This window comes from Flavobacterium sp. 120 (assembly GCF_003633605.1).
Classification (GTDB): Bacteria; Bacteroidota; Bacteroidia; order Flavobacteriales; family Flavobacteriaceae; genus Flavobacterium; species Flavobacterium algoritolerans.
Genome location: NZ_RBKZ01000001.1, coordinates 1,441,791 through 1,499,461 on the forward strand (window position 1 = coordinate 1,441,791; position 57,671 = coordinate 1,499,461).

The 57,671-nt window shown below is 34.7% G+C and carries 47 protein-coding genes, 1 tRNA gene and 1 other RNA gene (2 of these 49 cut by a window edge); 23 read left to right on the forward strand and 26 right to left on the reverse strand.

The genetic code is table 11. From position 1 onward, the window contains the following. On the reverse strand, nt 1-10,784 hold the 5' portion of the coding sequence (locus tag C8C87_RS06175; RefSeq protein WP_147402357.1) for an MBG domain-containing protein. The gene continues 4,810 nt to the left of window position 1, outside the view; 10,784 of the gene's 15,594 nt are visible here — the first part of the coding sequence; it begins with the start codon at nt 10,782-10,784; its stop codon lies off the left edge, out of view. A gap of 783 nt (nt 10,785-11,567) precedes the next feature. On the opposite strand from C8C87_RS06175, the gene C8C87_RS06185 reads away from it, so the two are divergent. The 4 genes from C8C87_RS06185 to C8C87_RS06200 all read left to right on the forward strand — a co-directional run bounded on the left by C8C87_RS06185 (nt 11,568) and on the right by C8C87_RS06200 (nt 15,720). Next, nucleotides 11,568-12,053: a histidine phosphatase family protein gene (locus C8C87_RS06185; protein ID WP_099715624.1), complete on the forward strand. Its 486-nt coding sequence runs from the start codon at nt 11,568-11,570 to the stop codon at nt 12,051-12,053. Then, nucleotides 12,050-14,137, forward strand: a complete 2,088-nt coding sequence (ppk1, locus tag C8C87_RS06190; protein ID WP_121341983.1) for a polyphosphate kinase 1 — start codon at nt 12,050-12,052, stop codon at nt 14,135-14,137. The genes C8C87_RS06185 and ppk1 overlap by 4 nt, the downstream gene beginning before the upstream one ends. Nucleotides 14,138-14,238: 101 nt before the next feature. Continuing rightward, nucleotides 14,239-15,129, forward strand: a complete 891-nt coding sequence (locus tag C8C87_RS06195; protein WP_099715622.1) for a Ppx/GppA phosphatase family protein — start codon at nt 14,239-14,241, stop codon at nt 15,127-15,129. A 9-nt stretch (nt 15,130-15,138) separates the two neighbouring features. Beyond that, entirely contained in the window at nt 15,139-15,720 is a 582-nt protein-coding gene (locus tag C8C87_RS06200) for a TMEM175 family protein (RefSeq protein ID WP_121341984.1), read from the forward strand. A gap of 21 nt (nt 15,721-15,741) precedes the next feature. Here the strand turns inward: C8C87_RS06200 and C8C87_RS06205 are convergent, their stop codons facing one another. Further along, nucleotides 15,742-16,158 carry a DNA polymerase III subunit gamma/tau gene (locus C8C87_RS06205; RefSeq protein WP_233206906.1) on the reverse strand — a complete coding sequence of 139 codons (417 nt, stop codon included), beginning with the start codon at nt 16,156-16,158 and terminating at the stop codon, nt 15,742-15,744. A 7-nt stretch (nt 16,159-16,165) separates the two neighbouring features. Here C8C87_RS06205 and C8C87_RS15945 point away from each other — a divergent pair, with 7 nt between their 5' ends. Then, nucleotides 16,166-16,294, forward strand: a complete 129-nt coding sequence (locus C8C87_RS15945; RefSeq protein ID WP_255415456.1) for a hypothetical protein — start codon at nt 16,166-16,168, stop codon at nt 16,292-16,294. A 97-nt stretch (nt 16,295-16,391) separates the two neighbouring features. Here the strand turns inward: C8C87_RS15945 and dnaX are convergent, their stop codons facing one another. The 3 genes from dnaX to C8C87_RS06220 form a co-directional block, all read right to left on the reverse strand. Then, complete coding sequence (gene dnaX / locus C8C87_RS06210; RefSeq protein WP_121341985.1) at nt 16,392-17,477, reverse strand: DNA polymerase III subunit gamma/tau; 1,086 nt, start codon at nt 17,475-17,477, stop codon at nt 16,392-16,394. Between the two features lie 224 nt (nt 17,478-17,701). Further along, nucleotides 17,702-18,814, reverse strand: coding sequence for a class I SAM-dependent methyltransferase (locus C8C87_RS06215; protein ID WP_121341986.1), 1,113 nt, complete (start codon nt 18,812-18,814; stop codon nt 17,702-17,704). Between the two features lie 62 nt (nt 18,815-18,876). Continuing rightward, a complete protein-coding gene (locus C8C87_RS06220) occupies nt 18,877-19,185 on the reverse strand; it encodes a hypothetical protein (protein ID WP_099715618.1) in 309 nt (102 codons plus the stop codon). A gap of 121 nt (nt 19,186-19,306) precedes the next feature. Between C8C87_RS06220 and rnpB the strand changes: the two genes are divergently transcribed. From rnpB to C8C87_RS06235, 3 genes are all read left to right on the forward strand, one after another. Beyond that, nucleotides 19,307-19,624, forward strand: an RNA gene (gene rnpB, locus C8C87_RS06225) — RNase P RNA component class A. 126 nt (nt 19,625-19,750) lie between these two features. Then, nucleotides 19,751-20,680: a ketopantoate reductase family protein gene (locus C8C87_RS06230; RefSeq protein ID WP_121341987.1), complete on the forward strand. Its 930-nt coding sequence runs from the start codon at nt 19,751-19,753 to the stop codon at nt 20,678-20,680. A 95-nt stretch (nt 20,681-20,775) separates the two neighbouring features. After that, nucleotides 20,776-21,333, forward strand: coding sequence for a hypothetical protein (locus C8C87_RS06235; RefSeq protein WP_121341988.1), 558 nt, complete (start codon nt 20,776-20,778; stop codon nt 21,331-21,333). Nucleotides 21,334-21,409: 76 nt separating this feature from the next. On the opposite strand, the gene C8C87_RS06240 is transcribed toward C8C87_RS06235, so the two are convergent. Continuing rightward, on the reverse strand, nt 21,410-22,006 hold the full coding sequence (locus C8C87_RS06240; protein ID WP_121341989.1) for an RsmD family RNA methyltransferase: 597 nt from the start codon (nt 22,004-22,006) through the stop codon (nt 21,410-21,412). Next, complete coding sequence (locus tag C8C87_RS06245) at nt 22,003-22,809, reverse strand: DUF3822 family protein (protein ID WP_121341990.1); 807 nt, start codon at nt 22,807-22,809, stop codon at nt 22,003-22,005. Before C8C87_RS06245 ends, C8C87_RS06240 begins: the two co-directional genes overlap by 4 nt. A gap of 166 nt (nt 22,810-22,975) precedes the next feature. On the opposite strand from C8C87_RS06245, the gene C8C87_RS06250 reads away from it, so the two are divergent. The 5 genes from C8C87_RS06250 (at nt 22,976) to kdsB (ending at nt 27,640) form a co-directional block, all read left to right on the forward strand. Beyond that, nucleotides 22,976-24,397, forward strand: a complete 1,422-nt coding sequence (locus C8C87_RS06250) for an ATP-dependent RecD-like DNA helicase (RefSeq protein ID WP_121341991.1) — start codon at nt 22,976-22,978, stop codon at nt 24,395-24,397. Between the two features lie 102 nt (nt 24,398-24,499). After that, on the forward strand, nt 24,500-25,330 hold the full coding sequence (gene ygiD / locus C8C87_RS06255) for a 4,5-DOPA dioxygenase extradiol (RefSeq protein ID WP_121341992.1): 831 nt from the start codon (nt 24,500-24,502) through the stop codon (nt 25,328-25,330). A 71-nt stretch (nt 25,331-25,401) separates the two neighbouring features. After that, the gene (locus tag C8C87_RS06260) at nt 25,402-26,052 is read left to right on the forward strand and encodes a hypothetical protein (RefSeq protein WP_121341993.1); all 651 of its coding nucleotides are present in this window, start codon (nt 25,402-25,404) and stop codon (nt 26,050-26,052) included. A gap of 106 nt (nt 26,053-26,158) precedes the next feature. Further along, nucleotides 26,159-26,845, forward strand: a complete 687-nt coding sequence (locus C8C87_RS06265) for a GNAT family N-acetyltransferase (protein ID WP_121341994.1) — start codon at nt 26,159-26,161, stop codon at nt 26,843-26,845. Between the two features lie 66 nt (nt 26,846-26,911). Further along, the gene (gene kdsB, locus C8C87_RS06270) at nt 26,912-27,640 is read left to right on the forward strand and encodes a 3-deoxy-manno-octulosonate cytidylyltransferase (protein ID WP_121341995.1); all 729 of its coding nucleotides are present in this window, start codon (nt 26,912-26,914) and stop codon (nt 27,638-27,640) included. A gap of 13 nt (nt 27,641-27,653) precedes the next feature. Here the strand turns inward: kdsB and C8C87_RS06275 are convergent, their stop codons facing one another. After that, nucleotides 27,654-28,319: a spermidine synthase gene (locus C8C87_RS06275; RefSeq protein ID WP_121341996.1), complete on the reverse strand. Its 666-nt coding sequence runs from the start codon at nt 28,317-28,319 to the stop codon at nt 27,654-27,656. Between the two features lie 61 nt (nt 28,320-28,380). Here C8C87_RS06275 and C8C87_RS06280 point away from each other — a divergent pair, with 61 nt between their 5' ends. Then, the gene (locus C8C87_RS06280; protein WP_121341997.1) at nt 28,381-28,932 is read left to right on the forward strand and encodes a 1-acyl-sn-glycerol-3-phosphate acyltransferase; all 552 of its coding nucleotides are present in this window, start codon (nt 28,381-28,383) and stop codon (nt 28,930-28,932) included. A gap of 256 nt (nt 28,933-29,188) precedes the next feature. On the opposite strand, the gene C8C87_RS06285 is transcribed toward C8C87_RS06280, so the two are convergent. Beyond that, a complete protein-coding gene (locus C8C87_RS06285; protein WP_121341998.1) occupies nt 29,189-29,665 on the reverse strand; it encodes a helix-turn-helix transcriptional regulator in 477 nt (158 codons plus the stop codon). Between the two features lie 311 nt (nt 29,666-29,976). Between C8C87_RS06285 and C8C87_RS06290 the strand changes: the two genes are divergently transcribed. The 4 genes from C8C87_RS06290 to C8C87_RS06305 all read left to right on the forward strand — a co-directional run bounded on the left by C8C87_RS06290 (nt 29,977) and on the right by C8C87_RS06305 (nt 34,895). Beyond that, nucleotides 29,977-31,131 carry a M14 metallopeptidase family protein gene (locus C8C87_RS06290; protein WP_121341999.1) on the forward strand — a complete coding sequence of 385 codons (1,155 nt, stop codon included), beginning with the start codon at nt 29,977-29,979 and terminating at the stop codon, nt 31,129-31,131. Nucleotides 31,132-31,207: 76 nt separating this feature from the next. After that, nucleotides 31,208-31,687 (forward strand): Lrp/AsnC family transcriptional regulator, encoded by a 480-nt coding sequence (locus tag C8C87_RS06295; protein ID WP_072943262.1) that lies wholly within the window; start codon nt 31,208-31,210, stop codon nt 31,685-31,687. A gap of 96 nt (nt 31,688-31,783) precedes the next feature. Continuing rightward, the gene (locus tag C8C87_RS06300; RefSeq protein ID WP_121342000.1) at nt 31,784-34,369 is read left to right on the forward strand and encodes a phosphoenolpyruvate carboxylase; all 2,586 of its coding nucleotides are present in this window, start codon (nt 31,784-31,786) and stop codon (nt 34,367-34,369) included. Between the two features lie 10 nt (nt 34,370-34,379). Next, entirely contained in the window at nt 34,380-34,895 is a 516-nt protein-coding gene (locus C8C87_RS06305; protein ID WP_121343307.1) for a DinB family protein, read from the forward strand. A 1-nt stretch (nt 34,896) separates the two neighbouring features. Here C8C87_RS06305 and C8C87_RS06310 read toward each other — a convergent pair whose 3' ends face one another. The 6 genes from C8C87_RS06310 to aroB form a co-directional block, all read right to left on the reverse strand. After that, nucleotides 34,897-35,373, reverse strand: a complete 477-nt coding sequence (locus tag C8C87_RS06310) for a DNA-deoxyinosine glycosylase (protein ID WP_121342001.1) — start codon at nt 35,371-35,373, stop codon at nt 34,897-34,899. A gap of 10 nt (nt 35,374-35,383) precedes the next feature. Next, entirely contained in the window at nt 35,384-37,495 is a 2,112-nt protein-coding gene (gene recQ, locus C8C87_RS06315; RefSeq protein ID WP_121342002.1) for a DNA helicase RecQ, read from the reverse strand. Nucleotides 37,496-37,582: 87 nt separating this feature from the next. Then, nucleotides 37,583-37,990 (reverse strand): DNA primase, encoded by a 408-nt coding sequence (locus tag C8C87_RS06320; protein ID WP_121342003.1) that lies wholly within the window; start codon nt 37,988-37,990, stop codon nt 37,583-37,585. 9 nt (nt 37,991-37,999) lie between these two features. Further along, entirely contained in the window at nt 38,000-38,971 is a 972-nt protein-coding gene (locus C8C87_RS06325) for a deoxyhypusine synthase family protein (protein WP_099715600.1), read from the reverse strand. 93 nt (nt 38,972-39,064) lie between these two features. Then, complete coding sequence (locus C8C87_RS06330) at nt 39,065-40,468, reverse strand: arginine decarboxylase (RefSeq protein ID WP_099715599.1); 1,404 nt, start codon at nt 40,466-40,468, stop codon at nt 39,065-39,067. Nucleotides 40,469-40,754: 286 nt separating this feature from the next. Beyond that, the gene (gene aroB / locus C8C87_RS06340) at nt 40,755-41,822 is read right to left on the reverse strand and encodes a 3-dehydroquinate synthase (RefSeq protein ID WP_099715597.1); all 1,068 of its coding nucleotides are present in this window, start codon (nt 41,820-41,822) and stop codon (nt 40,755-40,757) included. A 92-nt stretch (nt 41,823-41,914) separates the two neighbouring features. On the opposite strand from aroB, the gene C8C87_RS06345 reads away from it, so the two are divergent. After that, entirely contained in the window at nt 41,915-43,084 is a 1,170-nt protein-coding gene (locus tag C8C87_RS06345; RefSeq protein ID WP_121342004.1) for a proline dehydrogenase family protein, read from the forward strand. A 105-nt stretch (nt 43,085-43,189) separates the two neighbouring features. Here C8C87_RS06345 and C8C87_RS06350 read toward each other — a convergent pair whose 3' ends face one another. After that, nucleotides 43,190-44,977 carry an ABC transporter ATP-binding protein gene (locus tag C8C87_RS06350; RefSeq protein ID WP_121342005.1) on the reverse strand — a complete coding sequence of 596 codons (1,788 nt, stop codon included), beginning with the start codon at nt 44,975-44,977 and terminating at the stop codon, nt 43,190-43,192. Nucleotides 44,978-45,188: 211 nt separating this feature from the next. On the opposite strand from C8C87_RS06350, the gene C8C87_RS06355 reads away from it, so the two are divergent. After that, nucleotides 45,189-45,263: transfer RNA gene (locus C8C87_RS06355), tRNA-Val, on the forward strand. Nucleotides 45,264-45,353: 90 nt separating this feature from the next. On the opposite strand, the gene C8C87_RS06360 is transcribed toward C8C87_RS06355, so the two are convergent. Beyond that, a complete protein-coding gene (locus C8C87_RS06360; RefSeq protein WP_199716371.1) occupies nt 45,354-46,811 on the reverse strand; it encodes an NAD(P)/FAD-dependent oxidoreductase in 1,458 nt (485 codons plus the stop codon). 386 nt (nt 46,812-47,197) lie between these two features. Between C8C87_RS06360 and C8C87_RS06365 the strand changes: the two genes are divergently transcribed. After that, nucleotides 47,198-47,635, forward strand: a complete 438-nt coding sequence (locus C8C87_RS06365) for a PepSY-like domain-containing protein (RefSeq protein ID WP_121343309.1) — start codon at nt 47,198-47,200, stop codon at nt 47,633-47,635. Between the two features lie 96 nt (nt 47,636-47,731). Here the strand turns inward: C8C87_RS06365 and C8C87_RS06370 are convergent, their stop codons facing one another. From C8C87_RS06370 to C8C87_RS06405, 8 genes are all read right to left on the reverse strand, one after another. Beyond that, the gene (locus tag C8C87_RS06370) at nt 47,732-48,022 is read right to left on the reverse strand and encodes a hypothetical protein (protein ID WP_121343310.1); all 291 of its coding nucleotides are present in this window, start codon (nt 48,020-48,022) and stop codon (nt 47,732-47,734) included. A gap of 244 nt (nt 48,023-48,266) precedes the next feature. Beyond that, nucleotides 48,267-49,199, reverse strand: coding sequence for a transglutaminase (locus C8C87_RS06375; RefSeq protein WP_099715573.1), 933 nt, complete (start codon nt 49,197-49,199; stop codon nt 48,267-48,269). 21 nt (nt 49,200-49,220) lie between these two features. Further along, nucleotides 49,221-50,072: a substrate-binding domain-containing protein gene (locus C8C87_RS06380; protein ID WP_121342006.1), complete on the reverse strand. Its 852-nt coding sequence runs from the start codon at nt 50,070-50,072 to the stop codon at nt 49,221-49,223. Then, nucleotides 50,072-50,599, reverse strand: coding sequence for a GNAT family N-acetyltransferase (locus C8C87_RS06385; RefSeq protein WP_121342007.1), 528 nt, complete (start codon nt 50,597-50,599; stop codon nt 50,072-50,074). Before C8C87_RS06385 ends, C8C87_RS06380 begins: the two co-directional genes overlap by 1 nt. Before the next feature lie 114 nt (nt 50,600-50,713). Next, nucleotides 50,714-51,838 carry an SDR family oxidoreductase gene (locus C8C87_RS06390; RefSeq protein ID WP_121342008.1) on the reverse strand — a complete coding sequence of 375 codons (1,125 nt, stop codon included), beginning with the start codon at nt 51,836-51,838 and terminating at the stop codon, nt 50,714-50,716. Nucleotides 51,839-51,932: 94 nt separating this feature from the next. Then, nucleotides 51,933-52,802, reverse strand: coding sequence for a nucleoside phosphorylase (locus tag C8C87_RS06395; protein ID WP_121342009.1), 870 nt, complete (start codon nt 52,800-52,802; stop codon nt 51,933-51,935). A gap of 72 nt (nt 52,803-52,874) precedes the next feature. Next, a complete protein-coding gene (locus C8C87_RS06400; RefSeq protein WP_121342010.1) occupies nt 52,875-53,204 on the reverse strand; it encodes a translation initiation factor in 330 nt (109 codons plus the stop codon). A gap of 147 nt (nt 53,205-53,351) precedes the next feature. Further along, nucleotides 53,352-54,302: an isopenicillin N synthase family oxygenase gene (locus tag C8C87_RS06405; RefSeq protein WP_091256673.1), complete on the reverse strand. Its 951-nt coding sequence runs from the start codon at nt 54,300-54,302 to the stop codon at nt 53,352-53,354. Nucleotides 54,303-54,474: 172 nt separating this feature from the next. Between C8C87_RS06405 and C8C87_RS06410 the strand changes: the two genes are divergently transcribed. Then, nucleotides 54,475-56,451 (forward strand): thiamine pyrophosphate-dependent enzyme, encoded by a 1,977-nt coding sequence (locus C8C87_RS06410; protein WP_121342011.1) that lies wholly within the window; start codon nt 54,475-54,477, stop codon nt 56,449-56,451. A gap of 214 nt (nt 56,452-56,665) precedes the next feature. Here C8C87_RS06410 and C8C87_RS06415 read toward each other — a convergent pair whose 3' ends face one another. Then, on the reverse strand, nt 56,666-57,559 hold the full coding sequence (locus tag C8C87_RS06415) for a LysR family transcriptional regulator (protein ID WP_121342012.1): 894 nt from the start codon (nt 57,557-57,559) through the stop codon (nt 56,666-56,668). Between the two features lie 97 nt (nt 57,560-57,656). Here C8C87_RS06415 and C8C87_RS06420 point away from each other — a divergent pair, with 97 nt between their 5' ends. Further along, nucleotides 57,657-57,671: the start of an NAD(P)H-dependent oxidoreductase gene (locus tag C8C87_RS06420; protein ID WP_121342013.1), read on the forward strand. 579 nt of this gene lie beyond the right edge of the window; the window shows 15 of its 594 coding nt (coding positions 1-15); it begins with the start codon at nt 57,657-57,659; its stop codon lies beyond the right edge, outside the window.

Sequence of the window (57,671 nt, forward strand, 5' to 3'; positions counted from 1 at the left end):
ACCGCAATCGGATAGTCCCCGACATTAGAAAACTGAGTCGCGGTAGTAGCTAAGGTATAGTTGATGGTATCTCCATTCACCGCACCACTAACAACAGCCGTAAGTGTAGGATTAAGGTCCCCGTATACTTTGGTTTGATCATCAGCCACCACAGTCACATTAAGGACTTTCGGAGTCACAGTCAAGGTAGCATCGGTAGCCACCACAGTATAGTTAGGATTGACACCCAAAGTCACCGCAATCGGATAGGCTCCCACATTAGAGAACTGAGTCGCGGTAGTAGCCAGGGTATAGTTGATGGTATCTCCATTCACCGCACCACTAACAACAGCCGTAAGTGTAGGATTAAGGTCTCCGTATACTTTGGTTTGATCATCGGCCACCACAGTCACATTAAGGACTTTCGGAGTCACAGTCAAGGTAGCATCGGTAGCCACCACAGTATAGTTAGGATTGACACCCAAAGTCACCGCAATCGGATAGGCTCCCACATTAGAGAACTGAGTCGCGGTAGTAGCCAGGGTATAGTTGATGGTATCTCCATTCACCGCACCACTAACAACAGCCGTAAGTGTAGGATTAAGGTCTCCGTATACTTTGGTTTGATCATCGGCCACCACAGTCACATTAAGGACTTTCGGGCTAACAGTCAAGGTAGCATCGGTAGCCACCACAGTATAGTTAGGATTGGCACCCAAAGTCACCGCAATCGGATAGGCTCCCACATTAGAAAACTGAGTTGCGGTAGTAGCTAAGGTATAGTTGATGGTATCTCCATTAACCGCACCACTAACAACAGCCGTAAGTGTAGGATTAAGGTCTCCGTATACTTTGGTTTGATCATCAGCCACCACAGTCACATTAAGGACTTTCGGAGTCACAGTCAAGGTCGCATCGGTAGCCACAACAGTATAGTTAGGATTGGCACCCAAAGTCACCGCAATCGGATAGGCTCCCACATTAGAAAACTGAGTTGCGGTAGTAGCCAGGGTATAGTTGATGGTATCTCCATTCACCGCACCACTAACAATAGCCGTAAGTGTAGGATTAGCGTCCCCGTATACTTTGGTTTGATCATCAGCCACCACAGTCACATTAAGGACTTTCGGGCTAACAGTCAAGGTCGCATCGGTAGCCACCACAGTATAGTTTGGATTGGCACCCAAAGTCACCGCAATCGGATAGTCCCCGACATTAGAAAACTGAGTCGCGGTAGTAGCCAGGGTATAGTTGATGGTATCTCCATTAACCGCACCACTAACAACAGCAGTAAGTGCAGGATTAGCGTCCCCGTATACTTTGGTTTGATCATCAGCCACCACAGTCACATTAAGGACTTTCGGAGTCACAGTCAAGGTAGCATCGGTAGCCACAACAGTATAGTTTGGATTGGCACCCAAAGTCACCGCAATCGGGTAGTCCCCGACATTAGAGAACTGAGTCGCGGTAGTAGCCAGGGTATAGTTGATGGTATCTCCATTAACCGCACCACTAACAATAGCCGTAAGTGTAGGATTAAGGTCTCCGTATACTTTGGTTTGATCATCAGCCACCACAGTCACATTAAGGACTTTCGGAGTCACAGTCAAGGTAGCATCGGTAGCCACCACAGTATAGTTTGGATTGGCACCCAAAGTCACCGCAATCGGATAGGCTCCCACATTAGAAAACTGAGTTGCGGTAGTAGCTAAGGTATAGTTGATGGTATCTCCATTCACCGCACCACTAACAATAGCCGTAAGTGCAGGATTAAGGTCTCCGTATACTTTCGTTTGATCATCAGCCACCACAGTCACATTAAGTACTTTCGGGCTAACAGTCAAGGTAGCATCGGTAGCCACCACAGTATAGTTTGGATTGGCACCCAAAGTCACCGCAATCGGGTAGTCCCCGACATTAGAAAACTGAGTTGCGGTAGTAGCCAGGGTATAGTTGATGGTATCTCCATTAACCGCACCGGTCACAACAGCAGTAAGTGCAGGATTAAGGTCTCCGTATACTTTAGTTTGATCATCAGCCACCACAGTCACATTAAGTACTTTCGGGCTAACAGTCAAGGTAGCATCGGTAGCCACCACAGTATAGTTTGGATTGGCACCCAAAGTCACCGCAATCGGATAGGCTCCGACATTAGAGAACTGAGTCGCGGTAGTAGCCAGGGTATAGTTGATGGTATCTCCATTAACGGCACCGGTCACAACAGCAGTAAGTGCAGGATTAAGGTCTCCGTATACTTTGGTTTGATCATCAGCCACCACAGTCACATTAAGGACTTTCGGAGTCACAGTCAAGGTAGCATCGGTAGCCACCACAGTATAGTTTGGATTGGCACCCAAAGTCACCGCAATCGGATAGGCTCCCACATTAGAAAACTGAGTTGCGGTAGTAGCCAGGGTATAGTTGATGGTATCTCCATTAACCGCACCGGTCACAACAGCAGTAAGTGCAGGATTAAGGTCTCCGTATACTTTAGTTTGATCATCAGCCACCACAGTCACATTAAGTACTTTCGGGCTAACAGTCAAGGTAGCATCGGTAGCCACCACAGTATAGTTTGGATTGGCACCCAAAGTCACCGCAATCGGATAGGCTCCGACATTAGAGAACTGAGTCGCGGTAGTAGCCAGGGTATAGTTGATGGTATCTCCATTAACGGCACCGGTCACAACAGCAGTAAGTGCAGGATTAAGGTCTCCGTATACTTTAGTTTGATCATCAGCCACCACAGTCACATTAAGTACTTTCGGGCTAACAGTCAAGGTAGCATCGGTAGCCACCACAGTATAGTTTGGATTGGCACCCAAAGTCACCGCAATCGGATAGGCTCCGACATTAGAGAACTGAGTCGCGGTAGTAGCCAGGGTATAGTTGATGGTATCTCCATTAACGGCACCGGTCACAACAGCAGTAAGTGCAGGATTAGCGTCTCCGTATACTTTGGTTTGATCATCAGCCACCACAGTCACATTAAGGACTTTCGGAGTCACAGTCAAGGTAGCATCGGTAGCCACCACAGTATAGTTAGGATTGGCACCCAAAGTCACCGCAATCGGATAGGCTCCCACATTAGAGAACTGAGTCGCGGTAGTAGCTAAGGTATAGTTGATGGTATCTCCATTCACCGCACCGGTCACTACAGCAGTAAGTACAGGATTAAGGTCTCCGTATACTTTGGTTTGATCATCGGCCACCACAGTCACATTAAGGACTTTCGGGCTAACAGTCAAGGTAGCATCGGTAGCCACCACAGTATAGTTAGGATTGGCACCCAAAGTCACCGCAATCGGATAGGCTCCCACATTAGAAAACTGAGTTGCGGTAGTAGCCAGGGTATAGTTGATGGTATCTCCATTAACCGCACCACTAACAATAGCCGTAAGTGTAGGATTAGCGTCCCCGTATACTTTGGTTTGATCATCAGCCACCACAGTCACATTAAGGACTTTCGGGCTAACAGTCAAGGTCGCATCGGTAGCCACCACAGTATAGTTTGGATTGGCACCCAAAGTCACCGCAATCGGATAGTCCCCGACATTAGAAAACTGAGTTGCGGTAGTAGCCAGGGTATAGTTGATGGTATCTCCATTCACCGCACCACTAACAACAGCCGTAAGTGTAGGATTAAGGTCTCCGTATACTTTGGTTTGATCATCGGCCACCACAGTCACATTAAGGACTTTCGGGCTAACAGTCAAGGTAGCATCGGTAGCCACCACAGTATAGTTTGGATTGGCACCCAAAGTCACCGCAATCGGATAGTCCCCGACATTAGAAAACTGAGTCGCGGTAGTAGCTAAGGTATAGTTGATGGTATCTCCATTCACCGCACCACTAACAACAGCCGTAAGTGTAGGATTAAGGTCCCCGTATACTTTGGTTTGATCATCAGCCACCACAGTCACATTAAGGACTTTCGGAGTCACAGTCAAGGTAGCATCGGTAGCCACCACAGTATAGTTAGGATTGACACCCAAAGTCACCGCAATCGGATAGGCTCCCACATTAGAGAACTGAGTCGCGGTAGTAGCCAGGGTATAGTTGATGGTATCTCCATTAACCGCACCACTAACAATAGCCGTAAGTGTAGGATTAAGGTCTCCGTATACTTTGGTTTGATCATCGGCCACCACAGTCACATTAAGGACTTTCGGGCTAACAGTCAAGGTAGCATCGGTAGCCACCACAGTATAGTTAGGATTGGCACCCAAAGTCACCGCAATCGGATAGGCTCCCACATTAGAAAACTGAGTTGCGGTAGTAGCTAAGGTATAGTTGATGGTATCTCCATTAACCGCACCACTAACAACAGCCGTAAGTGTAGGATTAAGGTCTCCGTATACTTTGGTTTGATCATCAGCCACCACAGTCACATTAAGGACTTTCGGAGTCACAGTCAAGGTCGCATCGGTAGCCACAACAGTATAGTTAGGATTGGCACCCAAAGTCACCGCAATCGGATAGGCTCCCACATTAGAAAACTGAGTTGCGGTAGTAGCCAGGGTATAGTTGATGGTATCTCCATTAACCGCACCACTAACAATAGCCGTAAGTGTAGGATTAGCGTCCCCGTATACTTTGGTTTGATCATCAGCCACCACAGTCACATTAAGGACTTTCGGGCTAACAGTCAAGGTCGCATCGGTAGCCACCACAGTATAGTTTGGATTGGCACCCAAAGTCACCGCAATCGGGTAGTCCCCGACATTAGAGAACTGAGTTGCGGTAGTAGCTAAGGTATAGTTGATGGTATCTCCATTAACCGCACCACTAACAATAGCCGTAAGTGTAGGATTAAGGTCCCCGTATACTTTGGTTTGATCATCAGCCACCACAGTCACATTAAGGACTTTCGGAGTCACAGTCAAGGTCGCATCGGTAGCCACAACAGTATAGTTAGGATTGGCACCCAAAGTCACCGCAATCGGATAGTCCCCGACATTAGAAAACTGAGTTGCGGTAGTAGCCAGGGTATAGTTGATGGTATCTCCATTCACCGCACCACTAACAACAGCCGTAAGTGTAGGATTAAGGTCTCCGTATACTTTGGTTTGATCATCGGCCACCACAGTCACATTAAGGACTTTCGGGCTAACAGTCAAGGTAGCATCGGTAGCCACCACAGTATAGTTTGGATTGGCACCCAAAGTCACCGCAATCGGATAGTCCCCGACATTAGAAAACTGAGTCGCGGTAGTAGCTAAGGTATAGTTGATGGTATCTCCATTCACCGCACCACTAACAACAGCCGTAAGTGTAGGATTAAGGTCCCCGTATACTTTGGTTTGATCATCAGCCACCACAGTCACATTAAGGACTTTCGGAGTCACAGTCAAGGTAGCATCGGTAGCCACCACAGTATAGTTAGGATTGACACCCAAAGTCACCGCAATCGGATAGGCTCCCACATTAGAGAACTGAGTCGCGGTAGTAGCCAGGGTATAGTTGATGGTATCTCCATTAACCGCACCACTAACAATAGCCGTAAGTGTAGGATTAGCGTCCCCGTATACTTTGGTTTGATCATCAGCCACCACAGTCACATTAAGGACTTTCGGGCTAACAGTCAAGGTCGCATCGGTAGCCACCACAGTATAGTTTGGATTGGCACCCAAAGTCACCGCAATCGGATAGTCCCCGACATTAGAAAACTGAGTCGCGGTAGTAGCTAAGGTATAGTTGATGGTATCTCCATTAACGGCACCGGTCACTACAGCCGTAAGTGCAGGATTAAGGTCCCCGTATACTTTGGTTTGATCATCGGCCACCACAGTCACATTAAGGACTTTCGGAGTCACAGTCAACGTAGCATCGGTAGCCACCACAGTATAGTTAGGATTGGCACCCAAAGTCACCGCAATCGGGTAGTCCCCGACATTAGAAAACTGAGTCGCGGTAGTAGCCAGGGTATAGTTGATGGTATCTCCATTCACCGCACCACTAACAACAGCCGTAAGTGTAGGATTAAGGTCTCCGTATACTTTGGTTTGATCATCAGCCACCACAGTCACATTAAGGACTTTCGGAGTCACAGTCAAGGTAGCATCGGTAGCCACAACAGTATAGTTTGGATTGGCACCCAAAGTCACCGCAATCGGGTAGTCCCCGACATTAGAGAACTGAGTCGCGGTAGTAGCCAGGGTATAGTTGATGGTATCTCCATTAACCGCACCACTAACAATAGCCGTAAGTGTAGGATTAAGGTCTCCGTATACTTTGGTTTGATCATCGGCCACCACAGTCACATTAAGGACTTTCGGGCTAACAGTCAAGGTAGCATCGGTAGCCACCACAGTATAGTTTGGATTGGCACCCAAAGTCACCGCAATCGGATAGTCCCCGACATTAGAAAACTGAGTCGCGGTAGTAGCTAAGGTATAGTTGATGGTATCTCCATTCACCGCACCACTAACAACAGCCGTAAGTGTAGGATTAAGGTCCCCGTATACTTTGGTTTGATCATCAGTCACCACAGTCACATTAAGGACTTTCGGAGTCACAGTCAAGGTAGCATCGGTAGCCACCACAGTATAGTTAGGATTGACACCCAAAGTCACCGCAATCGGATAGGCTCCCACATTAGAGAACTGAGTCGCGGTAGTAGCCAGGGTATAGTTGATGGTATCTCCATTAACCGCACCACTAACAATAGCCGTAAGTGTAGGATTAAGGTCTCCGTATACTTTGGTTTGATCATCGGCCACCACAGTCACATTAAGGACTTTCGGGCTAACAGTCAAGGTAGCATCGGTAGCCACCACAGTATAGTTAGGATTGGCACCCAAAGTCACCGCAATCGGATAGGCTCCCACATTAGAAAACTGAGTTGCGGTAGTAGCTAAGGTATAGTTGATGGTATCTCCATTAACCGCACCACTAACAATAGCCGTAAGTGTAGGATTAGCGTCCCCGTATACTTTGGTTTGATCATCAGCCACCACAGTCACATTAAGGACTTTCGGAGTCACAGTCAAGGTAGCAGGATCAGTAGTTGTATTGATACATGTTCCAGTTAAAAGAGCACGATATTTGTAATTACTCATTGCAACTGTAGGGTTTGCAATTGTTAATGTTGCTGTTGTAGCATTAGAATAAATACTATTATTTGTAATATTAGTATATCCAGTACCATTATTTACTTGCCATTGATATGTAGTTACATTAGTCGCTACTACTGAAAAACTTGTATTATTACCATAAATAATATTCTTATCTACTGGTTGGTTAGTTATTACAGCTTTAGGATTAATTAAAACAGTAATTGCTTTTTTGGGTCCTAGGCAAGAATTACTTTCTTCAGCCACATAGTATGTGAATTGTCCTGCAGTATTTGTGCTAGGAGTTAAAACAGTTTGCGGTGTTGAATTTAATGAAGAAAAATAATATAGATTATTGGCAGGATTACTAGCAGTTGCTGTTAGTGCTTGAGGGATGTCTCCTTGACAATATTCAACATTGTTAGCATTTGGTGTTCCTGGTAATGGATTGATAGTTAATTTAACAGCTGTTCTAGTTATACTTGAGCAAGTACCGTTAGAAGATTGAGCATAATATGTTTTTGTTCCTATGCCAACTTGAGTAGGAGACGAAACTACATTACCTGCAGTTGCTGCATCATACCAAGTGATGGTTCCACCCATTGCAGTTGCAGTAAGAGTTTGAGCAGTAGTTCCATCAGTACATACTGTTTGATTACTAGCAGTTGGAGCTGCAGGAGCTACATTGATAGTTAATTTAACAGCAGTTCTAGTTAAGCTTGAACAAGTACCGTTATTAGCTTGTGCATAATAAGTTTTAGTACCTACACCAACTTGAGTAGGAGAAGAAACTACATTACCTGCAGTTGCTGCATCATACCAAGTTATGGTTCCGCCCGTTGCTGTAGCAGTAAGAGTTTGAGTAGTAGTTCCATCAGAACATACTGTTTGATTAGTAGCCGTTGGTGCTGCAGGAGCTACATTGATAGTTAATTTAACAGCAGTTCTAGTTAAGCTTGAGCAAGTACCATTATAAGCTTGTGCATAATAAGTCTTAGTACCTACACCAACTTGAGTAGGAGAAGAAACTACATTACCTGCAGTTGCTGCATCATACCAAGTGATGGTTCCACCTGTTGCAGTAGCAGTAAGAGTTTGAGTAGTAGTACCATCAGTACATACTGTTTGATTACTAGCTGTAGGAGCTGCAGGAACTGCATTGATAGTTAACTTAACAGGAGTTCTAGTTGAGCTTGAACAATTATTGTTAGAAGCTTGCGCATAATAAGTCTTAGTACCTACACCCACTTGGGTAGGAGAAGCAATTAAATTACCTGCAGTTGCTGCATCATACCAAGTGATGGTTCCTCCCGTTGCAGTAGCAGTAAGAGTTTGGGTAGTAGATCCATCAGAACATACTGTTTGGTCACTAGCTGTTGGTGCTAAGGGATTAACACAAGACAAGCTTGCACTATTCGAAGTCACACTAGCACAAACATTATTTAAATGTTTAATAAGTACCCTATATTGATAGCCCTTCATATTAGTTGTAACTTGACTAATACTCAATGTAGCGGTTGTTGTATTTGCATATAATGGATTTGTTCCTCCATTAGAAATATTCGCCCAATTTGAGCCAGTATTAACCTGCCATTGATAAGTTAATGAAGAACTAGAATCTGTTGCAGGTGGTATCGCATAATTAGGCGTTCCGGATGAGAAAGTAGTTGTACTAGCTGCTGTAGCTGTAACTGAAAAAGTAGCACTTTGTCCAACTGTTGTAGATGTATCTACAGGATTAGTTGATGACGTAATTTTTGTAGCAATTTTAACATTTGGTGATGGAGTAGTATTGTAATTTTTGCCTGTACTATTTATTCCTGCTGCAATAACTAAACCATTATTATTTACTTGAGCAATACCTACAACTCCACTATAAGTACCATCGCCATTAGTATCAGCATTAATAGAGCTATAAGCTTCGTTAGCATCTGAACATTCATCATTGTCTGAATCATAATCTAAAGCATTAGGCATTGAATCACCATCTGTATCATCACATAATAATGTTAATGCTCCAAAAATAAAACCATACTGATCATTACCCTCTGTTCTTAAATTAAAAGAAGTAATGTCATCCGGTAAATAGTAAAAAGTATAACCATTAGGTGGTGCTACAGAATTTGCTATTAATGGATTTGATGCCATAATAGTCCCGACTTGTCCTTCAACAGGCGGTGTAGAACCATCAAAATAGGAATATTTACCAGTATTAAAAACATCCACATTACCAATTACTTCTAATGGAACTGATGAAGTTATTTTACCTGCAACATTTGGATCAGATAAACCAGCAATACCTATGATGTATCGATATTTATAATTACCCGAATTTAAACTTTTTGAAGTAACTTGATAATCAAGTTTAACTGTTCTTTCTAGAACTTTTGGAGTATTATACGCTCCTATCAAATCTAAGTATTTTGTCGCAAAATTTGTAGGGTTACCTTGTATGCTAATTGAAGCATTTATTACTGTAGGCTGATATATTCTCCACTGTTGTGAGGATGTAGAAAATCCTGAAATTACACTAACATTGACTCCACTTTGTGGTAATACAGCAGGTCCAAATGGGTCAAGAGGGAATAAACCTGTACCTGAAGTATTTAAAGAGTTTACTATAGCATCTGTAGGATTCGCAAGTACACTTGTAAAATTGCAACCTTCATTACCATCAGTAATCCCATCATTATCATCATCTAGATCTATATTATTAATTATCCCATCTGTATCTGTATCTAAAGGTGGGGTTATTATATAAGTTATTGTTATTGTTGCAATGTTTGATGTAAGATTCGTTAAATCCTTCAAAACATAAGTTATCGGAGTTGGGTTACCAATAAATGTTATTAATGGTGTAAAAGTTACAATTCCATTGCTATCAACTTTCCATTCCCCTTCATTTGCAACTGTCAATTTAGTTTGTACACCGTTGGTTGAAGGATTTAAATCTATTGTTGATTTATTGATGTTATGGTTAGCATCTGTATCGTTAAGAGTTACATCTATGCTTACAGGTCCATTAGTTTGATTTAATTTGCTATCATCATTTGCAACTGGAGCCTTAGGTATATCATATGTTACTTCACCAAAACTAATAGAACTTTGTCTATCATTTAACTCATAAGTACTTCCAAGTCTAAATTTTACGGAGTTAACACGCCCGTAACTAACAGAAGCAATATAAGCAGTATTTGTAATACTTATTGGATCAACTGATTCATTTGGTCCAGTAAATCTAGTGTAAGGAGATACGGTAGAAACTATAATTTTTGTAGGTGATTCTAGTGTATAACTAGCATTTGTAGGTATAACAATATCAAAAAATTCTCCACCATCAATATCTAAAGTTTCTATAGTAAAAGAACTTAAATCAATTTTTAATTCTAGTGCTGTACCATAAGTTCCTGATTTATAAAAAGTAAAATCAAACTCTACATTTCCTCCAGAAACAGTACTTCTTATAACGGGTTGGAATCTATTTAGTAAGCCTCCACCTCCATTATTAGGATTATCAATTTCTACAACTACAGCATTTGTTATTGATACAATTGTTACTACGGCATCAACACTTGTGCCATCTACAGTAGTTACCCCAGTGTATAAGTATTTTGCACCAACTGAATTAGCTGTTCCAGATTTCAATGTTGGATTTGAAAAAATTGGTGTTTGGGAATATGAATTTAGTGAAGCTAAAAGGAATAAAATAAAAAATATTATTTTACTTGTTTTTAAAGTAATTTTATTCATTAATTTGTAGGTTTTTTCAGTAGTAAAAAATCTTTTTTTAATGTTTTTTATAAAAGTATTTTGAAACTTAATCAATTATAAAAAGGAATTTAAAAAAAGGAATTAATTTCTTTTTAAGTGGCTAGTTTGAATTATTTTAAAAAATCAATTTCTAGCGTTAAATACGAAATTTTGGTAATTTTGGTTTTAAATAATTCTGTTAAATCAATATTTTGATTAACTATAATTATTTTAAAAAAGAGGATGATAAAAAATAGAATAACCATTATGAATGAAAAGGTTATATTTTGTTGAATGTATAAATCGTATTGTAGGGCAACAATTTTATTTAGTAATAGTTCAATCATTAGTAGGATTTTTAAATTATAGGAATTTATTTTAAATTCAGTATTTTGGCAAAGGTATATAAATAGAAATATCTTATATTTTTTTTCTGCCAAAAACCAATAAACTCGTTAAATGACACTTTTTTAATCTTCATAATTAATTTTTAATCCTTTTTTGCTGATTATTAGGCTTTCTTAAGTTGATTGAAGTAAGCTTTTTAACATTTTTTTATTAAAAAATAGGAGTAGAAAAAAGTATTCAACAAGCTGATTTGGGGTTTGTTTTATTCTTTGTTATGATTATGTATAACTAAGTTTTGTAGCTTAAAAAAACAGTATTTATCAATGCTATTTTCATCATTTGAATTTAAATAAGCAATTGCATTTAAAATTTATTTTGTAATTTGTAAGCTCAAATAAATTGAAACAATGCCATTGATAAATAAATATTGATAGTATGAAAAATCTAATTTTAGTTCGGCATGCAAAATCAAGTTGGGAAGTCCCAATGCATGATAAAGATCGTGGTTTGACTTGTCAAGGAATGAAAGATGCGCATCTTGTTTCTGCTCATGCTAAAGATTTTATCCCCAAAACGTATATTATTTGGGCCAGTTCTGCAAAAAGAGCAACAGACACAGCGTTAATTTTTGCTCAAAATTTGGCCTATCCTATAGAAAGTATCGTTTACAAAGACGACCTTTATACCTTTGATGAAAAAAAACTGGAGGAAATTATTAAATCATGCAGTAATCTTTTCGAAAGTGTTATTGTTTTCGGACATAATGGTGCCATTACAAATTTTGTTAATAAATTTGGGGATGATTATTTTGATAATATTCCTACAAGCGGTTTTGTATCCTTGAAGTTTGATACCGATGATTGGAAAAAAATTAAAAAAGGTAAAATAAAAAAAACAATATTTCCCAAAGATTTAAGATGAATAAAGTATTAGAATATAAATACATTGACAGAGAAAAAAGTTGGTTAGCTTTCAATGCCAGAGTACTTCAAGAAGCTGGTGATAATTCAGTTCCACTATTAGACAGACTACGATTTTTAGGTATATTTTCGAATAATTTAGATGAATTTTTCAGAGTTCGTTTCGCCGCTATAAGACGATTAAGTCTTACAGGAATCACTGGAGAAAAGTATCTTGGAGGGATTTCTGCTCAGCAATTAGTAAAAGATATAACTGAAATTGTAATCCAACAACAATCAGAAAGTTTACGAATATTAAATATTATTGAAGCTGAACTTGAGACTGAAAATATATTTATTATTACTGAAAATGATATTACAATTGAGCAGGAAATCTTTTTGAAAGACTTTTTTATTCAAAAACTAAGTCCTGAATTAGTAACCATAATTTTGAATGATTTAGCAGAATTCCCAGTGTTGAAAGACACTTCGGGATATTTAGCCATTAAACTGGTTATGAATAAAAATTCTGAAGTTCGTTATGCCGTAATTGAAATTCCAAAAACAATTAACCGTTTTGTTGTTTTACCATCCAATAATGAAAAACATTATATCATACTTCTGGATGATGTGATTAGACATAATTTGAGTAGTATTTTCAATATTTTTGACTACAAAAGTGTTTCTGCACACATGATAAAAATTACCAGAGATGCTCAATTAGACATCGATAGTGATTTAAGCAAAAGTATGATTGAAAAAATATCATTGAGTGTTAAAGATCGTAGAATTGGTGAACCGGTTCGCTTTATTTACGACCAATTAATAGAAGAAGATACCTTGCAATTTTTTCTTGATAAAATGAAAATCGTTTCTACTGACAGTATTATTCCTGGCGGAAGATACCATAACAGACGCGATTACATGAATTTTCCAAACCTGGGTCGATTCGATTTATTATACAAAACCAATGATCCTTTGCCAATTCCTGGATTGAGTCTTGAAGGCAGTATGTTAGAAAAAATAAGCGAAAGAGATTATTTGCTAAATGCTCCATATCAATCCTTTTCATATCTGACAAAGTTTTTGCGTGAAGCGGCATTAGACCCAAAAGTAACTTCAATTAAAATTACTTTATATCGATTGGCCAAAAATTCTCAAATCATTAGTTCTCTAATAAATGCAGCCAAAAACGGAAAAAAAGTAACCGTTCAAATCGAATTGCAAGCTCGTTTTGATGAAGCTTCCAATATTTCGTATGCTGAGCAAATGCAAACAGAAGGCATCGAGTTAATTTTTGGAATAAAAGGACTAAAAGTACACAGTAAAATATGTGTTATTGAAAGAAATGAGAATAATAAAATAAGACGATACGGCTTTATTTCGACAGGGAATTTCAATGAATCTACCGCAAAAGTGTATACAGACGTAACTCTTTTTACGAGTCATCAACAAATTCTGAAAGATATCATGCGAATATTTGAGTTTTTTGACATCAATTATAGAGTACATCGCTACAAACATCTTATTGTTTCCCCGCATTACACCAGAAGCCGATTTATAAAATTAATTGATAGAGAGATTACGCATGCATTAGCAGGAAGAAAAACACATATAAAACTAAAAATGAATAGTTTATCTGATTTTGAAATGATAGATAAATTATACGAAGCCAGTAGAGCAGGAGTGAAAATTCAGCTTGAAGTAAGAGGAATTTGTTCATTGATACCAGGAATTCCAGGAATGAGCGAGAATATCGAAGCAATCAGTATAGTAGATAATTATTTAGAACATTCTAGGATTTATATTTTTGGTAATGCAGGACAAACAGAAGTTTACATTTCTTCAGCTGATTTTATGACCAGAAATCTCGATGGGCGTGTTGAAGTTACCTGTCCAATATACGATCAGGAAATAAAAAATGAGTTAATTGACAACTTCGATATAGGTTGGAAAGGGAATGTAAAAGCCCGTTTTCATTCTTATAAATTAGATAATAAATACAGAGTCCGAAATCATAATCCTGTTTTTAGAGCGCAATTAGAAACTTACAAATACTATCAGAGTAAAGTTGAATTAGAGTCAAAAACGGAAAAAATAGGATAATTATTTGTTCAAGTTTAGTTTAATATTTCAATAATTTTTTGATTTTAGAATTAATAAATAAACCAATTAATTACTAAAAGAATAAACGAATCAAATCCAAAATGATTAAAATAAAAAAATATGCAGCAATCGATATTGGCTCTAATGCCATGCGTTTATTGATTGTGAATATTGTAGAACAAGAAGGAAAAGAGCCGCAGTTTAATAAAAGTTCATTAGTGCGTGTTCCAATTCGTCTTGGCCAAGATGCCTTTACTGTAGGTGAAATTTCTGAAGAGAATTTAGAAAGAATGTGTGATGCTATGAAAGCTTTTAATCTTTTGATGAAGGTGCATAAAGTGGAACGTTATATGGCATTTGCAACCTCAGCTATGCGTGAAGCTTATAATGGTAAGGAAGTTGTAGCTCTGATTAAGAAAAAAGCCGATATAAAAATAGAAATTATAGACGGTAAAAAAGAAGCAGCAATAATTGCTTCAACTGATTTGCATCATTTATTAAAAACGGACCAGACTTATCTTTTTGTAGATGTTGGTGGTGGAAGTACAGAGTTTACCTTATTTTCTAATGGTAAAATGATAAATTCAAGATCATTCAAAGCTGGAACCGTACGTTTACTAAATGATATGGTTTGTGATGTTGTATGGGATGAAATTGAAAAATGGATTAAGACAAATACAGAAGAATACGAAGAAGTTATTCTAATAGGATCTGGCGGAAATATTAATAAGCTGTTCAAGATGTCCGGAAAAATACAAGAAAAACCATTGTCGTATATTTATATGAATTCTCAATACGCTTTCTTGAATTCACTTTCGTATGAACAAAGAATCTCAGAATTAGGTTTGAATCCGGATCGTGCCGATGTTATTATTCCTGCTACAAGAATTTATCTGAATGCCATGAAATGGAGTGGAGCAAGAAATATTTATGTTCCTAAAATTGGACTTTCTGATGGTATTGTAAAAGCGATGTATTACGGTAAAATATAATTTATAGATATGAATAAAAACAGACTTGAGGCATTTAGCGATGGAGTTTTGGCTATCATAATTACTATAATGATACTGGAAATAAAAGTTCCGGAAGGAGCAAATTTCAGTGATTTAATGATGCTTGCGCCTAAATTTTTAAGCTACATATTGAGTTTTGTTTACGTGGGAATTTATTGGAACAATCACCATCATATGCTTCAAAGTGTAACTAAAGTGAATGGTAAAATTCTTTGGGCAAATCTTCATTTGTTATTTTGGTTGTCATTAATTCCGCTATCATCGGGATGGATGGGAGAACACAATTTTGCTAAAGCCACGATTACTTTTTATGGAATTATTCTGTTTTTTTCAGCAATAGCTTTCTGGTTATTGCAAAATATAATTATTGCCAGTGAAGGACAAAAATCTATATTGGCAAAAGCGCTTGGAAACAATTTTAAAGGAAAAATATCGAATCTTTTGTACTTAATCGGAATAGTTATTTCTTTTTTCTATGAATTTATAGCAGCGGCAATTTATATTATCGTTGCAATAATTTGGCTTGTACCCGATAAAAGAATAGAAAAAGTGATTAACTCTAAAGAATAATTACAATCCTTATTTTATAAATTAAGCATCTAAATCTAATCCAAATGTTGTTCGTAAAAGTTCAATATTTGGATTTATTTCATGAAGTCTGTTGTAGCGATCTTGGTCGTTAAAGCTTCTTTTACTTTCAATACTTTCATTCACAATAACCTCAATTGTGATGTCGTGATTGTGCAAATGCCCTTTTAAATGTCCTAAAAGTCCATTCAATTCTTTTTCAAAATCTAATTTAGAACCTTCATTTGGTAATTCAATTGTGATAGCAGTTCCATTTAGTTTAGGATCGTTAATAAGCAATAACGACTCCATAATTTTATAACCTTTATCTCCTAAACGTTGTGCATATTTGTTCCAATGCAGTAACATTTCTGTTTCGGTAAAAGATTCTGTTGGCAAATGTGCCACTTCTTTTACAATTCCTCTGGTACTTTCTTCCAATGCTTTTTTGGCACGGATACTCGATAATGAAAACGCAGAAACCTTAGGTTCGTTAGATTGTGGAATCTCGATTTTTACTATAGGAGTTGAAACAGGAATTGAAGGAGCAACTATAGCTTCCGGTTCTTTTTCTTGAACTGTCGCTGCAATTGGAGTGTTTGCAATACTTTCTATTTTAGCTTTTGGACTTTCTACAATTGAGTAATCGTTCTTTCTAAAATAAGTAGGTGGAATTATATATTGCTCAACTTTTTTTTTTCTCCATCAAAAGTGATAGAGGCAAGTTGCATCAGGCAAAGTTCAACAAGAAGTCGTTGATTTTGGCTGAGTTTATACTTTAAATCACAATCATTTGCAATTTCAATTCCTTTCAAAAGAAAGTCTTGACTGCATTTTTGAGCTTGAATGCCATACATTTGTTGTGCTTGTTCACCAACTTCTAATAAAGATAAAGTTGCGGGCGTTTTAGAAACTAATAAATCTCTAAAATGCGAAGCCAATCCGGATACAAAATGATGGGCATCAAATCCTTTGGCAAGAATATCGTTGAAAGCGATTAGTAAATCTGGAATTTTGTTTTCCAGAATCAAATCGGTGGTATTAATATATGTTTCGTAATCCAACACATTCAAGTTTTCCGTAACGGCCTGACGTGTTAAATCTTTTCCACAAAAAGAAACTACTCGGTCAAAAATAGACAAAGCATCTCGCATCGCACCATCAGCTTTTTGAGCTATGATATGCAAAGCGTCATCTTCAAAGTTTACACCCTGACTGGTAGCTACTTCGGCAAGATGTTCTTTAGCATCTTTTACGGTAATTCTTTTGAAATCAAATATTTGACAACGAGATAAAATCGTTGGAATAATTTTATGTTTTTCGGTCGTAGCCAAAATAAAAATGGCATGTTTTGGCGGTTCTTCCAATGTTTTCAAAAAAGCATTAAAAGCGGCCGAAGACAACATATGAACCTCATCAATAATATACACTTTGTATTGTCCCGTTTGTGGCGGAATACGAACTTGGTCAATTAGATTACGGATATCATCAACGGAATTGTTTGAAGCAGCATCTAATTCGAAAACATTAAAAGCAAAATCTTCATTTGGATCATCATACCCCGGTTGATTTATCTTTCGAGCCAAAATACGGGCGCAAGTTGTTTTACCAACGCCACGAGGTCCTGTGAATAATAATGCCGAAGCTAAGTGATTGCTTTCTATGGCATTCAATAAAGTATTGGTAATGGCTTTTTGTCCTACAACATCTTTAAATGTTTGAGGACGATATTTACGAGCCGATACAACAAATTGTTCCATAGAATTTTTATTCGAAAGCAAATATAGGTTTTAATTTAATGATGAAAAAATTTAAGGATTGAAAGATTTTATAAATTTTCAAATGGTTTTTATATACCAAATTTCCTAGCCCAGATAAAAGTAGAAATCATTATGAGTCGTGGTTCGGCGAATAAGATTGTAACGGATAGCTGGACACGAGCGTAGCGAACAGAAGAATAAATTACTCCTGATAAATTGTAATTTCAAGTGTTTAAAGCTCTTGAAGAATTTAAAAATTTCAATCCCGAAAGTGGATATTCCGAAACTCCTTTTTGTTGTATTAGTACTTTGAATTTCATACCCATATCCATTAATAATCTATAATTTATAAGTGATTCTTGCATGGCTAATGCTACATTATTTGGATTATTATTCAAAGTTGAATTTTGATATTCCTTAATACCAAGTGCTAATAAAAATTCAGCTTGATTCACAATTCCACAAGGCTCTATCCCGTATTGTAAACCCCAATGCGATAAAGCTGAAAAATTTATATGGGTAGTTATGTCTTGTTGACCAATAAACTGATACGGATTGTCGCTTTTATGATGTTTATAATAACACAGGAGTGTCCCGAAACTTCTCCGATTGTTGTATAATTCAGCCGATAATGAACCATAATCGATGGTGATTACATAGCCTTTTTGTAAAGATTGGGAAACTTGTTTTATCCAAGATACGGCTTCCAAATTGACTTCTGTTCGAAATCCTTTAGGCAATTGTACTTTTAATGTTTCGAAATATTGGATAAGTTCAGTCTTTGCAGGTTTTAAAATTTCAATAAAACCTTCTTTGTAATCAACGAACACTTCTTTAAGCTGTTCTTCCATAATTACCTGATGAACAGAAAAATTATCAATCAATTCATTTGATAACACACAGCCATTAATTTTAGGGATATCTTTAATGGAGTTGTACCAGTTTACTTTTTTGCGTAAATGTTTCTTTTGAATCACCCGCATACTGGTACTTTTCTCGATAATGCAGTAGGTTAGGTTCTCATATAAAGGAATATTATTTTCGAGATAATCTAAAATATCATGACACAATAAACCGGTTCCGGCACCATATTCAATAATTTTAAAAGGTTTTTTTTCTAAGTTTTGCCACATTTCTTCGATTTGGCGTCCTATCATTGCGCCAAAATCAGCAGTAAGATTTGCACTGGTGTAAAAATCACCATCTGATCCAATCTTGTTTTGGGCCGAATTATAATATCCTAATTCGGGGTAATACAATGTCATCTCCATAAAATCCCGAAAAGAGATTGGTCCTTGTTTCTTAATCCGCTCTATTATGATTTCGGAAAGTAGCATCGAACTTAAATAATTAAATTTTTTTGAAGTTCTATTTCTTAAAATAAGAAGCTATACAACAATTAGAGTTTGCATTGCCCACTAGATTCGATGCATAATTTTTCCAGAACAAGCGCAGCTTCACTATCTGAATTTGCTGAAAAACCAGCTACAAAAACTCCTTTTTCACCAGAAGCAGCACTGATACCATAAACCACAGATTCTTCTCCGGGGTCAGTATCTCCTTCGTAGCGATACACATGATTTACTTCAAATTTATGTGGATTTGCTTTAATATCATCCTGATGAATATTAAAATCATAGGTAAAACCTTTTTCTTTTAGATCTTCTAAAGCTTCTATAACGGTGGTATAATGGTACGTTGGTTTCATGATTAATGGATGATTAATTGTTATTTATAAAGATAACTATTTTATTACTAAGTCATTGTGAAATGGTTGTTAAAGTAAATAATCTAAAATTGAGATACATGAAAAATTGTTGTAATTTCGCACCGCAGACCGCCTTATCGCCGTTTTGAGCAATCAAGAGGGAGGAAAGTCCGGACACCATAGGGAAGCATAGCGGGTAACTCCCGTCGGTTCGAGTAATCGGATTAGGACAAGTGCAACAGAAAGTATGTACAGGTAATGCTGTAGTGAAACCAGGTAAACTCTATGCGGTGAAATATCAAGTATATCAGCATTTAAGGGCGTCTCGTTCGTTGCTGAAGGGTAGATAGCTTGAGTCTCGAAGTAATTCGGGATCTAGATAAATGATAAGGCTCTGATTTATCGGAGACAGAATCCGGCTTATAGGTCTGCATTTTTTTATTAAACCATTTAATAAAAGTAAGGATTGTGAAATCTAAAAAGAACCATTAAGAAATTAAGTATTATTAAGTCGTAAGGCTTAATTTTCTAAATTTCTTAATGGTTTAATTTTTAAATAGCAGGTATGAAAACAAGAATTGGGATTTTAGGACTCGGTGGAGTAGGTGGTTATTTTGGAGGATTATTAGCCAAAGCTTATTTTGAATCAGATGCTATCGAAATAATATTTATCGCCCGTGGCGAAACCCAAAAAGCAATAGCCCAAAATGGATTGAAAATTATTACTGATACTAAAGAACTAATTGTTTTCCCTAGTTTGGTTTCCAATAATCCAGATGAAATTGGGAAACTCGATTACCTTATTTGTGCGACTAAAACCTATGATATCGAAACCAGTTTTGAATCCATAAAAAATTGTATTACCAAAAACACGATAATCCTACCTTTATATAATGGTGTCGATGCCACGGAACGCATACAAATACTATTTCCTGAAAATACGGTTTTGCAAGGTTGTGTATATATTGTTTCGATGATTGAATCTCCGGGAATTATCAAGAAAATAGGCCTTTATGAAAAACTATTTTTTGGTTCTAAAAATGCTCCGGTTTCTAAGTTGAATGAATTGCAATCCATTTTCGAAAATGCCAATATCGAAAGTTATCTTGTAGAAAATATTGAAGAAACGGTTTGGGAAAAGTTCATTTTTATTTCCGCTTTGGCTTCAGCAACTTCGTATTTAAACCAAAACATAGGAGGAATTTTGAATTATCCTGAAAATAAAGCAGTTTATAGTTCACTGTTAAACGAGATAACTGCTGTCGCTTTTGCAAAAGGGTTAGCGTTGCCTAATGATATTGTTGCTCAAACAATTATCAAACTCGAAAAAACTCCAAAAGATGCTACCTCATCTATGCACAGAGATTTATTGGCAGGAAGAAATACCGAAGTAGTTTCCTTAACAGAATATGTGGTAAAAGCAGGTCTGAAATATGGTGTTGCAACTCCGATCTATCAGATTATTTTAGATGAATTAAGTAGAAATAAAGCTTAATTTTAAAATAAAATTCTGACAAATTAGAATTTAATTATTATGTTTGCTCCCGATATAAATCAAATGATATATCGACAACTTAATAATAATTACACATGCAATTATCAGTATTTAAAAGTGGTGAAGTGGCTCTTGTAGCTCTTTTTATTTTAATGGCAATTTCACACACTTACGCACAAGAAAAACCAGCCGTAGAAAAAAGTCAATTTAAGATAAATGTGTTGCTTCCGGGATTTGTTTACGAACATGGCTTAAGTGATAAAAACACACTTTACTCCGAATTGAGTTCAGGTTACGGATACACATCTAATAGTTTTGGGAAAACCTGGACCTTCTATCCTTATATTAATGAACAGTTTCGTCATTATTATAATTTAGAGAAAAGGGCCGAAAAGGGAAAAGTTACTTCCCATAATTCCGGAGGATTTGTTGCTATGGCCGCTTTATATAATTTCAGATCGATTTCGACGAATGATAACTTTTTACCTGAAAATGCATCGATAACTCTAGCGCCGGTTTGGGGTTTTCAACGAACGTACAAAGGAAATTTTAATCTTGATTTGAATATGGGGGTTGGTTATAATTTTGACAAAAACGACAGTGAATTAGCTGTAGTTTTAAACTTTACTTTGGGTTGGGTAATTGGAAAATAGTTACTTTAAATGGTTAGTAAAAACAGAAAAGCTCTTGTAATTCACAAGAGCTTTTCTGTTTTATATTCTATCAAGATTACTCTTCTTCACCATCGTTTTGGTCTGATTCGTTTTCAGAATCTTCTTTATCACCAGAGCCTATTTCGAAGAAACTAAAAATAGAACCTCCGTAACTTTTTTGGAACGAAAAGTGAATCATGTGATCCAGTTTGGTATATTTTGAATGCTCGATTACCATCATTCCTTCTTCATTAAGCAATTCTTTTTCGAAAACTAATAAGATAATTTTCTCGAAAGTTTTTTGGTCCAAAGCATAAGGTGGATCCGCAAAAATAATATCATAAGACGTTTTGCATCTTTCTAAATACGTGAAAACATCACTTTTTGTGGCGGCAATATTAAAATCATATTCGGCTGCGACTTGCTTGATAAATTTTACACAACCAAAATCACCATCAACAGAAGTGATTGGCGTACTTCCTCTTGAGGCAAATTCGTAACTGATGTTTCCGGTTCCTGCGAATAAATCTAATATTTTAAGTCCTTCAAAACTGAAATGATTGTTCAAAACATTGAATAATGCTTCTTTAGACATATCGGTTGTGGGACGAACGGGCAATCCTTTTGGTGGAAAAATGCGTCTTCCTTTGTATTTTCCTGAAATGATTCTCATGAGTTGAAAAGTATAAAATGATTTCTGTTTTCGGCCTCAGAAAAATAATTGTTCCATCGCAAATCCTCTACATCAATAAGAGAAACGTTGCGAATGTATTTGTAAGCGATTTTATAATAATCACTTTCGGGATCAATATTTCCGATTAGTTCCAATGGGAAGTTTTCGGGATTTAAATTCAATTGTTCGGCAGTAAATAAAATGTAATACAAGAAATCTTCCGGCGTGTTGTAATCAAAAGAATTGAAAAGTAATAATTTTTGGTTCTGAACCACAATGATTTCAAAATGACCAGTATTAATATGTACAAACATTTTTTTCTCATCCTTATTTTTGGAAGCAATCAAAAGTTTTGAAACCAAAATACTGTTGGCATGTTTGTAATCGAAAGCACCAAATTGGTCAATGAAAAAATTATTGATATTCACATACGGAATATACACCGCATTCATTTGATAGTTTGGTATTTCATCAAAAGCGAAAAAATCGGTTTCAAAAACTTTAGTGTTGTATTGCAGATAACTACCTAAAAAGTTTTCGTCAAATAACGGTTCCGGAACAAAAGTAGAAAGGTTGTTATTGTGAATCACTAAAATTTCATCATACGAATCCTTTAATTCTGGATGATCTCTAAAAGCATCGGCAAACAAATCTTCAATTTTTGTGGCTTTGTGAAAGGTCTCAAAATGCACTTCGTTAAAGGAAGTTACTGTACTATTTAGCGTGTCAAAACAACAAAAAGAAAGTCCCGTCAAGGAAACTTGAATGGAAAGTTTTTTATATTTTTTTTCGGCTATGTTCATAATACTATTGATTTTTTCAACAACGCAAACTTACAAATTTTAAAATCAATAACAATATCAATTGCAATTGCAATGGCAAAAATCAATAGTAGTAATTGAAAATTGAAATTGCTATTGGCATTGAAATTGAAAAAACATTCTTTACTTTGCAGTCAAATAATACGAAATGAATTCCTCCCTGTTTTATAGTCTTTTACAAAAAAAGTTCCCTTTTCAACCCACGTATAAACAGGATATTTTTTTTCAAAAAATCGCTATTTTTTTAACCGAAACGGATAATAAAACCATCTTCGTATTAAAAGGATATGCAGGAACGGGAAAAACAACCGTAATTTCTACGATTGTAAACAGCTTATTGGATATCAATAAAAAATATGTTTTGCTGGCGCCAACAGGTCGTGCAGCAAAAGTAATTGCCAATTATTCGAACAAACCGGCTTTTACAATTCATAAAAAAATATATTTTCCCAAGAAATCTTCCGGTGGTGGCGTTTCGTTTACGTTACAACAAAACAAACACAAAAACACGATTTTCATCGTCGATGAAGCTTCGATGATTTCGGATACGAATTCCGATTCTAAGTTATACGAAAATGGTTCCTTATTAGATGATTTGATTTCGTATGTATATTCAGGAATCAATTGCAAAATGATCTTATTGGGAGATACCGCTCAGTTGCCTCCGGTGAATTTAGATATCAGTCCGGCTTTGGACATTCGTACTTTGGGAATGAATTATGATAAGGAAGTGGAACATATAGAATTGGACGAAGTCATGCGTCAAGAAGAAAATTCCGGAATTTTACATAATGCAACTGAACTTCGGGAATTATTAAAAGATTCCTTTATTGATGAATTCAAATTTGATGTCAAGAAATTCAAAGATATTGTTCGGTTGACTGATGGGTATGATATTCAAGATGCCATCAATTCTGCCTACAGTAATTATAGTATTGAAGATACCGCGTTTATTGTTCGTTCCAATAAAAGGGCGAATCAATATAATGAGCAAATCAGAACTAAAATCCTCGATAAAGAAAGCGAACTTTCCACAGGTGATTTTCTGATGGTGGTAAAAAACAATTATTTTTGGTTGAAAGATTCTGATGAAGCTGGTTTTATTGCCAATGGTGATATTATAGAAATATTAGAAATTTTCAATATCAAAGAATTGTACGGTTTTAAGTTTGCCAAAGTAAAAATACGAATGATTGATTACCCCAATCAGATTCCATTTGAAACGGTATTGTTAATGGACACCATAAAAAGTGAATCGCCATCTTTAACCTATGAAGAATCCAATAGATTGTATCAGGAAGTGTTGAAAGATTACGAAGGCGAAACAAAGTACAAACAATTCCAAAAAGTAAAAGCCAACGAATATTTCAATGGTTTACAAGTGAAATTCTCGTATGCCATAACCTGTCATAAATCACAAGGTGGACAATGGAATACCGTTTTTATAGAACAACCGTATTTGCCGGAAGGCATCAATCGAGATTACATTCGCTGGTTGTACACTGCAATGACCCGAGCAAAAAATAAATTATATTTGATAGGTTTTAAAGATGAGAATTTTGTAGAATAATTTTTTTAAATTAAACCATTAAGAAATTTAAGGTTATTAAGCAATTATACTAACACCTTAAAAAACTTAAATTTCTTAATGGTTTAAAAATAAATATTTATTATGAATACATTAAACGACTTACATAAAATTTCTGGCTCTTTTTCGAATACTGAAAAAATGCCGGTGCTGTTTTTGGGACACGGAAGCCCAATGAACGCAATTGAAGAAAATCAGTTTGTGACGGGTTTTCGAAACTTGGCTAAAACGTTACCACAACCAAATGCCATTTTGTGTATTTCGGCGCATTGGTTTACCAAAGGGACAAAGGTTACCGCAATGGAAATGCCACGAACGATTCACGACTTTGGCGGTTTTCCGCAAGCGTTGTTTGATGTGCAATATCATGCAAAAGGAAGTCCGGAATTAGCGATAGAAACCAAACAATTGTTGACTCCGGTAGAAGTTGAGCTGGACGAACATTGGGGTTTGGATCACGGAGCGTGGAGTGTCATTAAACATTTATATCCAGAAGCTAATGTTCCCGTGATTCAGTTGAGTATTGATTATACAAAATCCGGGCAATACCATTTTGAGTTGGCTCAAAAACTAAGCGAGTTGCGTACCAAAGGAATCCTGATTGTAGGCAGCGGTAATATTGTGCATAATTTAAGGTTGGTCGATTTTCAGAATTTCGATAAAGATAATTACGGTTACGATTGGGCAATTGAAGCAAGGGAAACGGTAAACAATTATTTACTGGACGGGAATTTCCAACCCTTGATTGATTTTGAGAAACAGAGTAAAGCGTTTCGATTAGCGATTCCTACTCCGGAACATTATTTACCTTTAATATATACCTTAGGATTAAAAGGAAAATCAGAAGAACTGAGTTTGTTTAATGATAAGTTATTGGCGGGTTCTTTGAGTATGACTTCGGTGAAGATTATGTAGGAGAGATACTAAATAAGTGTGTTTTTTAAAATAATGTATTTCAAATGATTAAATGGTGAAAAAATAATTTTATGAAAAACAATACTATTAGGATTAAATATCTTTTAAAGTTTGGACAGAAACAAGACATGGAAAATCTATTTAATAAAGGAGAAGTTTATATGAATACAATAAAACTATTTCAAGAATTAGACAAACAAGGTGTTGGAGATAAGTTAGAAGGAACTTTTGAAATAAGTAATTTTAAAGAAGGAAAATTGACTTTAGAAATCCCTGATAATCCAATAACTTTAAATCCTAAGAAGATTCAACTTCGAAAAAAATTAAAAGGCCATATTGGAAATATTTACTCTACATATGCTCTTTCAGATAAATTGCTTCAACGCAAAGCAATTCATAGAATTGATAAAAGGATGTTACTTTTTGGAACGCATTGTATTATAATAAAAGATGTTGAAAAATTCATTAGCTCGATTTTGGAAAAGTTAGATGATATAGGATTTTCATATTCGCATAACCTTGTTAAGTATAATGATTACAATAAAAACAATCATGATTTGACTCTTTTTGACAAATCACATACATTAAGTTATCAAAAAGAACATAGAATTATAGTATATACTAAGACGGATGAACCAGTAAAATTTGAGATTGGACCAATGCATGAATATGCTGAAATACATTCTACTGAAGATGTAATTAAAAATGCGATATTTAGATGATAAAGATTAATTGCTTTTTATGAAGATTGTTTTTAACTCTTGTCTAGTTATAAAAAAAGTGCATATTTATACTTAACCCCAAACCAACCCCTCAAAACCAATTATTGTGAAAACACAAGACGATAAAAAATTAGATAATCCGGTTTTGTTTTCGATATCAGAAACGCATCAAAGTTTTGCTGTAGATTATGGCAGTGTAAAATTTTATCATTCTGATTATTGTCCGTTTGGTGGTTTTGAAAAAGGAAATGCGATTGCAAAGTCTATCGATGAATATTCTGAGATAGTTGATAGTTTTTTTATTGTTGGAGAAAAACCAGAACTTTCAAATCTATTAAAGTTAAATAAAGAATTGGTTTGTCTTCAAATGATTGTTTATAATCCAATCGATGTTGCCATTAATGATGCAATCGTAAAACTTACGGATGAACATATTGATGCTTTATATGAGTTAGTGGACTTGGTGCAACCGGGATATTTTAAAAAGAAAACTGCATTATTAGGCAATTATTACGGCATTTTCAAAAATGAGGAGCTTGTTGCCGTAACTGGTGAACGCATGCAAATGAATGATTTTATCGAAGTAAGCGCAGTTGTCACGCATCCCAATCATACCGGAAAAGGATATGCGAAACAATTAGTTGTTCACACTGTAAATGAAATTTTCAAGCAAAATAAAACGCCTTATTTACATGTGATTGAAGACAATAAAGGTGCAATACAATTGTACGAGAAATTGGGTTTTACAATCAGGCGTAAAATTAGTTTTTGGAATATCACCAAGCAAATTTAAGGATTGAGAACAATTTTGTAAATCCTAAAAACATACTAACTTAGCGCTTTAGCAATTCCATATAAAATGAAAATAATAGCAGTCATTCCCGCCCGTTACGCTTCGACACGATTTCCCGCTAAACTATTGCAGGATTTGGGAGGTAAAACGGTCATTTTAAGAACCTATGAAGCAGCCATAAACACACAATTGTTTGATGATGTTTTTGTGGTAACGGATTCGGATTTAATTTATGACGAAATCGTTTCTCACGGTGGAAAAGCTATTCGAAGCATCAAAGAACACGAATCAGGAAGTGATCGAATTGCGGAAGCAGTCGAAAATCTGGACGTTGATATTGTGATTAATGTACAAGGTGACGAACCATTTATTGATGCGGAACCTTTGGCAAAAGTGATTGAAGTTTTTAAAAATGATTTGGATAAAAAAGTAGATTTAGCTTCTTTGATGCGCGAAATCACAAATGAAGACGACATCAATAATCCTAATAATGTAAAAGTGGTGGTGGATCAAAACGGATTTGCATTGTACTTTTCACGTTCGGTAATTCCATATCCAAGAGAGAAAAATGTGGGCGTTCGCTACATGCAACACATCGGGATTTATGCTTTTAGAAAACAAGCTTTATTAGATTTTTATAGTTTACCAATGCAATCTTTGGAGGCATCCGAAAAACTGGAACAATTACGTTATCTTGAATTTGGAAAAAGAATCAAAATGATTGAAACCACTCATGTCGGAATCGGAATTGATACTCCGGAAGATTTAGAAAAAGCCAGGAGAATGATAAAATAAAAAGGCTTTTGTATTAGGCTGTTTTTTCAATAACAATCAACTCATTATGAACTTCAACTCTAGGAATGGTTCTTATTTTAAATTGGTTTTTGTAAAATTCAGATACGTATTTTTTATTTCTTAGATTTTGGCTTTCGTTCAATAACATTGTATTGAAAAGAATAAAACCACGACTTTTTAAAAGAGAACAAATTCTATTGATAAAAAAAGTTTCAAATAGAAAACTAGGCATTGTCGTATCTTGAAAAATATCGATAATAATTAAATCGTATTTGGTTTTGGTTTTTAAAACAAATTCGAAAGCATCATCAATTACAATTTCAAGATTTTTTACTTTATCTAATTTAAAATAGGTGTTGGCTATATTTATTATTTCCGGGTCAATTTCTACTCCAGTGATTTTTCCCTTGTATTTTATTTCATCAACCAAAGTTTTTATGACGCTTCCGCCGGCAACTCCCAAAACTAAAATATGATTCATTGGAACTATTTTTTCATAGCCAATGTTTTTTAATCCTAATCTTAAGATGCGCTGCAAACTGCCATACGAATAATTTGCATTTTCAGAATCTAAAACCAATTCCCCATTTGCCCAAGTCACCTCTATTGATTTACTCAACGAAGATTTGGTTTCATAAATTTTTATTGGAATTAGATAACTGAATATTTTTTTAATCATTGCTGGCAGTTTTACCCAAAAATAAGATATAAATTATTTATTTTGTACTAAATAATAAAGAATGAAGAAACAATTTTACAAATGGATATTTTTCAAGCTTATGGGTTGGAAAATAGTTGGGACAATTGATGCGGATATCAAAAAATGTGTCATGATGGTGATGCCGCATACAAGTGCGCATGATTTTTATTTGGGAATTTTTACCAGAGGAATAACTGGATTAGAAATGAACTGGGTTGGTAAAAAGGAATTGTTTCGTTTTCCTTTCGGATTTTATTTTAGATATATGGGCGGCGAACCATTGGATCGTTCTGGAGGTTTGAACAAAGTCGATTCTATTGCGGCAATTTTCCAAAGAAAGGAAATTTTTCGTTTGGCTGTTGCTCCGGAAGGAACCCGTGAAAAAGTTACGGAACTAAAAACCGGATTTTATTATATTGCTTTGAAAGCAAATGTTCCTATTATTCCTGTAGCTTTTGATTTTGGTAAGAAAGAAGTAAATTTAGGAAATCCAGTTTTTCCTTCTGGCAATATCGAAAGCGATATGACTATTTTAAAAAAACATTTTATAGGTGTTGAAGGTAAAATTCCAGAAAAAGGATATTTATTTTAGCAAAAGTTATAATAGTATTAAAAGGTTAAAACCAAAACTTTGAATTTTCCGTAAATACAATTATATTCTAAAAATGATACACACGAAAAGTTTATTTGTTAGCTGCGCTTTTTTGATGTTGCTTTTCGCTTTGTGCGATAATATGTAAGAGTTGAAGCTAGTGGAATTTCAGTTTTTTGTTTTTAGAAAATAAAATTACAATTTAGTTTTTTTTTTGAATGACCCCAATTTGGAAATCTGAATTGGGGTTATTTTTTTAATCGGGGATATAACTTTTAAAAGTTCCATTTTTATAAAAAATTACGATTTTATCAATTTCATCAGAATGCGATTCTTTGGAGCTATTTTGATTTTCTATTTTTTTTGTTTCCAATGCAGGAATTGGATTTGGAATTTTTATTTCAGAAAATAAATTCTCAGGAATTATTTCAGTAAGCGGAGGAGTAGCAATATTTTGTTTTACTATTTGCTCAACGCTGTTTTCTTTTTTATTAAACTGTTCTGAATTTTTGGGAAAGTTTCCTTTTCCATTCAAAATCCAATACAAATCCACATCGGGGAAAACCTCCAATATTTTAAGTATAAAATCCAAGCTGGGTTTGTTTCTTCCTGAAAGTAGGTGAGACAAACTGGAACGCTGCACGCCAATTTTATCTGCAAAAGAAGAAGCATTCAAACTGTAGTAATCCAGTATAATTTCTAATCTTTTTATAAAATCCTCTATGTTTACCATTGTAAATTAATATTAAAAATTAACTATTTACAAATGTAATCAAAATAGATTGAAACACCAAAATTACAAGTGTAAATAGTATTTATTACAATAAATAATGTAAAGTGTAAAATGATGTGAATGCATATAACTATTTGATAAATAAACACATAATTTATATTATAAAAACAGATAACAATTGTCAATTATAGGAACTAGGTTTACTACGACTAAACGCTAAATACTGTTTACATCATTGAAATTTATGAATTATAAATAGTTTACAAATGTAAATACAAAGATGTTTACTTTTGTAAATCAAATAAAACAGCATGAATTTAGAACAGTTATTCAGTCAATATAAAGAAGAATCTATTCGAGGTCGTTACATTACTTTAGATTCGATTGAGCCATTATTACAAAAATTAAACACCAATAATCAACTAAGTATTATTGGTAAATCGGTTCTTGGAAAATCTATTTATTCGTATGAAATCGGAGCAGGTAAAACAAGAATTTTTCTTTGGTCACAAATGCATGGAAATGAAAGTACAACTACAAAAGCGTTGTTTGACTTTTTAAATGTATTGCATAGTGGTTCTGAATTGGCTCAAAAATTACTAAATACATTTACTTTTTGTAGTATTCCTATGTTGAATCCGGATGGCGCAACATTATATACAAGGGAGAATGCTAATAAAATTGATTTAAATCGTGATTCGCAAGATCTCACACAGCCAGAAAGCAAGCTTTTAAGAGAGACTTTCGAGACTTTTAAGCCGGATTATTGCTTTAATCTTCATGATCAGCGTACTATTTTTGGCGTAAGCGATACAGGTAAACCTGCTACATTGTCGTTTTTGGCGCCTTCTTATAATGAAGAACGGGAAATAAACGAGTCTAGATTGAAAGCTATCAATTTGATTGCGAGTATAAATGAAGAACTTAAGGAATATTTACCAAATCAAATTGGTCGTTTTGATGATTCGTTTAATATAAACTGTATTGGAGATACGTTTCAGTATTTAGGAGTGCCTACTTTATTGTTTGAAGCCGGGCATTTTGCAAATGATTATGAAAGAGAAGAAACGCGTAAATATGTTTTTATGGCGCTAATTTCGAGTTTTACGTCACTTTGCGAAAACGTTATAGTTAGCAACGGAATTAATAAATATTTGAATATTCCTCAAAATAAAGTCGTTTTTTATGATTTTATGTATAAAAACATCAAAATAAATTATGATGGTATCGAAATAATCACCAATTTTGCATCACAATACAAAGAGGAGTTAATTGAAAATCGGGTTTGTTTTAATGCCTATGTTTCACAAATAGGGGATTTAGAAAATTATTTCGGTCATTTTGAATACGATGCTAAAGGAGCTTTATATAAAGATGATTTTGATAATATTCCTAAATTGAATCAAAAAGCTGATTTTTATTTAGATAATAACATAAAAGTTGTTAACGGAATGATAAAAATATAATATTTATGTCTTTTTGTTGTTTTTATGTATATTTTTATACTTTGTTATAGCAATTAATAATATTAATTTAAGAATTATGAGTAAATTTCGTTTAGATGAAGTAGATCACCAGATTTTAGATATGTTGATAGACAATACAAGAGTTCCTTTTACGGATATTGCAAAAAAATTATTGATTTCTGCAGGAACTGTTCATGTCAGAGTAAAAAAAATGGAGGATGCCGGTATTATCATGGGATCTTCATTGGTTCTTGATTATGATAAATTAGGATATTCTTTTATCGCTTATGTTGGTGTTTTTCTAAACAATACCTCTCAAACAAAATTTGTTTTAGAGCGGATTAATGAAATTCCTTTTGTGACAGTAGCTTCTGTTACTACAGGGAAATTCAATATCTTTTGTAAAATTAGAGCTAAAGATACTAAGCATGCAAAGGACGTTATCTTTATGATTGATGATATTGACGGTGTTTACAGAACTGAAACTATGATCTCACTTGAGGAAAGCATAAATGATAAGAAGCGCTTGATGCATACTATTTTTAAAAATATGTAATTAATCTTGAATACGCTATATTATAAATATAACCTCAAGTTAATTCTTGGGGTTTTTTTATGACAAATTAACTAACTAAACCAACTACAACTGATTATGTACACGCTACCAAAAATTGAACGTTTCAATCAGGACGTTCTTTCTAAATACCACATTTACAATAGTGTTTTTATAACATTACCCTTTGATTCTATTGATAATACAGGGGTTTTGCTGCCTTTATTTACAGATGTTTGTGAAATCGGTTTCAAAAAACAGGAAACACCTAAGGAAATTGTCGATTTTTTTGCCAAAAGATATTTGCAAAGCGCTTCAGAGACAGAGAAAATTGATTTAATGTTTCGTTTTATTCAATATATCGAGCGTCAAATTGTATTGTTTGATGCCATTGAGGACGCTGCTTTTCCAGTTGTTAATAACATGGAAGGAAGAGGTTCGTTGAGAGATATCAAGGAAAAGTCAGATGCAAAAGACAAGAAAGAAGAATTGATTGATTTTCTGGAAGATTTCAATGTGAGAACGGTTTTGACTGCGCATCCTACGCAATTTTATCCTGGTGCTGTTCTTGGGATTATCAATGATTTGACAGAAGCTATTCGAAAAAATAACTTACTGGATATTAAGCAATTGTTGGCTCAATTAGGTAAGACGCCTTTTATTCAAAACGAAAAACCAAATCCTTTTGATGAAGCAGTTAGTTTAATCTGGTATCTTGAAAATGTATTTTATCAAACTTCTGGAGAGATGGTGCATTACCTTCAAAAGAATATATATAATGGTGACTCCATAAAAAATCCATTGATTAAACTTGGATTTTGGCCAGGTGGTGATCGTGATGGAAATCCTTTTGTGACAACGGAGATAACTTTGAAGGTGGCGGAACGTTTGCGAACGTCTATTTTAAAGTGCTATTACGTAGAAATGAGAAATTTAAAAAGAAAATTAACTTTCTCAGGTGTAGATACTTTGGTAACCGAATTGGAACAAAAACTTTACAGGTCTGTTTTTTATTCTAAAGGTGAAATTTTTATCACTTTGAATGAATTTAAATCGCAATTGAATAAAATAAAACAAATTGTTATAGACCAACACCAGTCTTTATATCTGGATGAATTAGATGCGCTTTTGATAAAAGTTAATCTTTTTGGTTTTCACTTTGCGTCTTTAGATATTCGTCAAAATAGTAAAATACACGATACCGTTTTTAAAGACGTAGTAGGATTGTATTCAAATTCGAATACATTAGTTTTTCCTAAAAATTATTATGAGCTTTCTGAAGAAGAGAAATTTTCTGTATTATCTAAGGTTAAAGGTAATCTTGACCCGATTGTATTTGAAAATGAGATGACGAGATCTACAATTGAGTCGATTCAAGCCATAAAAACGATTCAAGAAAACAATGGGGAATTTGGTGCAAACCGTTATATAATAAGTAATAACGAAAGTGCGCTTAATGTGATGGAGACTTTTGCGTTATTCCGTTTGAGTAATTGGGAAAATCCATCCGTTGATATTATTCCGCTTTTTGAATCTGTTGATGATTTGCAAAACGCGCATGAAATCATGGAAAAATTATATACAAATCCTGCTTATGCGAAACATTTGACCAATAGAAACAACAAGCAAACAATCATGCTTGGTTTTTCTGACGGGACTAAAGATGGCGGATATTTAATGGCCAATTGGAGTATTTACAAGGCAAAAGAGGAGCTTACTGCAATCTCCAGAAAATATGGTATAAAAGCAATTTTCTTTGATGGTCGTGGTGGACCGCCAGCTCGTGGTGGTGGAAAAACACATAAATTCTATGCTTCATTAGGTCCAAACATTGAAAATAACGAGATTCAGGTTACGGTACAGGGACAAACGATTAGTTCTAATTTTGGGACTTTAGATTCTTGTCGTTATAACTTGGAGAATTTGTTAAGCGCTGGTGTAACCAATCAGGTCTTTAGTAAAGGACAAAATGAGTTGACTGTTAATGAAAAAGATATTTTAGATCAATTAGCAGGTTTAGGATATGAAAAGTATTTGAGTTTTAAAAATCATCCTAAATTTATTCCGTATTTAGAGCAAATGAGTACGTTGAAGTATTATGCTAAAACAAATATTGGAAGCCGACCATCTAAAAGAAGTAAATCAGAGCATTTAGATTTTGCTGATTTACGTGCGATTCCTTTTGTGGGTTCTTGGAGTCAGTTGAAGCAAAATGTACCCGGATTTTTTGGAGTAGGTACTGCTTTAAAGCATTTTGAAGATACGGATCAATGGAATAAAGTTCAAGATTTATATGATAATTCTTTGTTCTTTAAAACCTTGTTAGAAAACAGTATGATGTCATTGGCAAAATCATTTTTTCCATTAACGGCTTACATGAAAAAAGATCCTCAATTTGGGGCTTTTTGGCAAATAATTTATGACGAATTTTTAGAAACAAAAAGATTGCTTTTGAAAATTGCCGGTCATAAAGAGCTTATGGAAAATTACCCTGATGGTAAAGCATCAATACAAATAAGAGAGCGTATAGTATTGCCATTGTTGACAATACAACAATATGCATTACTTCGTATAAATGAATTAAACAAAGAGGATAAGCCAGATGAAGCTTTAATAAAAGTATACGAAAAAATCGTTACCCGTTCTCTTTTTGGAAACACAAATGCCAGTAGAAATTCAGCTTAATTATAAAAAAATGAAAACAGATCAATTGCCTGTAAATGAGTATTCGAGTTTTAATGCAACTTATATTCAAGCTGCCGGAAACGTTGAAATGATTGAAGAATTAGAAATTTCTCTTCACGATTTTATTCGTTTTGTACAAAATATTCCAATGGATAAATTTGATTATAGATATGCCGAAGGGAAATGGACAATCAAAGATATTATTCAGCACATCATAGACACAGAGCGCATTTTTGCCTATAGAGCATTGCGAATTTCCAGAAATGATGAAACGCCTTTGCCGGGTTTTGATGAGAATCATTATGTAGATAATACGGACGCTAATAGTAGAAATATTCAGGATTTATTAGCAGAATTCTCAGCGGTTAGACATGCTAATTTATTTCTCTTTAAAAGTTTTTCAGAAGAGCAAATGAAAAGAACCGGAACAGCTTCTAATACAGTTGTCTCAGTTCGTGCAATTGCTTTTATAATTATAGGTCATTTAAAGCACCATCAAAAAGTTTTTCAAGAAAGATATTTATGATTTATTCGAAGCAAGTTGACCAAATTTTCAGCTTGTTTTCAAATGACATGGTATTAGCAGGACTAGTGGAAGGCATCACATAATACGTGATGCCTTCTATTTGTCCAAATTTTTTCAGAAAGTATTTATGACTTTCTTTTCCGTTAAAAATGATTTTAGTGATTCCTGGGAATTCTCTAAACAAGGTTTCAAAATCATTTTCCTTTTGATTTTTGATATGAATATCCAGACTTCCTTTTCTTTCGCAATTTTCTAAAACATCCCAAAGTCCTATTTTATTCGCTTGGAGTAATTGTATTTTTTCCTCAAATTTTTCAGATATTGGTAAATTATGCAATAACGTATACATTATTTTCCAAAAATGATTTCTTTGGTGCGCATAATATTCCTGCTTTTTCAGAGATGCGATTCCAGGCATTGTTCCCAAAATCAAAATTTCGGTTTGAGAATTTACAAAAGGAGGGAATGAATTGATCATTTTAAGTTTTTTAAAGTGCTGTATTTTCTTTTTCTAATATTGCTAATGCCAAACGGATTTTTCCATAATCTATTTTTTCTTCTAAATAATCAAAATAGGGTTTTAAGGTATTTGGCGATTCCAGTTTTATTTGCGCTTCAGCAATTTGAGAAACTTCTTCTTTTGAGATAAAAGCATCCAAATCTACATCAGCTCCATCAACATAAAGTTTCGCTAAATGAGACATAATCGTACTTAAACCTAATTTTCTTTTTTGGGCAATTTCCTCTACTGATAGTCCATTTTTATAAAGTTCTAATGTTTCTTTATAAGTTGTGGCTTCTTTCTTTTTTCTGACAACTTTAGATTTTTGAAAATCAATAATTGCTTTGATAAAAGCATCACCATATTTTTCTAGTTTTGCTCTACCAACGCCATCAATTGCTAATAATTCGGTATCACTCATTGGTCTTTCAGTTTCCATTTGGCGTAAAGCCGCATCGCTAAAAATTACATAAGCAGGAACTTCTTCTTCTTTGGAAATCTCATAACGCAATTTTCGTAAGGTTTCAAAAAGTGAATTTGCAACCGATTTGCTTTTCGTTTCTTTGACTTCATGCTTCTCAATGTTGATTTTCTGAACCGTGGTTAGTTGTACTTTTTCACCTTCAAACAATACTTTTTTGGCAAGAGCCGTTAATCTGATTTTGTTTTGTTTATGAAAAGCAATTTCGCAATAGCCCAGATTGATGAGTTGGATTAAATATTGATTCCAATCAAACCACGAAAGATCAACTCCAACGCCGTATGTTTTTAGATTTTGGTACTGTTTTTCGTAGATATAAGCATTCTTTGAACCGCGCAGAAAGTCAATGATTACAGGTAAAGGTTCCGTTTCCTGCAAACGAATAATTGCCGATAATGCTTTTTGAGCAATCACCGTTCCATCAAAAAACAGCGGCGGATTTTTGCAAATATCACAATTTCCGCAATTTTCAGTAATGAGTTCCCCAAAATAGGAAAGCAATATCTTTCTGCGACAACTTAAAGCATCTGCATATTGTTTCATTCGCTCCAGTTTAGCCAGTTGTACTTCGGCATTTAAGCCTTCGGAGGCAAATTTCTGCAATTGAATCACATCGCCATAACTCTCAAACAATACTGTTTCTGATGGCAAACCATCTCGACCGGCACGACCAATTTCTTGGTAATAACCTTCGATATTTTTCGGCAAATTATAATGAATGACCCAGCGCACATTTGATTTGTCAATTCCCATTCCAAAAGCAATGGTTGCACAAACCACTTTACAATCATCGTTGATAAATTCGTCTTGTGTTTTAGAGCGAATTTTAGTGTCTAAACCAGCATGATAGGCTTTTGCACTAATACCAATTTTTTGTAGTTTATCTGCAAGTTCTTCTGTTGTTTTTCTGCTTAAGCAGTAAATAATTCCAGATTCATTTGGTTTTTCTTGAATGAAATCTATAATTTGTTTGACTCTGTCTAAAGCGGGACGCACTTCTAAACTTAAATTTTTTCGATCAAAAGAAGCTACAAATAATCTAGGGTTTTTTAAATTTAATTGTTCGCTAATGTCTTTGCGTGTAGCTTTATCGGCTGTGGCAGTTAAAGCTAAAATTGGAGTGGAAGGAAAGCGGTTTTTTAGATAATCCAAGTTAGTATAGGCTGGTCGAAAATCGTGTCCCCAAGACGAAATACAATGCGCTTCATCAATTGCAATTAGGCTTATGCTTAAACTGTTGAAGATAGAATCCAGAAAAGATAGACTTTCGGGAGCAATGTAAACTAACTTAATTGTGTTAGATTTTAAACGTTCCAAATAAAACTGTCGTTCCTCTTCGGTTTGGCTGCTGTTGATGTAACAGGCTTCAATTCCGTTTGCTTTCAAGCCATCGACTTGATCTTTCATCAAAGCAATTAACGGAGAAATTACGATTGTAATTCCAGTAAAAATCAGAGCAGGCAATTGAAAGCAAATTGATTTTCCACCACCCGTTGGCATTATTGCTAATGTATCCTGACCGGAAAGAATACAATTTATAATGTCTTCTTGATTGGGTCTGAATTTTTCAAAACCAAAGTTCTCTTTCAGTTTGGCGTGTAAAATTTCATGGGTCATTGTGGCGTGTATTTAGAGGTCTAAAGTAATAAAAAAAGGAACTCGTGTTGAGTTCCTTTATAAATGTATTTTTAAAAATGGGATTAATTAATCCTCATCTTCTTCGTCATCATCTTCATCTGAAAAGTCTTTTTCGTCTGAATCGTCATCGTCGTCATCATCTCCTGAATCAGAATCTGGTTTATCGATAGCATCTTCATCATCGTCATCATCAATATCGTCATCTAAATCTAAACCTTTGATTGGTTCAACAACATCGTCTATGATTATTTCATCATCTTCATCATAATTTTCAATTCTATCAGCAAGTTTAGTGCTCACTTTTACTAAATAAATAGTGTCCTCAGTTCGTACTTCAACTGCTTCAACTAATTCATTTTTAGCGTTTCTAAAACTAATAATGTTTGAATCATCATAACCATCTGGAAATTTATCCACCAATAGGTTTAAAATTTCATTGGTAAGTTTTGCGTAATCAACAATTACTCTTTTCATAAAAATATTCTATAAGTCTAATAAATAAGCGAAAATTAAAGGTGCTACAATGGTAGCATCGGACTCAATAATAAACTTTGGAGTTTTAATGTCTAATTTACCCCAAGTAATTTTTTCATTTGGCACCGCTCCAGAATACGAACCATAACTGGTCGTTGAATCTGAAATCTGACAGAAATAACTCCAAAACGGAATGTCATGCATTTCCATATCTTGGTATAACATTGGTACAACACATATTGGAAAATCTCCAGCAATACCACCACCAATTTGAAAGAAACCTACGCCGTTTGTACTGTTTTTTGGATACCAGTCTGACAAGAAAACCATATATTCGATACCGGATTTCATTGTAGAAGCTTTTAAATCTCCCTTAATTACATACGATGCAAATATATTTCCCATGGTACTGTCTTCCCAACCCGGTACAATAATAGGCAAATTTTTCTCAGCAGCTGCATACATCCAACTGTCTTTTAAGTCAATTTCGTAATATTCTTCAAGAACACCTGAAAGTAACATTTTGTACATAAATTCATGCGGAAAGTATCTTTCACCTTTATCATCAGCATCTTTCCAGATCTTGTAAATATGCTTTTGCAAACGACGGAATGCTTCGTGCTCCGGTATACAAGTATCTGTAACACGATTTAAACCTCTTTCCAGTAAATCCCATTCGTCTTGAGGAGTCAAATCACGATAATTAGGCACTCTTTCGTAGTGAGAATGCGCTACCAAATTCATGATGTCTTCTTCAAGATTTGCACCAGTACAAGAAATAATTTGCACTTTGTCCTGACGAATTATTTCGGAAAAAATCTTTCCAATCTCTGCTGTACTCATAGCTCCAGCCATGCTCACCATCATTTTTGCACCATTGGCTAATTGTTGTTCGTAAGCCTTAGCTGCGTCAACTAAAGATGCAGAATTAAAATGCAAATAATGCTTTTCAATAAACTGACTGATTGGTCCTTTGCTCATTTTTTAAAATTTAAATACTTAAAAATCACTATGTTAAAAATGCTATTTCAAATTTAACGAATTTTTAAATTGACTAATTGAATTATTGTGAATTTATTTTTTCTTATCGTACCCTAATATTTTCAGAACGTCTTCAGAGGTTTGTTGCTCTGAGAATACCTCAGTTGCCAAAAATCCGTTTTCATCTCTGTCTATCAATATGTGTTTAGGCTGTGGAATCAAACAGTGATGTAAACCGCCATAACCTCCAATTGTTTCCTGATAGGCTCCAGTATTAAAGAATCCAATATATAATGGTTTTTCTTTATTGTATTTTGGTAAATAGATGGCATTCATGTTTTGTTCTGAGTTGTAATAATCATCACTGTCACATGTCATTCCACCCAATAATACCCTTTCGTATGTATCATTCCAGCGATTGACAGCCAGCATGATAAAACGTTTGTTGATTGCCCAAGTATCCGGTAAAGTAGTGATGAAAGATGAATCAATCATGTTCCACTTTTCTCTGTCATTTTGTTGTTTTTGATACAAAATCTGGTAAATGGCTCCACCACTTTCACCTACTGTATACGAACCAAATTCAGTGAAAATATTTGGAACATCAACTTCGGCTTCGTCACAAGCTATTTTAATCTGATTGATGATTTCGTCAATCATATATTGATAGTCATATTCAAATGCCAATGAGTTTTTTATTGGAAAACCACCACCAATATTTAATCCGTCAAGAGTAGGGCATTCCTTTTTTAATGCTACGTAAACCTTGATACATTTTACTAATTCATTCCAGTAATAGGCATTGTCATTGATACCTGTATTGATAAAAAAGTGCAACATTTTCAGTTCCAATTTCTTATTTTCTTTGATTTCCTTTTTGTAAAACGGAACAATGTTTTTGTATCCAATTCCTAATCTGGAAGTATAAAACTCAAATTTAGGCTCTTCTTCTGCAGCAATTCTAATTCCAATCTTGAACTTGTTTTTTATCTGACCTTGAAGTAAATCAAGTTCTTCATAATTGTCAATAATTGGAATTGTGTTTTTATGGCCAGTATTAATAAGTCGCGCTATATTCTCAATATATTGGTCTCTTTTGAAACCATTACAAATTACATACGTGCTTTTATTGATTTTTCCGTTTGCCAATAAATTCTCAACAATATTAATGTCGAAAGCAGACGATGTTTCAATATGGATGTTATTCTTGAAAGCCTCATTCATAATGTATTCAAAATGAGAGCTTTTCGTACAATAGCAATAGTAATATTTTGCCTCATACTTGTTTTTTTCCATTGATTTACGAAACCAGCTTTTGGCTTTGTTGATATTATTGGAAATTTGAGGTAAATAAGTAAATTTTAAAGGCGTACCATATTTTTCTACTAGTTTCATCAAATCAATATTGTGAAACTGAAGATTATCTTTGTTTAAAGTAAATTCTTCTTGAGGAAAGTAATAGGTTTGATTGATTAAATCAGAATATTTTGTATTCATTATATTTTAGAATTATAGATTAAAATAGTGTGTATAACTTAATCTAAAATTCAAACTCTGATATTTGCATAAACAATCTGAAGCTTCTCGTTTTCTGCCTTCATGTATTGGAAAATATCAAAACTAAAGTTTCCTTTAATAGAATAAAACCGTTTCAATATTCTTAGAAAAGACATATTGTTTCGGGTTTTATTAGAACTATAATTTCGCTTGTTTTGACTTTTTTTCATCGATGCAAATGTAAAAAATATTATATACGCAATGCAATCCTTTTTATAAAAAATAATTAAGATTTATAATCTTGAAACGCTTCAAGAATTAATTCATTTTCAACAGATTGATTGATTTTTATTTTTCCGATACCTTCTATTAAAGCAAACTGTATGTTTCCGTACTCGTTTTTTTTGTCGTGTATGAGTAATTCCATGATAGGTTCGATGTCATTTTCATCAAAAATAATATCGTCATATATGGATTTTATACTTGATTTTATCTGAAAATACTCTTCTTGACTGATGAGTTTTTTATGCAATGAAATGTAGCTTTCCAATATCATCCCAACGGCAATAGCTTCTCCGTGCAATAAAGTGGTTTTATTTTCATTTTCCAGAAAATAACTTTCAATGGCATGACCTAAAGTATGACCAAAATTCAATGATTTTCGAATGTTTTTCTCCGTAGGGTCTTGAATTACAATTTCATTTTTTATTTCGACAGAACGGTAAATTAATGCATCAAAATCAGCAAAATCTATAGATTTTAAATCTAAAAATTGCTCCCAATATTCCTTATCGTATATTAAACCATGTTTTAGCATTTCGGCAAGACCGGAACGCATTTCGTTTTGTGGTACTGTTTCAAGATATTGGGTATCGATAAGCACCATTATTGGAACATTAATAACACCAATTTGGTTTTTTAAATTTCCTAAATCAACCCCATTTTTTCCGCCTACAGAAGCATCAACCATGGATAGTAGCGTGGTAGGAATGTGAATAAAATCAACTCCTCGCTTGAATGTTGAAGCAACAAACCCGCCTAAATCAGTAACAACACCGCCACCCAGATTAATTACAAGACTTTTTCTGTCAGCACCAAGTTCCGTTAATACATTCCAAATTTGTACGCAAGTCTCAATATTTTTATTCTCTTCACCGGCATCAAATTCAATGATTTCAATTGTAAGATCGGTTTCTAAAAAAGGGAGAAATTTTGGTATGCAAAATTCATTTGTATTACTGTCTACAATAATAAAAAGTTTGGAATACTTATTTTCTGTCAAATGAAGGTTTAAGGCTTCATATCCTTTTTCGTTGAAATGAATCGGATAACTGTTGGCTTGAATTGATTGCATCTGTATTGATTAATTGGAACCGCAAAATAAGGCAATTTTTGCTAAATAATATTCAAAACTCTGTCTATATTTGTACAAAAATTTAACAAATAATGGAAAAAATATTCAATAATACGCAAGTTGCCTTTTCATTAAAAAGTGATACGGAACTTGATAGAGCTTATTTTCTTTTCAAAATGATTGATAATCAACCTCTAGTTCGAATAGGAACTGCGGTTACTAATTTTGCCCTAAAAGCGAATCTTCCTGTGGAAGGTTTAATACGTGCTACGGTTTTTGACCATTTTTGTGGCGGAGTAAATGAAGTGGACTGTCTTTCGGTGGTTGATAAAATGTACACTAAAGGAGTTTCATCTGTTTTGGATTATTCTGTAGAAGGAAAAGAGGAAGAAGATCAGTTTGATGCTGCACTTGAAATGACTTTAAAAACCATTGAATTTGCCAAAGAACGTCAAGCAATTCCTTTTGCAGTTTTTAAACCAACCGGTTTCGGTCGTTTTGAATTGTATGAGAAATTGGGCGAAAAACAAACGTTAACTCCTGAAGAGCAAGCGGAATGGAATAGAGTAGTGGCCCGTTTTGATTTGGTTTGTAAAGATGCTCATGCAAAAAATGTTGCCTTACTTATTGATGGTGAAGAAAGTTGGATGCAAGATGCGGCGGATGATTTAGTGACCGAAATGATGCGCAAATACAATAAAGAAAAAGCCATTGTTTTCAATACGTTGCAAATGTATCGCTGGGATCGTTTGGATTACCTGAAAAAATTACACGAGCAAGCCGAAAAAGAAGGATTCTTCATTGGAATGAAATTAGTTCGTGGTGCTTACATGGAAAAAGAAATTGCACGTGCAGAAGAAAAAGGATATCCATCGCCAATATGCGCTTCAAAAGAAGCTACCGATGAAAATTATGATGCTGCAGTTCGCTATATGATTGAACACTTAGATATGATGTCAATTTTTGCAGGAACCCACAATGAGTTAAGTACGTATACTTTAATGGAATTGATGCAGCAAAAAGGGATTAAAACAAACGATGACAGAATTTGGTTTGGTCAATTGTATGGAATGAGTGATAATATCAGCTATAATCTAGCTGCTAATGGCTATAATGTTGCTAAATACCTGCCTTTTGGTCCTGTAAAAGATGTGATGCCGTACTTGATTCGTCGTGCTGAAGAAAATACTTCGGTAGCGGGACAAACGAGTCGTGAATTGACATTAATTAAAACAGAACGTAACAGAAGAAAAGGGAAGTAAAGTTCTCAGTGTTCAGTTTTTAGTATTCGGTTATATTAAATTCTATAAAAAAAACTCCATTCAGCTATTGAATGGAGTTTTTTTATGCCAAATGAATAATAAAATTTAAGAATTGCTAAACTGTAAATTGCTTAAATTTTTATAGATACCATTTTCTAAAGCTATTAATTCTTGATGCGTTCCTTGTTCAGTAATTTTTCCTTTATCCAAAACCAAAATTTGATCGGCACTTCGAATTGTTGAAAGACGGTGCGCAATTATGATGCTGGTTCTTCCTTCCATTAAAATTTCCAACGCTTCTTGAACTAGTTTTTCACTTTCACTGTCTAATGATGATGTAGCTTCATCCAGAATCAAAATACTTGGGTTTTTCAATAAAGCTCTCGCAATTGCAATACGTTGTCTTTGTCCTCCGGAAAGTTTAATTCCTCTTTCTCCCACAATAGTTTCAAATTTTTCAGGAAAACTTTCGATAAAATTATAGGCATTTGCTTGTTTTGCAGCTGTAAGAATTTCTTCTTCGGTTGCATTTGGTTTACCATACGCAATATTTTCTCTGATGGTTCCTCCAAATAGAATAACATCTTGCGGTACAATACTCATGTTTCCGCGAAGGTTTTCTAAATCAAAATCATAAATATTTTTTCCGTCAACTAATATTTCTCCTTCATCAATATTATAAAAACGTAATAATAGGGAAGCAATAGTTGATTTTCCCGTTCCACTTGGACCTACAATAGCAATTTTTTGGCCAAAATTAGCCGTAAAACTGACGTCTTTCAATACTTTAATTTCTTTTCTAGAATGGTAACTGAACGCTACATTGTTGAACGTAACATTACCTTTTATTTTCTGGGTTTCAGCAGCCTCTTGAACGGAATTAATTTTTTCAGGAGTTTCATCCAATAATTCAAACACTCTTTCCGTGGCACCAATCGCTTTTTGGATTTGGGCATAAAGTTCAGCGATTCCTCCAAAAGAAGCTCCTACAAATGTAGAATACAATACGAAAGAAATCAATTGTCCCACGCTCATTTCGCCGCTGATACTCAATCGAACACCAAACCAAACTACGGCTACAATAGCTCCAAAAAGACAGAAAATAATGAATGAAGCAAAGTATCCTCGGTATTTTCCACCTTTGATGGCTAATTTTACAACTTCTTTAATTTTACCATTATAGCGGGCAATTTCATACCATTCATTGGCGAAAGCCTTAACAATACTGATTCCTTGCATGGTTTCTTCAACAATTACCTGGCTTTCGGCAACTTGATCTTGTACTTTTTTAGAATATTTCCTGATAAATCGTCCAAAAATAACGGCAGCAACAGCCACAAGCGGAACTACGGATAACATCAACAAAGTCAGTTTGATGCTTTCATTTGCCAATAAAAGAACACCTCCAATAATTAGAATAAATTGTCTTAAGAATTCAGCAATTGTAGACGTTAAAGTGTCTTGTATTTGTGTTATATCAGAACTGATTCTACTGTTTAATTCTCCAACACGCTTTTGTGAGAAGAAAGACATGGGTAGTTTTACCAAATTACTGTAAAGTGATAATCTAAGATTAGCTAAGGTGTTTTCAGTAAAATTGACAAATAAATACAATCTGAAAAACGAAAATATTGATTGAAGAAATAAGATTATTATTAAACCTCCTGCAATCATGTTTGCCTGAGCGTTATCCTTATTTTTCACGCAATCGATAAGCATTCCCATCAATTTTGGAAAAGCTAAAGCAGTAGCACCTGTAAATAATAAAAAAATTAAACCTACATAAAATTTCCAACGATGATTTCCAGCATACTGAAATATTAGAATTGCTTTATTGAGTGAACTTGCAGTTATTTTTGATTTTGGTAAATCATTTTCTTTGAACCTTGCCATTATGTATTGTTTATGTCACAAATGTAAGACTATAACGAATCAATACAAAAAAATAGTAGTGTTTCATGCGAAACATAAAGTACTATGATAGAGCGTAAAAGCAAATAGGCTCAATATTTTATTCATTTTTTTTACAGTTTTGCTTGCAGATACGATTTCTAGCTGTATATTTGCACTCGCAATAAGGAAATGAAAATGACTGCATTGTTTAGGGCGATTAGCTCAGCTGGTTCAGAGCACCTCGTTTACACCGAGGGGGTCGGGGGTTCGAACCCCTCATCGCCCACAAGAAACTCCATTAGAAATAATGGAGTTTTTTATGTCTTGACTTTTTTAAAATCTCTGAGCGATAAAATGGCAAATTCACAGGATTATGCTATGCGTCCTTTTTCTTCAAAATTCGTCCTCTAGGCTCATCACCCTCATGAAGCACAATATCGGAATGTAGAAACTGTGCGGCAGCTGCAGAGTCATTCACTTTTGTAGCACTGCGTGCTAACATTTCTGATTCAAACTCCGTCAATACACTTTTCCTTATTCCAGCTTTTCGCCATTGAGAAAAAGGTCTGCATCCTCTTGATATCACGCGAGCCAATGATAGTGCGTCCAGCAGCGCTTGATTTGCACCCTGTCCTTTAAATGGACTCATAGGGTGAGCCGCATCTCCAATCAGGGTTACTTGCTGTCCTTTCGCCAATAATTCTGGGTCAAGTAATTCTCGGTCATACACGGGATAACCAGAAATCTGAGCTTCTAGGGTTGCCGCTAAAATCTGAGGAATAGGATTGTGCCACAGAGTTCTACGACAGGCTTCTTCTTTGAGTGCTTGAGGTCCTTTAGCACTTAATGCCTTAGCCTCTTCTTCTGGCATTGGAAAACTCAATTGCCACATTACGGAGTCTGAAGTATAAGGCATGATGTAGATTCGTTCATTGCCATTGGCGGTCTGAAATACAGTGGCCGAGTCCAGTAAAGAACTGTCAAGATTTTCGAGTGCTTTCAAAGGACAGATACCCAATATCACTATACAATCCAAGTAACGTAAAGGGCTGATATCGGAACCAATAAGTAATCTCCGTACTGAACTGCGAATACCATCGGCTCCAATTACGAGATCCGCTTTGGTATGCTTAATTTCCCCATTCACTTGAAAACTTAAATCAACACCGTTACCATCACTTTCCTTATAATCTAATAACTGATGTCCCCATTGAACCGCATCCTGTCCGCCGAGTTGTTGAATTAACGCTAAGCGTAAAGATTGTCGTGCAATATGGATATTAGTACGTTTTTGAAAAGTTTTCGTATTTGACTGTATCCATTTTCTGACTCCCCATTCACCGATTATTTTCCCTGCTGTTGTATGAACCAAATGTCTGGTTGAAATTACTCCTTCTTCCAGCGAGAAAATACCCAATCCCTCAATCGCTTTACTAGCTTGCTGCAGAGTGAGTCCGTAGCCCTGAGACCTGGCTTCGAAATTATTATCACGCTCATAAAGCGTAAAAGGAATTCCGCGGTGCAAGCAAGCCACAGCAAGAGCCACACCGCCAATACCGCCACCAATAATGGCTACGTGTGGATAGTTTTCTTTATCCGCTATTGTAGGACTGGAAGAACGAAGCAGCCCGGATCCGGAACATTTCGGGCAGGAGTGAAGATGGCCTTTAGGAGGAACTGGAGCCGTCCCTTCGCTATTAGTCTTTTCAAACTGGTCTAATGCTAGCTGGTGGAGTAGTCGTGCTTTCTTAGTTAGTCCTCGACTTTTCTTGCCTCTTCCTTGACATTCTACGCACATAGTCCAGCTTACTTCTTCATTTTCCACTTTTTTCACTTCAGTATTGATTTAACTATGCTGGTCCTAATTATTAACTTCTATATAATGTAACGGCAGAAACTTACATTTTTTAGCTTTTTGCCGCTTGTGGCAGTTGCGTAAGTTTAGGATAAAAGATTTACAGCACAAAACTACTTTTTCAAATTGAAATAGGAAGGATTTCACAGTGCTATTTTATTGAAATCTTGCAAAAAAAGGATGTAAACATGTTCACAAGGAGGACAAGACAAACTTCATTAGAAACAATGGAGTTTTTTATTTCTTAGAGTTTGGCAGATGTAAGTATTAAAAAAGTATCATAAAAATTAAAGGTTTCTTAAATTGATTTGAATGCATTTTTACTTATCGTAAATTAGCAATACGATAACCTAAATATGGAAACCATGAAAAGGAAAATCACTTTAGTCGCATTATTACTGGGTTTTGTATTATCGGCGACCGCGCAAAAAAGAATAGAAATCACTGAATTACCAATAGCAGCACAGGATTTCCTTCAAAAATATTTTAGCCATACATCAGTTAATATCGCCAAGAAAGATGCGGAATATGGTGAAAAAGGCTATGAAGTCAAGCTTAAAGATGGTACTGAGGTAGAATTTTGGAAAGATGGTTCTTACCGTGAGGTAGATGGTGGCAAGAAACCGATTCCAACCGCATTCATTCCCGCATCAGTGAAAGATTATGTGGCAAAAAATTATCCGAATGAAAAAATCACACACATTGATTATGGACACAAAAACCTAGACGTTGATTTAACGAATAATATTGATTTAGAATTTACCAAAGAAGGACAAATTTTAAAAGGAAAAAAGCTAAACTAAAAAAAAATTGTTTGTAATTAAACTTGTTTTGAATGTATAAAACTCCATTAGAAATAACGGAGTTTTTAATTTTTTATAGTTTCTGATTTACGCGGTTTATTCTAAATCCATCATCATTAATTCTATTTTATTGAACAATTCACCCACGCCTAATGCCGCCCAAATGATAAAAAGACCCAATAGAATTTTTATTACAAGCGGAATTGAAAAACCGGTTATTTTCTTGAAAATTATATTTGTCGGTGGAAAATAAACGACAGAAAGTACAATGAGGAAAACTCCAAAACCTAGATCATTTCCCCAAAAAGTATTTATAATGCCGATTACCAAAACAACTATTCCAAATAGCCAACTCACTATATTCCAAACATTTGATTTATTATCCATATTTTTAATGTTTAAACTTTTTTTAATGCTATTTTTAAAAAGTACTTTGTAATTCAAAGTTAAATAAAATATTTTGTTTATTGAACTTTTTTAAAATATTATTTTTAAATTGAAGATACATTTAAAGCTACTTTAAATGTCTAACATTTTAAATCTAACATGATATAGTGTTTAATATAATTCTGTTTTGATTTTAAAAACGCGTCATTTATTTAAAGATTTTTTTAATGCTTTTGAAGTGTTATTAATCCAATGTCAAGGCACCTAAAATTTCTTCAGACATGAAAGGTCCTCCGGGATATTTGGCAGTATAATCAAGATTCATCCAGATTTGACCGCGCTCATCAACGTGATAATGAAGTTTTTGTTCATTGCTTTCATTGACAAATAATACATTTTTAATTAGAAAATTTACTTTTTCTAAATCAGTCAGAGAGCCAATTAGTATTTCGGGATAAATATGTCCGGTAGTATGGATTAATCGGGGAGTTCCACCGATAGACTTGATACTGGCAGCCATTAATATCGAATGATCATCACAGTCACCAGAAAAATAAAGCAGTGATTCTGTAGCTGTAGCAATATAATCTCTTGCTTTTGGATCGCTTACATAGTTCCATCTGCTGTTAATTTCCTTGAAAACAGCAAAGCATTGTATAATAGTTCTGTAATCAGAATATCCTTTTATGTCTTTGAAATGTTTTGATGTTGCCATAATCGCAAAATTCCTGATTTTAGGATTTTGATATTCTATGGCATTGATGATTTTTGATTTATTGGGAAACGGAAGCAATTTTGCAATGATAATATCTTGTGGATATGGATTGTCTGACATCGTGTACATAATTGAATTATAATCTTCAAAAACGCTGTTAAATCCATAGTTTCCAATAGTGGAACCATAAACTAAAACCAATAAATATAGAATGATACAAAAGAGAATAATTGTTCTCAAGAATCGAAGGATGATTTGAATAACAACAATCATTAAGAGAAACAAAACCACTCTGTCTATATTCAGAAACCAATTGGGATTGATTAAGTTTTGATGTACAATAATAAAGAGTGGAATAGCAATTAATATGTTCAAGATAAAAATAATAACGTCATCCCAAGGTTTTTTGACCTGAAATCGCTGTTTAATACCCTGAAAATTAATTTCTTTTATTTTTATCATAGCAAAAATAAAAACAGCAATCTAGACTGTTTTTACAATATCCTCAAAAGTACCTTTTTTATCGATAATTTTAAGTTGAAAAAGTTGATTTTGAACTTTGTTTAACATTTCTGCTGCTAATGGTTTTTGTGACCATTGCGTTAATGACAACCATTCTTGAATATCTTCAATTTTTTGATGGTAATTTGAAGCCAACGTTTTGTCAATACTTGGAATATCTTTGAATTCCTGCGTAGTTTGATTAATGACAGCAAGAATTTTTGAAATAACGGCTGGATTTTTTTCCAAAACTTCCTCACGAACCGCAATTACAAAACATGGCCAAGGCGTAGGACAATCAGCAATTCTGCGGAAAATACCTTTGTCTACAAGTGGTTTGGTCATGAAACGCTCCCACATAAAATAATCGGCGGTTCCATTTGTCAAAGCTTCGACAGCTCCATCAATGGTATTTATAATTTCAAACTGAAGATTATCTGTTTTCCAACCTTGATTATCAGCATTTACATACGCCATTAATTGCGAACCGGAACCTAATCTGGAAATCGCCACTTTGTTATTTTCTAAGTCAGCCAATGTCTTGTAATTTGATTTTGCTGCTACGTGAATTCCCCAAATCAAAGGACTTTCTACATAAACCTGAACTATTTTACTCGGGTTTCCGGCAACAATATCTTTTACGATTCCTTCCGTTAGGATTACGGCAATATCCGTTTCGCCATCACGAAGCATTTGACACATTTTTCCGGTCCCTTCAGGAACGTCAGTCCATTGCAAATCGATGTTTTCCTTTTCGAAATCTCCGTTTTCTATTGACAAATGCCAGGGAAGATTGAAATGTTCCGGAACTCCAGCTATTTTTATTGTTTTCATTATAGGTTAGGATTTTTTAATTCGTACCAATTCCAAGAAACGCCTTCCTCCAAGTATTGTTCGGTCATTTCCAGTCCAATTTTTTGTAATATTCTGTTTGATGCGATATTGGCAGTATGCGCTGCGGCTTCCATAATTTTGATATTCATTGCATTAAAACCATAATCCAGCCAAGCAAAACTGGCTTCACTTGCATATCCTTTTCCCCAGAATTTTTCGTTTAATCGATAGCCAATATCATAGAAATGAATTTTATTATTCACCATTTCTGTGTTGTATTTTAATCCGGCCCAACCAATTAATTCATTTGTTTCTTTCAAAATAATCACAAATCGTCCAATGTTATTTTGGATGTATTGTTCTCTGACAAGCTTGATATACGCATGTACTTCGCTAATATCTGTCAATGGTTTGTTCCAAAGATATTGATGTACATTAGGATTGCTGTCCATTTCAAATAATGCTTCTGCATCTGAAACTAGCATTTCTCTTAAAATTAATCGGTCGGTTTCTAAAATAAGATTCATGTTTTACTAAAATTTGATGGTTCCCGATTTAGCCCTGATAGCAGTGAAAATCCTTTTCCTTTTTTCTTTGAAAAGGAAAAGATTGCAACGTATAGCGGGAAATAGCTCCTAAAATTACACATTAATATCTTTAAAATTATTCAATCTCGCATACCGAATCATATTGGTGAATGCCTCCTGGTCCAGTTTTGGTATTTCAAGAATAGAATTCAACAAAGTGGTATCGTATTCATTGGCAGCTGTTGTAAAATAAGGGTTTAAATGTTTGCCAATACTTTCATAATACAATTTTTCGATAGTGTTTTTGTATTTGAAGTCTAACGAATTTTGTATTAAGGTAAAATTGGTATAACCAACTTCCTTCATAATTAACTGCAATCCATTTACCATATTGAAACTTTTATGATGTACAATATTAAGCTGTTCAATATCTTCTCTTTCGAATGTATTTACAATCACTTTTGCCACATAATCGACAGGAATAATGTTCAAAACGGTGTCTTCATTGACTATAAAACGCACATTTTCTTGATCTCCTTTTCGTTGGGAAGTGAAGTGAAAGAATTTAGCCAAAAGATAAAAAACCATATATTTCGAAATAAAATACTGGTTTTCGTTCCCCAACATTTTGCCTCCAATCACACTTGGACGCAGAATTTGAAAGGGTAAGCCTATTTTTTTACATTCTTCTGCTATAAAATTTTCTGAATGGAATTTGGCATTTTCATACGCATTGCGATGCTCCGGTTTGAAGCCTAAACTATGAAAATCATTGTCAATTAATCCTTTTCGGTTTCCAGATGAAAAAGCAGTTCCAATGTAAATAAACTTTTTTATAAAAGGATGAAATAGATTGAAAAGGGATTTTGTGATTTTGGTATTTTCTTCAAAAATCTTTTCGCGTTGTTCTTCATCGGTAGATAAATTCACGAATCCCGCCGAATGGATAAAATAAGCACCTTTTATTTGACTTGAAAAAGTATCTTGAATTACATCCAAATCGGTATCAATGATTTCAATGTATTCGTGCAGTTTTGCGATTCCTTTGTCTTTTATGATTTTAGGCGTATAACTACTGGATAAGAGTTCGTTTATTCGGTCTAAAGCGGAGTTTTTTCCTTTATTTCGTGCAATAATAAATAGTTTTCCATCAATTTTAGTGTTGATGAAAAGCTCTAGAATTTCATACATAATATGAGATCCCAAAACTCCTGTTGCACCTGTAAGTATTATTTTCATTATCGTTTTGTTCTAAAAACAAATGTAGTTTTAAAAAAATTAAAGAGCACTTTTTTAAAACTACAAATGGGTACGGTTTTGAAAATTAATTTTGCTATCCTAAAGCTATTTTTTCTAAAGTATACGCAATCAATTCATCAACGGCTTTGTACGGATCCTCGCTAAATGTTCCCGAAGCACGATTGGCAATGATAGCGTTCAACGACAATGCGTTATGTCCTAAAAGCGCCGAAAGTCCATAAATTGCTGCCGTTTCCATTTCTAAGTTGGTAATTTGGTTGTCACCAAATTTAAAATTATCCATTTTAGAATTTAGCGCTTCATCTTGAATATTCAAACGCAAAACGCGACCTTGAGGACCATAAAAACCACCGGCAGTTGCGGTAATTCCTTTATGCATTTTATTGCTTTCTATCATTTTTTCCAATTTTTCAGAACAAGCAATCACGTATGGTTTTCCTTTTCGTAAATCCCAATTGGTATGTTTCACAAAAGCATCTTCCATTTCCAGGTTAGAAACTTCGTCGATCAAATAGGAGCGGAGCATGTTGTCCAGTCCTAATCCAAATTTTGACATCACAAAACTATCCACAGGAATATCGGCTTGTAAAGAACCCGAAGTTCCAATACGGATGATGTTCAGTGAAGTTAAATTTTCTTTTGGCTGACGTGTTTTCAAATCAATATTGACCAAAGCATCCAGTTCGTTGATGACGATATCAATGTTGTCAGGACCAATTCCTGTTGACATTACCGTAATTCGTTTGCCTTTGAAAATCCCAGTTTGGGTTTTGAATTCTCTTTTTTGTGTCGAAAATTCAATGCTGTCAAAAAACTGTGTGATTTTTTCCACACGATTTTGATCTCCTACAAAGATAATATCGTGAGCAATATGTTCTGGTTTTAAATTCAAATGGTATACGCTACCGTCTGGATTTAATATTAATTCTGATGATTGTATCATTATTTTTTTGTTTAAATGTTTAAGGTTTCAAGTTGCTCAACTGAATACTAATAACTGAACACTGAATACTTTTTAACCTCCAACACGTTTTACTTTAAATCCTTTTTCTTTTAAAATAGTCATTATTTTATCACGATAATCACCTTGAATGATAATGGAATCATCTTTGAAAGTTCCACCAACACTCAATTTGGTTTTGATTTCCTTGGCAAGAATTTTAAAATCCTCGTCAGTACCTTCATAACCTTCAATTATGGTAGTCGCTTTTCCTTTTCGTTTTTCGAATTTACAAATCATAGGTTCTTTTTGAACGTATAATTCGTGAGCCACTTCTTCAATTGGATCTTCAGGAGATGGTTCGTGATCTGGAAAAAGGTTTTTTAATTGGTCTTGTAAGTCCATGTTTTAAAAATTAATTAATTATTAAACCATTAAGAAGTTAAGAAAATTAAGTTTCACTGCCCTTAATCTACCTTAATTTCTTAATGGTAAAAAAACAAAAAGACATCAAGCGAACTCGATGTCTTTCTTGAACTATAAAATTATGAATTATTTTTTAATAAGCCCTAAATCTACTAAACGCTCGTATAAATAAGCTCCCGCAGTAATATCTTCGAATTTTTTTGGATGTTCTGCATCAATACAGTTTTCCAAACAATCCAACTTCATATCACTTACAGGATGCATAAAAAACGGAATAGAATAACGTGAAGTTCCCCATAATTCTCTTGGTGGGTTTACCACTTGATGGATGGTAGATTTCAATTTGTTATTCGTATGACGCGATAACATATCACCCACATTAATAACTAATTCATCCGGTTCAGCAATGGCATCAATCCATTCTCCGTTGTGATTTTGTACTTGCAATCCTTTTCCTTGTGCACCCATCAACAAAGTAATCAAGTTGATATCACCGTGAGCAGCAGCACGAATAGCGTTTGCTGGTTCAGAAGTAATCGGTGGATAATGAATAGGTCTTAAGATTGAATTTCCGTCCTTGGCATACTGATCAAAATAAAATTCATCTAAACCAAGGTGTAAAGCCAAAGCTCTCAAAACATAAACTCCTGTTTTTTCCAGCATTTGGTACGCCTCTTTACCTACAATATTAAAACGGGGAAGTTCTTTTACTTCAACGTTTTCAGGATACTCTGAAGCGTATTTTGAATCTTCAGACACGTATTGTCCAAAATGCCAAAACTCCTTCAAATCACCTTCTTTTCTGCCTTTGGCATGCTCTGTTCCAAAAGAAACATAACCTCTTTGTCCGCCAATTCCAGGGATTTCATAACTGTGTTTTGTTTCTAAAGGTAAAGCGAAAAAATTTCTGATTTCACCATACAATTCATCAACCAGTTGGTCGTTTAAAAAATGCCCTTTGAGTGCTACGAAGCCAATATCTTCAAATGCACTTCCGATTTCATTTACAAATTTTTGTTTACGTTTCGGGTCGTCCGAAAGGAAATCACGCAAGTCAACACTAGGAATGTTTTGCATACTTTTAAATATTTTTTAATAACTTGTAAGGCTAAAAACCTTGCAGATACAAATGTAAAGAATAATTTTATATCTGAATTTTAAAACTTATAAACAATATAAAAAAATATAACAAAATAATACTAAACTGTTATATTTTTTTATCTTTGAACCATACAATAAAACCAAAAAAATGATCTTCGACAGAAAAAATCTTACAGACAACCAATTATTAGATTTATATAAAAGAATACTGAAACCAAGACTAATTGAGGAGAAAATGTTGATTCTTATTCGTCAGGGAAAGGTATCCAAATGGTTTTCTGGAATTGGTCAAGAGGCTATTTCTGTTGGAGTCACAGCAGTTTTAGATTCAGATGAATACATTTTGCCAATGCATAGAAATCTTGGCGTTTTCACGGGAAGAGACATTCCGTTGTACCGTCTTTTTTCACAATGGCAGGGCAAAGCCAATGGTTTTACTAAAGGTCGTGATCGCAGTTTTCACTTTGGAACACAACAATACAAGATTATTGGAATGATTTCGCATTTAGGTCCGCAATTAGGTGTTGCTGACGGAATTGCTTTGGCCAATAAACTAAAGAAAAATGGAAAAGTAACCGCAGTTTTTACTGGCGAAGGAGCAACAAGCGAAGGCGATTTTCATGAAGCATTGAATATTGCTTCGGTTTGGGAATTGCCGGTGATGTTTGTCATCGAAAATAACGGTTACGGACTTTCAACTCCTACAAATGAACAATACCGTTGCGAAAACCTGGCCGATAAAGGGAAGGGCTACGGAATGGAAAGTCATATTGTTGATGGAAATAATATTCTGGAAGTGTTTAATTTATTATCTGAATTGAAGGCTTCGATGAAAGAAAATCCACGTCCAGTTTTATTGGAATTCAAAACCTTCAGAATGCGCGGGCACGAAGAGGCGAGTGGAACCAAATATGTTCCGCAAGAGTTAATGGATATGTGGGCTATTAAAGATCCCGTAGAAAATTATAGAAAGTATTTGGCAGAAAACGGAGTTCTTACAGCTGATTTTGATGCGGCTTTACATGCTGAAATAAAGAAGGATATCGATGAAAGTCTGGCTATTGCCAATGCTGAACCAGAAATTGAAGCTTCTTTAAGTGAAGAGCTAAATGATGTTTACAAACCTTATGTATTCGAGCAAGTTAATCCTTCAGAAGAAAAAGAAAATATTCGTTTCATAGATGCGATTTCTACCAGTTTGAGACAATCAATGGAACATCATGAAAACTCCGTAATCATGGGTCAGGATATCGCTGAATATGGTGGTGCTTTCAAAATCACAGATGGTTTTGTGGCGCAATTTGGTAAAGAGCGTGTCATTAATACGCCAATTTGTGAAAGTGCAGTCGTTTCTGTAGGAATGGGACTGTCTATTAATGGCTATAAAGCGATTGTGGAAATGCAGTTTGCCGATTTTGTTTCGACAGGATTTAATCCAATTGTGAATTTATTAGCCAAATCACATTATCGTTGGTTAGAAAAAGCTGATGTAGTAGTTCGAATGCCTTGCGGCGGAGGAACACAAGCGGGGCCTTTTCACTCGCAAACCAATGAAGCTTGGTTTACCAAAACACCAGGTTTAAAAGTGGTTTATCCGGCATTTCCGTATGATGCGAAAGGATTATTGAATACTTCCATAAACGACCCGAATCCGGTATTATTCTTTGAGCACAAACAATTATACAGAAGTGTTTACCAAGATGTACCAACCGATTATTATACCATTCCATTAGGAAAAGCGGCGTTGTTGAAAGAAGGGACTGATGTTACAATTATTTCGTTTGGAGCAACGGTGCATTGGGCTTTGGATACTTTAACAAAAAATCCTGAAATTTCTGCTGATTTGTTGGATTTGAGAACTTTACAGCCTTTGGACACTGAAGCTATTTTTGCTTCGGTAAAGAAAACGGGAAAAGTGATTATTTATCAGGAAGACAGTATGTTTGGTGGTATTGCCAGTGATATATCGGCAATGATAATGGAAAATTGTTTTAAATATCTTGATGCGCCAGTAAAACGCGTAGCAAGTTTAGACTCGCCAATTCCTTTTACAAAAGCTTTGGAAGATCAATATTTACCGAAAGGAAGATTCGAAAGTGATTTGAAAGAACTCTTGGCTTACTAATATTTGAATTTGTAATTAGGTTATTTTTAGCGTTATGATTCTAAAAATAACCTAATATCCAATAGATTATTATGAAAATAATAATTGTTCCAAAACAGCCGCCACCTAATTTTTTGGCACCGTAACCTGCAAGTATTGTTTTAAAAAATCCATTCATAATTTTAAATTTTTAAGTATCCTTTAAAAGTAATGAATATTTTTTAGACGGAGTGTTTTAGTTTAATTCTAAAAATATTTTCTTAATCAGAGTTATTTCTTCCTGATACATTGTTTTTTTTCTGGTTGCAAAATAGAGCGTATTTTTTAGTGGCGTATTTCCTTTCCAAATCATTTTAATCGAACCATTGTCAATTTCTTTTTTGCAAAGAAAATCAGGAACAACAGCCAATCCCTTGCCACTGCTCAGACAGCGTACGATAGAATTTAGATTTGGCACAATATAGTTAGGTCTGAAATCAGGGTGTTTATTGAAATTTAACTGCCAAAAACGGCGTAAATGTTCCATATCTCCGGTAGTTCCATACCATTTTTGTTGTTTTAACCAAAGTTCGATTTCTTCTAAATTCTCATTTTTTTCTATTGAATCGAATTCCAAATCGTCAATTTCGCTTCCGCCAACAAGTACAATGGTTTCTGAAGAAAAGGCTTGGTAGTCAATGGTGTTTTTAACCACCATTTGTGGTGTGATGATTAAATCAAGAATTCCTTTTTCTAGACTTTCGACCATTTCAGGATATTCACCAAACTGAATAATAACATTAAATGGTAAGCTTGAAATATACTGTTCCAGTGTGATTTGGAAAGTTTCAAAACACATTCCAACACTTATAGTTGGCGTATTTTTTTCGGTGCTTCTTTGAAAATTTTTCTCGGCTTCTTCCAGTTTAGTCAATGCTTCAATGATAAAATTGTAGAGCACTTTTCCTTTTTCGGTGGGAACCATTTTCCGACCGGTTCGGTCAAATAATTTATAGCCTACATAATTTTCCAAGGAGCTCAAATGCAGACTCACACCAGGTTGAGAAATAAATAATACTTCTGCCGCACTAGTCAAGGTTCCTGTTTTGTATACCGCTTTAAACGTTCGATACCATTCTAAATTTATCATAACTATTATAATTATGATACAAAGGTATGAATTAAGTTATTTTAATAATAGACTTTCTCGTTATAACTTTGCACCATCAAATTAAAAAAGGCAAATCATGACAAAAATATTT

Bases quoted from the DNA above. Each gene is read 5' to 3' on its own strand.
- C8C87_RS06235 (WP_121341988.1), top strand. From the start codon at position 20,776: ATGCAATTATCAGTATTTAAAAGTGGTGAAGTGGCTCTTGTAGCTCTT.
- C8C87_RS06260 (WP_121341993.1), top strand. From the start codon at position 25,402: ATGAAAAACAATACTATTAGGATTAAATATCTTTTAAAGTTTGGACAG.
- dnaX (WP_121341985.1), bottom strand. From the start codon at position 17,477: ATGGAACAATTTGTTGTATCGGCTCGTAAATATCGTCCTCAAACATTT.
- C8C87_RS06275 (WP_121341996.1), bottom strand. From the start codon at position 28,319: ATGATTAAAAAAATATTCAGTTATCTAATTCCAATAAAAATTTATGAA.
- ppk1 (WP_121341983.1), top strand. From the start codon at position 12,050: ATGAATAAAGTATTAGAATATAAATACATTGACAGAGAAAAAAGTTGG.
- recQ (WP_121342002.1), bottom strand. From the start codon at position 37,495: ATGACCCATGAAATTTTACACGCCAAACTGAAAGAGAACTTTGGTTTT.
- C8C87_RS06385 (WP_121342007.1), bottom strand. From the start codon at position 50,599: ATGAATCTTATTTTAGAAACCGACCGATTAATTTTAAGAGAAATGCTA.
- C8C87_RS06410 (WP_121342011.1), top strand. From the start codon at position 54,475: ATGATCTTCGACAGAAAAAATCTTACAGACAACCAATTATTAGATTTA.
- C8C87_RS06345 (WP_121342004.1), top strand. From the start codon at position 41,915: ATGGAAAAAATATTCAATAATACGCAAGTTGCCTTTTCATTAAAAAGT.
- ygiD (WP_121341992.1), top strand. From the start codon at position 24,500: ATGAATACATTAAACGACTTACATAAAATTTCTGGCTCTTTTTCGAAT.
- C8C87_RS06310 (WP_121342001.1), bottom strand. From the start codon at position 35,373: ATGATCAATTCATTCCCTCCTTTTGTAAATTCTCAAACCGAAATTTTG.
- C8C87_RS06185 (WP_099715624.1), top strand. From the start codon at position 11,568: ATGAAAAATCTAATTTTAGTTCGGCATGCAAAATCAAGTTGGGAAGTC.
- C8C87_RS06415 (WP_121342012.1), bottom strand. From the start codon at position 57,559: ATGATAAATTTAGAATGGTATCGAACGTTTAAAGCGGTATACAAAACA.
- C8C87_RS06390 (WP_121342008.1), bottom strand. From the start codon at position 51,838: ATGAAAATAATACTTACAGGTGCAACAGGAGTTTTGGGATCTCATATT.
- C8C87_RS06195 (WP_099715622.1), top strand. From the start codon at position 14,239: ATGATTAAAATAAAAAAATATGCAGCAATCGATATTGGCTCTAATGCC.
- C8C87_RS06290 (WP_121341999.1), top strand. From the start codon at position 29,977: ATGAATTTAGAACAGTTATTCAGTCAATATAAAGAAGAATCTATTCGA.
- C8C87_RS06325 (WP_099715600.1), bottom strand. From the start codon at position 38,971: ATGAGCAAAGGACCAATCAGTCAGTTTATTGAAAAGCATTATTTGCAT.
- C8C87_RS06380 (WP_121342006.1), bottom strand. From the start codon at position 50,072: ATGAAAACAATAAAAATAGCTGGAGTTCCGGAACATTTCAATCTTCCC.
- C8C87_RS06245 (WP_121341990.1), bottom strand. From the start codon at position 22,809: ATGAACATAGCCGAAAAAAAATATAAAAAACTTTCCATTCAAGTTTCC.
- C8C87_RS06220 (WP_099715618.1), bottom strand. From the start codon at position 19,185: ATGAAACCAACGTACCATTATACCACCGTTATAGAAGCTTTAGAAGAT.
- kdsB (WP_121341995.1), top strand. From the start codon at position 26,912: ATGAAAATAATAGCAGTCATTCCCGCCCGTTACGCTTCGACACGATTT.
- C8C87_RS06350 (WP_121342005.1), bottom strand. From the start codon at position 44,977: ATGGCAAGGTTCAAAGAAAATGATTTACCAAAATCAAAAATAACTGCA.
- aroB (WP_099715597.1), bottom strand. From the start codon at position 41,822: ATGCAATCAATTCAAGCCAACAGTTATCCGATTCATTTCAACGAAAAA.
- C8C87_RS06400 (WP_121342010.1), bottom strand. From the start codon at position 53,204: ATGGACTTACAAGACCAATTAAAAAACCTTTTTCCAGATCACGAACCA.
- C8C87_RS06215 (WP_121341986.1), bottom strand. From the start codon at position 18,814: ATGCTACTTTCCGAAATCATAATAGAGCGGATTAAGAAACAAGGACCA.
- C8C87_RS06280 (WP_121341997.1), top strand. From the start codon at position 28,381: ATGAAGAAACAATTTTACAAATGGATATTTTTCAAGCTTATGGGTTGG.
- C8C87_RS06320 (WP_121342003.1), bottom strand. From the start codon at position 37,990: ATGAAAAGAGTAATTGTTGATTACGCAAAACTTACCAATGAAATTTTA.
- C8C87_RS06200 (WP_121341984.1), top strand. From the start codon at position 15,139: ATGAATAAAAACAGACTTGAGGCATTTAGCGATGGAGTTTTGGCTATC.
- C8C87_RS06370 (WP_121343310.1), bottom strand. From the start codon at position 48,022: ATGGATAATAAATCAAATGTTTGGAATATAGTGAGTTGGCTATTTGGA.
- C8C87_RS06230 (WP_121341987.1), top strand. From the start codon at position 19,751: ATGAAAACAAGAATTGGGATTTTAGGACTCGGTGGAGTAGGTGGTTAT.
- C8C87_RS06365 (WP_121343309.1), top strand. From the start codon at position 47,198: ATGAAAAGGAAAATCACTTTAGTCGCATTATTACTGGGTTTTGTATTA.
- C8C87_RS06285 (WP_121341998.1), bottom strand. From the start codon at position 29,665: ATGGTAAACATAGAGGATTTTATAAAAAGATTAGAAATTATACTGGAT.
- C8C87_RS06375 (WP_099715573.1), bottom strand. From the start codon at position 49,199: ATGATAAAAATAAAAGAAATTAATTTTCAGGGTATTAAACAGCGATTT.
- C8C87_RS06240 (WP_121341989.1), bottom strand. From the start codon at position 22,006: ATGAGAATCATTTCAGGAAAATACAAAGGAAGACGCATTTTTCCACCA.
- C8C87_RS06250 (WP_121341991.1), top strand. From the start codon at position 22,976: ATGAATTCCTCCCTGTTTTATAGTCTTTTACAAAAAAAGTTCCCTTTT.
- C8C87_RS06330 (WP_099715599.1), bottom strand. From the start codon at position 40,468: ATGAATACAAAATATTCTGATTTAATCAATCAAACCTATTACTTTCCT.
- C8C87_RS06305 (WP_121343307.1), top strand. From the start codon at position 34,380: ATGAAAACAGATCAATTGCCTGTAAATGAGTATTCGAGTTTTAATGCA.
- C8C87_RS06300 (WP_121342000.1), top strand. From the start codon at position 31,784: ATGTACACGCTACCAAAAATTGAACGTTTCAATCAGGACGTTCTTTCT.
- C8C87_RS06295 (WP_072943262.1), top strand. From the start codon at position 31,208: ATGAGTAAATTTCGTTTAGATGAAGTAGATCACCAGATTTTAGATATG.
- C8C87_RS06395 (WP_121342009.1), bottom strand. From the start codon at position 52,802: ATGATACAATCATCAGAATTAATATTAAATCCAGACGGTAGCGTATAC.
- C8C87_RS06405 (WP_091256673.1), bottom strand. From the start codon at position 54,302: ATGCAAAACATTCCTAGTGTTGACTTGCGTGATTTCCTTTCGGACGAC.